Origin of the sequence: Neobacillus sp. PS2-9 (genome assembly GCF_030915525.1) — a bacterium.
In the GTDB taxonomy this organism is placed as follows: Bacteria; Bacillota; Bacilli; order Bacillales; family Cytobacillaceae; genus Neobacillus.
The window spans coordinates 3,012,402-3,070,072 of sequence record NZ_CP133269.1 but is presented as its reverse complement, the minus strand read 5'-3'; the positions used below and the strand labels follow the sequence as shown (position 1 = coordinate 3,070,072).

Genomic DNA, 57,671 nt, shown 5'->3' with positions numbered 1-57,671 from the left:
ACGCCAGGTTACTATCAAAATCTGGAGGAATCGAGCCGTGTATTAAGGGAAGGGTGGTTATATACAGGTGATATGGCTCGAATCGATGATGAGGGCTACGTCTATATTGTTGACCGCAAAAAAGACTTAATTATTCGCGGCGGCTTTAATGTCTATCCACGTGATGTAGAGGAAATTCTTAACGCTCATGAACAGGTGTTTGAGGCTGCTGTTATTGGCGTTCCAGATGAGCGAATGGGTGAAGAGATGGTGGCATGTGTCGTGAAGAAGCCAGGGTCTGAGGTAACTGAAGAAGAACTGATTCGTTACTGTCAAGATCATTTAGCGAAAAATAAAACCCCGAGAAGAATTGTTTTTCTAGAAGCGTTGCCTAGAAATGGCGTGGGAAAAATTTTAAAAACACATTTACGCCGAACTGCGTCTGAAATTGTAATCAAACCGTAAAGGGAAATGAGGAGGAAAAGTATTATGGAAAAAAGGACCATTTTAACGACGAGCTCGAGAGGTCTGCTGGAGGATTCCTTCCCGTATCGACTCTATCAAAAAGCCAAACGTTTAGGCACCTGGAATCCTGCTGATATTGATTTCAGCCAGGATCAACGAGACTGGAGAGCGATGAATGAAGAGCAGCAACAGGATATTTTACGCCTGATTTCTCAGTTTCAAGCGGGTGAGGAAGCGGTTACGCTTGATTTGCTTCCGTTGATTATGGCGATTGCCAAAGAAGGCAGACTGGAAGAAGAAATGTTTTTAACGACCTTCTTATATGAGGAAGCGAAGCACACGGAGTTTTTCCGACTTGTATTGAATGCGATTGGGGAGAAGGGGGATCTCTCCCATTTCCATACGGAGACCTATCAGAAGATATTTTATGAAATTCTCCCGACAGCGATGGAGCGTCTGGTTACCGACCAGTCTCCTGAAGCGATTGCTGAAGCATCTGTCGTGTATAACATGTTTGTTGAGGGCGTATTAGCTGAAACCGGCTATTATTCGTTCTATGCTGCCTTGGAAACAGCCGGAATCATGCCAGGACTGCTTGAAGGCATTGGAAATTTGAAGAAGGATGAGTCGAGACATATCGGGTACGGCACGTTCCTTCTGCAACGATTGATTTGTGAGCACCCACATCTTTTTGATTTTGTTGCGGTTAAAATGGGCGAGTTGACGCCACTCGCGATTCGCTTAAACCAGGAAGGCATCGCAGGAAGGGAGGTTAGTTCATTCGGAGGAAATCCTGATGACATCATGAACTTTACCCTCAAACAGCTATCCGTCCGAATGGAAATTTTAGCGAGAGCCAAAGGCAAAAAAATCGAAGAGATTTATAGATATTCAGATAGTGAGTTAGGAGTTTTGTAGGTTTATTGTGCCCGAAACAAGAGAAGTTGGGGCGAAACGGTCACAAATAATGCAGTTGTCGAAGATTAGTAGAGGAGGAATTACGATGACAGTTAAAGTTGAGGTGCAAACATTTCCTCATTTTATCAATGGGAAATGGGAGCTAGCCAGTAGTCAGGAAACCTTTGATGTGTATAACCCTGCCAACGGAGAGTTGGTCGCAAAGGTAGCAAAAGGAACGAAGGAGGACGTCGATCGTGCGGTCATGGCTGCACGCGAAGCCTTTGACCAGGGTGATTGGAAAAACATGAAACCGAAGGATCGTGCCAATGTTCTTTATGCCATTTCCCATCAAATTGTCGAACACGCACAAGAACTAGCTTACCTAGAAGCAATTAGCTCTGGAGGAACGGTACGCCGAATCGGCAACAGTGACATTTTACAAATGGTCGATTTGTTCCAAACATTAGCGAAATTCACTTTAGAGTATCCATTTTCAGAAACGCTTCCAGTCCCGCCGTTTCCAGGACCGGCACATAACTTTATTTGGCGCGAGCCAATCGGCGTCTGTGCAGCCATTACACCATGGAATCTCCCAATGGTCATTGCCACCTGGAAGATTGCTCCGGCACTTGCCATGGGGAACACCATCGTCATGAAGCCGGCAAGCTACACACCGTTATCCACTTTGAAATTAGCAGAAATCATCTCCAAGGTGGTGCCTCCAGGTGTCATCAACGTGGTCGCAGGTCCAGGTGCTGAGGTGGGTGAAGCATTAGTCAGCCATCCAAAGGTCGATAAAGTGGCCTTCACGGGTTCAACAGAAGTCGGCAGAAACATTATGGCGCTTGCAGCAGGTACGATTAAAAATACCACCCTCGAGCTCGGTGGAAAGTCGCCCAATATTATTTTAGAGGATGCGGACCTAAACATAGCTCTCCCTGGAAGCCTGTTTGGAGTGTTTTTACACTCAGGTCAGCTTTGTGAATCTGGCACACGTTTATTTGTCCCAGATAAGCTCTATGACCAAGTAGTCGAAGGACTAGTGGCTCTCGCCAGCAAATTAAAGCTCGGCAATCCATTGGATCCGACTACTGATGTGGGTCCGGTTATTTCGAAAAAGCAGAAGGAATCCATTCTTTCCTATATTGAGTCAGGCAAACAAGAAGGTGCTACGCTTGTTTGCGGCGGGAAAGAAGTGAAGGTGGCTGGCCTTGAAGAAGGTCATTTCATTGAGCCAACCATTTTCACGAATGTAACCAATGATATGAAAATTGCTCAAGAGGAGATTTTCGGTCCTGTTTTATGTGTCATCCGATACTCAGATTTAGATGACGCGATTAAAATGGCGAACGATACCATTTATGGTTTAGCAGCTGGTGTCTGGACACGCGATGTGAATAAGGCCTATGAGGTTGCTAGAAGACTTCAGGCTGGAGTGGTTTGGATCAATGACTGGCATATGCTTCGCAGTGACGCTCCGTTCGGCGGTTACAAGCAAAGTGGAATCGGCCGCGAAATGGGTCAGCATTCCCTTGATGCCTATACACAGGTAAAACATGTTCATACATCGATGAGTCCTGAGCTTGAGAGACGCAATTGGTACGGAATTCTATTTGGCCAAAACTAATGAAGAGGTGAAGAAAACCATGAAAACAACCTTATCACAGTTCATGTTACGTACAGGAATCTACAGCGGCTCGAATTCCCGGGCAATGGTTCCTAGTTTGTTTGCCGGTCTTGGTGCCAAACGAGTGCTGCTTTTAAGTGACAGAGGATTAGAACAAGCAGGAGTCGTGGAAAAAGTGGCATCCATTTTTGATTTAACAGGTCATGGCAGCGGCCCACAATTGGTGGGAATGTATTTGGATATCAAACAGGATGCCGAAAGCCGATGCATTAATGATGCTGTTCGCTATGCACGAGAAATTGGCGCTGATTCCCTGCTAGCAGTGGGCGGCGGCAGTGTGCTTGATACGGTAAAAGGGGTGAAGTATGCGCTTCACAAAGGGCTGGCTGATATTAAGGAAGCGATTCCTGGTGGCTTGTTGTACGAATCGTTTCCAAAGGCAAATTATATTCCGATTCCGCACATCGCGATTCCAACGACAGCGGGTACGGGTTCAGAGGTTTCCCCAATTGCAGTTATTTTTAATGAAGATATTCAAATGAAAACCAATATTATCAATCCATTTATTAGTGCGGATATGGCGATTTTGGATCCTGATTTAACGGTCGGCCTTCCACCGCTGATTACGGCCTTTACGGGGTTTGACGCCTTAACCCATGCGATTGAAGCGTTGGCTTCACCTACTGCTACGGGCTTAACGGATGCGTATGCCCTGCATGCCATTCGGTTAATTGAAAAAAATCTTCCTGTTGCCGTGGCAGACGGGTGGAATCTAGATGCGCGCATGGATTTATTGCAGGCGAGTTTAATGGGAATCACTGCGTTCAGCTTTGCTTTGAATGCGATCCCAGTACACAACATGGCTCACGCGTATGGTGCTTTGTTCCGTATTCCACACGGCCTGGCAAATGCTATCTTTTTACCGGTAGTAATGGAAATGGTACCAGATTTATATTTGCCGAAGGTGGCTGAGCTGGCACAGGCATTGAATGTGGATGTGGAGGCTGAGGATACGCCACAAGAGGCATTGACGAAGGTTGTGGAAAAAATTAGACTGCTTCAGCATAAGGTGGGTCTGCCTGCTGATTTCAAACAGTACAATATTAGCGAGGAGGCGCTTCAAACGGCGATTCCAGCTGTTATGAAGGATCCAGCAGCATTGAGTTTCCCAATGCCAGCGGAGTTGATTGCGGCGATTGGGCAGAAAGTTTGTCCGGTTGGGGTGAAATAAGGTCGGGGGACAGTCCCCCGGCGCGGTAGTGCGTTAAAGTGAAATATGTGCAAAGGTGCAGATTTCTGTACCTTTGCTTCTTTACTTGTTTTAGTGGGTAGCTGTGTTGGAGAGCGGGCGACAGTAATTGTGAGCTATCCGACAGTAATGGGTGGCCATACGACAGTAAATGGGGTCTATGCGACAGTATATGGAGTATGCGACAGTAATCGGTGGTTATGCGTCAGTAAATGCAGCTTATACGACAGTAATCAATGGCTAAGCGACAGTAATCGTGAGCTATCCGACAGTAAGGTGGTATGCGCTGATTGAGAGCGGTTATCCGCCAATAGGGAAACGCTATCCGTTAATTGAATATACCTATCCGCCAATGAGGACAGCTCATCCGCCAATGGAAAACCCCAATGACAATTTTATATAAAAATCACACTAAAAACCGAGAGGAGTAACAACTATATGATGGATTTTTCCTTTTCAGAGGAGCAAGAAATGTTAAGAAAGACCGTTCGCCAGTTTGTGGACAAGGAGATCATGCCGTATATTCGCGAATGGGACGAAAAGCAGCATTTTGAGTCAAGTATTTTAAAGCGGCTCGCCAATCTAGGTCTAATGGGGGTCTGTATCCCTGAGCAATACGGTGGAAGCGGAATGGACTACAACGCTTTGGCGATTGTCTGCGAGGAATTAGAACGTGGCGATACAGCTTTCCGTACAGCCGTATCAGTCCATACCGGTCTAAACAGCATGACACTCCTTCAATGGGGCAATGAGCAGCAAAAGCAAAAATATCTCACCGCACAAGCAAAGGGCTATAAGGTTGGCGCATTCGGACTAACTGAACCGAATGCCGGGTCAGATGTGGCAGCGATGCAGACAACCGCCACCAAACAAGGTGATTATTACATATTAAACGGATCAAAAACATGGATTTCACTATGTGATGTCGCGGATTACTTTTTAGTATTCGCCTACACCGATAAAAGCAAAAAGCACCATGGGATTTCTGCCTTCATCGTAGAACGCGAGTGGGAAGGGTTTTCCTCAAAGGCAATCAAAGGAAAGCTTGGCATTCGAGCTGGTAATACTGGTGAGCTCTTTTTCGATAACGTCAAGATTCCAAAAGAAAACCTCGTTGGTGAAGAAGGAGAAGGATTCAAAATTGCCATGTCTGCCCTTGATAATGGCCGTTTCACAGTTGCAGCCGGTGCATGTGGGACAATCATGGCTAGCCTTGAGGCGAGCTTGAAATATTGCCATGAACGAAGCACCTTTGGTAAAGAGATTGGCAGACACCAACTCGTACAGCAAATGATTGCAAAAATGGAAGCAAGTCTGCAACAGTCTAGATTACTTGTTTTTAGAGCTGGATGGCTGAAAAATCAGGGAAAACGGAACACACGTGAAACGTCTCTAGCTAAATGGCAGGCCTGTGATTATGCCTATGAAGCAGCCAATGATGCGGTTCAAATCCACGGGGCATACGGTTTTTCCAATGAGTATCCGGTCGAACGATACCTCAGAAATGCCAAAGCCCCAGTGATTTATGAAGGAACACGCGAAATCCATACGGTTATGCAGGCAGAATATGTGCTTGGTTATCGAGAGGATAAACCCCTATCCAAGTCCTTGCCAGCATGGCCGTTTCAGGAAGTAGAAGAAGTGGTCAAATAAACACGTTACCCAAATCCCATTATGGCTCATAATGGGATTTTTTGAATAATCAAGAAATAGTTGCAAATGTAAGCGCTTTTTGATTTAATTAAAATAGACTGAATAGTCGATTTTCAACTTGATAATGAAAAGGCAATTTTTCATAGGAGGGGTGTTATGAACTTACAAATTAAGAGATTAACAGATTGTACCATACAAGAAATGATTACCGCATGGAATAAGGGCTTCGAAGGCTATTTTGTTCAACTGGAAATGACTCCTGAGATGTTCTTCAATCGTCTGGTCAATGAAGGACTTTCGTTACCACACTCCATCGTTGCCTTTGATGGTGAGGCACCCGTAGCCATTGTCTTAAATGGATTTAGGGTGATAAATGGGAAAAAGACTGCCTGGAATGGCGGTACTGGTATCGCAACGGAATATCGGGGCAAAGGGGTTTCCACGTTACTCATGGAAGAGATTCTAAAAATCTATGCGGAAGAGAGCTGTGAGGTCGCTACCCTTGAAGCAATTAAAGAGAATGAGAGAGCGATCCGTTTATATGCAAGATTCGGCTATGAAGTAACAGATGTACTTGTCTATTTAGCTGGTACTCTCGAAGGGGAAAAGAACTCTCAATTACAAGCCGAATTTATTCGTCCTGAACAGCTATCAACCTACTCTTTTTATAAACAAAATGTTCCATGGCAGTGCCAGTGGCAGAGTGTTAAGGCTGGTGAAGCACAAATTTATTTTGACGGTAGCCAAAACCCGGTAGGCTATTCACTTTTTAAACGAGTGTGGAACCAAGAAGGGCAGCTCGAAAAGGTATTTTTATTTCAAGTGGAATTAGTGGGAGAGGTAACGGATGAGACTTTACAAGCAGTTTTCTCAGCCATAACCGAACAACAAAACCATCCAGTCAGCTTTATGACCGTCAATGCCTCACAATCAAATCCAGTCATCCAATACTTGTTGGAGCAGGGGTTCAAGAAAACGACGGAGCAGGTACTGATGGTGAAAACCTTATAAATTCAAAAAGCCAGCTTCCTTGTAAAATAGGAAACTGGCTTTTTTTAACCTTTGCGCAAGATCACAATATTGACGCGGCGATTTGCCTGTTTGTGTTCTTTTGTATCGTTGGGAAAGAGTGGCTGGTACTCGCCGTACCCAACAAATTGCAAGCGTTCTTTAGCAATGCTTTTTGATTCAAAAAAATGAAGAACGCTGACAGCTCGGGCTGAGGAAAGCTCCCAGTTAGACTGATACTTCGAATTTTTTATCGGAACATTATCTGTATGTCCCTCTATACTAATCGGATTCGTTACAGTTTTGGATAAGCCGACTAATACATCTAGAGTCTTAAACGAGATAGCTTTTAAATCTGCTTTTCCAGGGTCAAAAAGAATAACATCTTTCAAGGAGATTTCTACACCGCGTTTTGTATCTTGAAGAGTGATTACTGCTTGAAGGTTGTTGTCTTCAATATATTTAGTTAATTGTTGCTTCAATTGTTCAAGTTCGATTTCCTCTTTACTTTGTGCTTCTTCAACGACAGGAACCGTTGCTTGTTCCTGTTGATCAGTCTTTTCGTCTGATTCCTTATCCGAAGGTTTAATGGAGAGTCCAGAATCCTTATTCTCAATTTTGGTTCCAGTTAATTCAGATTTAAAAGCTTCCATAATAGACTCATATTTAGATTTATCAACCGTACTGGAAGCAAATAAGACAATGAATAATGCCAAAAGTAGAGTTAGAATATCAGCATATGGAATCAACCAGGATTCATCGATATGTTCTTCATGCTCTTCGTCAAAATTTCTACGCTGTTTTCTCATTCGCTACTTCCTCGTTTACCTTCTCAATCTTTTTACGTTCATTTGGCGCAATGTAGACAGTTAGCTTCTTTTCTAATGCGCTTGGAGATAGTCCTTGATAAACAGCAAGCAATCCTTCAATTGTAAGAAGCTTAAATTCCTGCTCGCGTTTTGAAAGACGTTTTAATTTATTTGCAAGGGGATGCCACATAACATAACCGGAGAATATACCAAGCAAGGTTGCAATAAATGCGGCAGAAATGGAATGTCCCAATTTTTCTACATCATTTAAATTTCCAAGTGATGCAATAAGACCTATTACAGCTCCAAGAACTCCTAAGGTTGGAGCATATGTCCCCGCTTGGGTAAAGATAAGAGCTCCTGTTTTGTGTCGTTTGTCAATGGCTGCTACTTCCTCCAATAATACTTCTTCAATGAATTCAATATCATGGCCGTCAATAATCATTTCAAGGCCTTTTTTGAAAAAGGGATCTTTCGTTTCACCAGCAATTTCCTCAAGCGCTAAAAGACCCTCTCTTTTCGCAATTTCAGCACATCTTACTAAGCTGGCAACTTGCTCCGACTTTGATGGTTGTTTTGGTTCTAATAGAGCAATTTTTAGAATGATAGGAAACTTTTTTATCTCGCTGAATGGAAATGCTATTAAAACTGCGGCTGCTGTGCCTCCAAAAATAATGAGATATGCTGCCGGATTGATTAATGCAGATAAGGAGGCCCCTTTTAATACCATACCTACTCCTATCGCTATTAACGCCAATAAAAAACCAATAATACTAGACATCATAATCTCCTTTATTGTAAAAGTTTTGTAATGTAATTGTACGCTAATCACAAATTTTCGACAATAATGTTTTTTGTTTTATTTTGATTGTATCAAAATGTTTTTGTTAGTTCTTTCAAAAAAATTCTATTTGACGGTTACCTTTTTATCTAGTAATTTTATACTACATATTTGATTATATTGAAGTATGAGAGGCAACTAAGAACGGTTTATATAAACTACATAAAAGAGTGTGTGAAATAGAAAACATTGCTGCTCCTATTATTTATATGAAAGTGTAGCGAGGAAAAAGGTGATACACATGCTAGAGAATGGGTTATTAAGATTAAGCGAAATGGTATATGACTATTGTGGATTGGGATATCATGATCGGCTTCCAATTCTTAAAGATAAAATTTCTAAACGGATCATGGAATTAGGAATAACCTATGAGGATTATTGTGGTTTTTTAACAAAATCAGCTACGGAGTGGGATATCTTAATTGACTTATTAACTATTAATGAAACCTATTTTTATCGAGAAGAGGAACAATTAAACGAGTGTTGTTCCTTTGTATTGCCATTATTGAAAAGTAGAAATATGAACCGGCCAGTTAGGATATGGAGTGCTGCCTGTTCAAGTGGTGAGGAGCCATATACACTAGCTATGTTAATACAAGAAACTGGTCGGTTTTTACCAGGGACTGTAGAGATTATTGCAACTGATATTAATAAGAAGGTACTCGAGAAAGCGGAGATGGGATGGTATCATAATAGTTCTTTTGCTTTTCGACGAATACCTGAAAGCTTATTAAAAAAATATTTTATAGAAGAAAATGGTGGATACCAAATTAAATCATCTACTAAAAGAATGGTGAAGTTTCAGCATTTAAACCTACTTAACCAAGAAAAGGTTGCAGAAATTGGCGAAGTAGATATCATTTTTTGCAGGAATGTATTGATCTATTTTGATCGAGATAAAACTCAACAAGTGATTCATAGTTTATACCAAAATTTATCATCTGATGGATACTTGTTTCTTGGCCATGCTGAATCGATAACAGATACGAACATGGGATTACAAAAAGTGCGCTCTGATAAGAGCTTTTATTATCGAAAGGAATCTGATTCGAATGAAACAATACGGAGTATTAGTAGTCGATGACTCTGCTTTTATGCGGAGGGCCATAAGTCTAATGCTGGAAACGGACCCTCGATTTTTTGTAATTGGAATTGCAAGAAATGGAGTGGATGCAGTTGATAAAGTTAAACGACTAAAACCCGATCTTGTTACAATGGATATAGAGATGCCCGAAATGAACGGCCTTTGTGCATTGGAGCAGATAATGAAAACAAATCCTGTTCCTGTAGTCATGATTAGCTCCCGGACTGGAGAAGGGGCTCAAGAAACTTTACAAGCTCTAGCACTAGGTGCGGTTGATTTCTTTTTAAAAGAAAACCTGATTAGAAATCAAAACGGAGACGATCAGAGTATAGATTTTAGACAGCGCTTAGCAGGGATAGTAGAAGCTAAACTGCCTACTGTTTTATCAAAAATTAAATTGCCTGAAATGGAAGTAAGTATTGAAACTAACCAAAATACGGAACTTATTTTTATTGGCTGTTCAACAGGGGGACCAAAAGCATTACAAACGATTTTACCTTGTTTTCCGAAAGATTTTCCCGTCCCTATTGTCATTGCACAGCATATGCCACCTGGTTTCACAAAGCATTTGGCTGAAAGATTTGATTCCTTATGTCAAATGGAGGTACAAGAAGCTCAAAACGGAAAAGAAGTTAAACCAGGGACGATATATATTTGTCCTTCAGGGTACCAAACCCGTTTTGAAAAGATTGCAGGGACTATCGTATTCAAAGTGGACGATTGTGATATGGTGAATGAATTATATAAGCCATCCATTGATATAACTCTAAGTTCAGCGGCTCCTATTTTCACCGATAAATTGTTATCAATCATTTTGACAGGAATGGGTGTTGATGGTGCAAAAGGTTGTGGGGAGGTAAAAAAGTATAATGGAAAAGTGTTTGTAGAATCAGAAGAATCGTGTACAGTATATGGCATGCCGAAAGCTGTATTGGAAGCTGGTTTTGCAGATGGACAATTTGTTTTGTCGCAGATGTATAGTAAGATTACTTCTTTTTTATTGTAATTTAGAGAGAACAAGTAGTATCTATGGATGCTGCTTGTTTTTTTATCATATGTTGGTAACAAAATCTATCAAAATATTTGTCGATATAAAAGATATAAATTGAAAAAGTAATCGAAAATTGTCATGACGAATTCAGGTCCATGAGGTATAATGTAGATTAATTGAAACTTTGGATATTAGAAATGAGAGGAGGTAACTGTTTGGGTATCACTCCAATTGACATCAAAATAAATCAAACAAACCAACAAAACGGAGGAAAAACTAATACACCTTCGCCTATGGCAGGTTCAGGAAATTCCTTTGATCAAATAATAGCGATGTTTAAACATCTAGACCAATCACCTAATAGTGATAAACAGTCAGCCCAGCTTTCAATACCAAATGGATCTAATCAAGTAGGAAAATTAACTCAAGCCGAGGTTTTTTTGAATCCGTCAAAGATCACAGATAAAGAACCTGCAGAATTGATTGAATTGGGTGAATCAGTAAACCAACTTAACTTATTAAAAGTCAAGTTGGAAGATATCCCGTTAAACTCAAAGGAAATCAACGCAAGTGTATTAAGTGCTATACCTATAAATCTAGAAGACAGCCAGTATGATTCTGATAAGGCAGTTTTAATAGATTCTAAACCAGCCATGGTAAATGAAAAGGGCGAAAATAAAAAAAATGTGTCAGTTTCCAAATACATTGAATCAAAAAAACTAAATGACGAAGATTTCGGGAAGATAGACGGAGTCTTGACTTCATTAGTTTCTCTAATGGAGCAAGTGCAGCAATTAGATGAAACATTAGTTGTTCCCAAAAAAAATGCTCCTGATACATCTGACACATTAGTAGATTCTCAACGAACTCTTGTTATGCAAGCATCTTCTTTGGATACTCCTAATGTGTATCAACGAGCTGCAAAATTTCTAGTATCCCCACTGGTGGATACTTCTGATTCACCCATGGAGTATCAAAGACCAGTTGAACAACCAGCGTCTACGATACAGAATGCTTCTGATTCACCTATGGAGTATCAAAGACCAGTTGAGCAACCACCGTCTTCAATAAAAAATGACCCTGATTCACCTATGGTATATCAAAGACCAGTTGAACAACCACTGACTTCAATAAAAAATGATTCTGATTGGCCTATGGTTTCACAGCAATCACTTGAAGAAAATATGGTAAATCCTTTATCTAAATCCATCCAAATGGTTAGGGAGACTATAAGTCAGGCGATACAAAAAGTGAAAGAAGAATGGAACCTTTCACCTCACGAAACAAATCAAATTTTACAAAAAATACACATCTTATTAGGTGAAATAAAAGCAAAACAGTCTTATGAATTCCCAACTAATTTTGAAGAAAAAATTCAAATAATTTTGAATGGACTTAAATTTGAGAACCAGTCGGGTATGGGTGTACATTCTGATACAATCGAACGAAGACTAATTCCTAATTCAAAACAAGGTATGACACTCGATAAAAATCAAGTTATATTCTCAGCTATGCCTCAGCAAGTAAACCCCGAGGGAAGTCGAGAGTCACGAGTAACGTCTATTCCAAAATTAGATGATGTACAAAAAAATAGTGACCAATCAATAATTGTGAATCATCAACAACCGATATTACCTGTAGATACTTCCAAACCTGAAAACTTACCAAATAAGCTAGTAATTTCAGATTTTAGTAAAGAAGTAAGTGAATGGATTAGTAGCTTTGTAAGAATATCCAACGGTAGGTCAGGTAGTACAGAGGCTAAATTTTCTTTATTTCCTGAGCATTTAGGCCATATCGAAATAAATGTTACTACACAGCATGGGCAGATTTCAGCCCAAATATTGACTGACACATCGGTGGCTAAAGAGGTATTAGAGGGGCAGCTTCATCACTTAAAGCAAGCATTACAGCAGTTTGGTTTGCAGGTGCAAAAGCTTGATGTTGTACAACAGCCAACCGTTTCTGTAGATACTAATCAAGCAGGATTATCTTTCTCCCAGGATGGATCCCAGTCGTCTCGTCAACAGCATACTTTTACCTCAGCACAGGATGGTTCAAACGAACAACGAGAATTATCTGAACAAACAGAAAGAGAGCGGGAGGTTTTACCTATTACATATGGTGGAGCAGTTCGAAATACAAGCTCCCGAATTGATTTCACTGCATAGGAAGGAGCTATTGAAAGTGAGTAATTGGGTGGATGTTAATACAGTAGCTAAAAATAATTCAATATATAATAACGTACAACCGTTTGAACAAAAAAGCGTTCTTGGTAAGGATGATTTTTTAAAGATCTTAACTACTCAATTGGCAAACCAAGACCCTTCTAGTCCCCTTCAGGATAAAGATTTTATTGCGCAGATGGCAACATTTAGCTCTCTAGAGCAAATGACAAACTTAAATAAGGCTTTTGAAAAATTTTCTAGCAATCAAATGAGTCAATTTGCAGCAGTTATAGGAAAAGAAATTAGCTGGACACCTGATGGATCAGTATCACCTGTAACAGGTGTGGTAACGGGGATTTCGAATCAAAATAGTAATTATTACTATTTGGTAGGGGATCAAAAAATCCCAATCTCAGCGGTAACTGAAATTAAACAGTTAAAAACAGAAACGAACTAATACTACTTTATATATATATAATAGGAGGAACAAACAATGTTAAAGTCGCTTTACTCTGGGGTTTCTGGAATGAAAGGTTTTCAAACGAAACTTGATATCATTGGTAATAACGTTGCCAATGTCAATACAGTCGGATTTAAAAAGAGCCGTGTAATGTTTCAAGATATTATTAATCAAAATATTTCTGGAGCTACTGCACCGACTACCAAAAGTGGAGGAATCAATCCACAACAAGTGGGGCTTGGAACAAAGATAGGGTCTATCGATACCGTTCATACTCCAGGAAGCCCAATGACAACTAATGTTGGAACGGATTTAGCGATTGACGGAGATGCTTTTTTTGTGGTGAGCCCTGAAACACCTGGTACAGATGTCCCTACATACTTAACAAAGGCTGGAAACTTTACTCGAGATACGAATGGTTTCTTAGTTAATTCAAATGGCTTCTTTGTAAATGGTGTAGTGGTCGGTGGCGATGGAAAACCGCAAAATGCAGAAATAAAGATTGTAGCGGATGAATTGAATCTTGATAAAGACGGAAAAACACAGAAATTCACTTCATTTTCCATCGATTCTAATGGCTATATAAATGTTGTGCGAGAAGATGGGGAAAGTGGAAAATTAGCAATGGACAGTGCAGGTAAATACTACTTGAGCACTAATGAGAATTCAATTGAGAATATATCATTAGCAACCGCTGTCGTTCCAAACCCTGCAGGCTTAAAGAAAATAGGTAACACAATGTTTGAGGGAACAGGAAATTCTGGCGATATTACACCTGACAGGATTGAAAATAATAAAGGTGGAACAGTTAATGCAGGAATTCTTGAGATGTCCAACGTTGATTTAACAGAAGAATTTACGGAAATGATCGTTGCACAACGTGGATTCCAAGCAAATGCTAGAACAATAACTACTTCCGATTCTATTTTAGAAGAAGTAGTAAACTTAAAACGATAATAGAGTACTAATAGACTAAAATGATTGAATAACTCAGGGAAGAGTTAGGGGGATGCCCTTTGGCAGATGTATTATCACAACAAGAGATCGATGCCCTGTTATCCGCCTTAAATAATGGTGAAATACAAGCGTCCGATGTAACGGTTAAAGATGAAAAAGTAAAACTATATGACTTCAAACGTGCCATGCGTTATTCCAAGGAACAGCTGAGAAGTATTACGAGAATTCATGAGAATTTTACTAGATTGCTAACTTCTTATCTTTCAGCCCAACTTAGAACCTACGTTCAAATTCAAATAGATCTGGTAGACCAAGTAAACTACCAAGAATATATCGCGTCTATCCCCTCGCGTACAATTTTGAACGTATTTGAAGTTCAACCGATGGATGGAAAAATGGTAATGGAAATGAATCCTATGGTAGCCTACGCAATTTTAGAACGATTGCTGGGAGGACAAGGGGATTCATCATCACGTAACGGGTCATTAACTGAGATAGAAACTGTACTTTTACAAAAAATATTTTCAAGAGCATCAGACATATATCAAAATGCGTGGAAAAATATTGAAAATATGAAAGTAAGATCGGAAGCGATTGAATCAAATCCGCAATTTATCCAAATTTCTTCTCCAAATGATACAGTAATTGTTATAGCTCTCCACACCACTATTGGAGAAATAACAGGAAGAATGACTTTATGTATACCACATCTAATTGTGGAACCTGTTTTGCCAAAATTATCAACACATCAATGGCTTTCTACGATGTCGAAAACAAGTGTACCTCAGCAGGATAAAATTAAGCAAAACCTGGACACAGTAGGTGTACCCGTTATTGCAGAGCTAGGAAGGGCTACATTACCGATATCCGAACTCTACAACCTGCAGGTTGGAGATGTGATTGGTATTGAAACTGGAAAAATTCAAGTCAAGGTGGATCAAGTGACTAGATTTATAGGCAATCCGGGTCTTCAAAAAGGACGTTATGCTGTCCAAATCGAAGAAACAATCGACTCTGAAGGAGATGACATATAAAATGAACGAGGGGTTATTATCTCAAGAAGAGATCAACGCACTGTTTAATCAAATGAACGAGACACCTAGCTTGTCTATAGATGATTTTTTGAGTTCCTTGGAGCAGGACGCTTTAGGAGAGATTGGAAACATTGCACTAGGGAGCTCTACTACCGCGTTATCTTCACTGCTGAACCAACGGGTAGAAATTACCACACCTACACTGGCTGTGATTGAGCAGGAGAAAATGGAAGAGTTAATAAGAGAAAAGCATGTAGCAGTACATGTGGATTATACAGAGGGCATCCGTGGTAAAAATTTGTTAATGATCAAAGAGAACGATGCTAAGATTATAGCCAATTTGATGATGGGTGGTGATGGCACTTCCCTTGAACCTGAACTATCTGAACTTCATCTAAGTGCCGTTCAGGAAGCGATGAACCAAATGATGGGTTCTGCTGCTACATCAATGTCCACCATATTTAGCCAGAAGGTGGATATCTCGCCACCAATAATTGATGTACTTGGATTTCCACCTAAAAAATTAGAAGATCTTGAAGATGATATAATTTTAGAAATATCTTTCCGCTTGAAGGTTGGAAGTTTAATTGATTCCAATATGATTCAATTTATTCCTTTGTCCTTTGGAAAGGATATGATCCAAAAAATTATGTCACCAAGTAAGCCTGCGGAACCAAGTGTGAAGATTGAGAAAGTAGCAACTCCAGCACCTAGTCAACCGGTTTCGATGCAAGAAGTTCCTTCTGCACATTATCAAGAACAGGTTGTTTCACAAAACAGTACTCAGCAAACCTCATTCAATGCGAATGTTCAAAAAGTTGAGTACAGTACCTTTACCGAAACTAGATCTAGTGATGCTCATCCTGGAAATATTGATATGTTATTTGATATTCCACTTGAAATAACAGTTGAGTTAGGGCGTACAAAAATGCAAATCCGCAAAATTTTGGAGTTGGGTCCTGGCGCTGTTATTCAATTAGATAAATTGGCAGGAGAACCTGTGGATATTCTTGCAAATCATAAGTTGATTGCCAAGGGTGAAGTGGTCGTAATAGAAGAAAGCTTTGGAGTGCGAATTACAGATATTATCAGCCAAATTGACCGTATTACTAATATGACCAATTAATATCAACAAAGAATGTAGGAGGAGAAAACTATGGCTAGGGTATTAATCGTTGATGATGCAGCATTTATGCGTATGATGTTAAAAGATATATTGACTAAGAATGGGCTTGAGGTTGTTGGTGAAGCAGTAAATGGAGCTGACGCCGTAGATAAATACCGTGAACTTAATCCTGATATTGTGACAATGGATATTACAATGCCAGAAAAAGATGGAATTAGTGCTGTTAAGGAAATCAGAGCTTTACACCCGCAAGCTAAAATCATTATGTGCTCAGCAATGGGGCAGCAGCCAATGGTATTAGAAGCTATTCAAGCTGGGGCAAAAGATTTTGTAGTGAAACCTTTCCAACCTGACAGAGTAATGGAATCAATTAAAAAAGTTTTAGGCAGCTAATCATTTACTATGCACAGCATGGTTAGTAACTATTAATTTCAATTTGTTAAAAGGGAGTGGGGCTCTTGGCCACGCCACAGCTTGGGAATTGTCCAAAATGCAGGAAACTTTATCTTCGCATTAGAAATATATGCGATGAATGTCACCAAAAAGCGGAAGAGGATTTTTTGAAAACAGCGGCCTATCTCCGTGAATATCCGGGAAGTACCATTCAAGAAGTGAGTGAAGAAACCAAAGTCTCCGTAGCTCAAATTCGGGAATATATATTAACGGGTCGAATTCTAATGGGAAGTTTTCCTAACTTAACCTACCCTTGCGAAACTTGTGGGAATATGATTCGGGTGGGCAGGGTATGCAAGAGCTGTACGACACAGATTAAACAGTTAGATCCTAACAGTCAACAAGAAGTAGATCGCAGCCCAGAACGAGATGACAAGGCAGGCGGCTACATAACAAGATACTTATAAGCTAAAAAAAGCGAGATGTTATTAGAACCTTACATGGTTCCTAGCACTCTCGCTTTTTTAATAAAAATACCTATATAGAAAACTATCAAAAAATTTCGATTTCGAATCAAAATATATACTACTATGTAGTATATATTCTTTAATGTAGTAGTTGCGCGTAAAGGAGATGTAAGTAAAGTTGGAGAAAATAAGAAATTTATCAATGGGTGTTAAGCTCTGGGGCAGTTTTATTATTGTACTGTTATTTTTGGGATCTATTTCTATCGCTTCATATAATAAGATTAATACATTAAGTGATCATGTCGGTGAATTGGGCAGTACCCAAGTACCAGTTCTAGAAATCATCGGAAATTTAAAAGAAGAAGTAACAAGTATTAGAATGTATGCCTCTCAGCATGCCTATGAACAAGATGCTTCAACCAAAGCTAACCTTGAAAATTATATTAAAGTAGAAGCAACAAAAGTAAGAAAAAATATTAAAGAGTTACAAAAACTAGAAACTACATCAGAAAACAAAAAGTTTTTAGATGAGTTTAGTAAAGATTTTGAAAAATATGTAGCCTATACTCCTGACTTTTTTGAAAAATCAAAGAGTAATAATTATGAAGAAGTACACGGGAAGATGGGACTATTATCAGCTCTTGGCGGTAAAACAATGGTTTCCCTTGATCATTTGTCAAAGAGTGTCAAAAAGACAAATGATGGAATCATTGAAAAGGCAGATAAGGATTCATCAAATGCTATTATTCAAATCATTGTGGTTTCGATTATTGCTATGTTCTTTAGTATATTGGTTGCATTTCTTATTAATAACCTCATTAGACGGTCGGTGTCTGGAGTGGTTAAAAATGCAGAGATTACCACGAATTCTGCTGACGAAATAAAAAAATCAATCGATAAGACAGCAACAAGTGCACAAGAGTTAGAAGAATCTATGAATAAAGCGAACGATTCAGTAGGGGAACTGGTAGCTTCTATTCAACAAGTGGCTGGTAATACCAATGTAACTGCCTCGGGTGTCGATGAAATTTCTGCTGCTGTTGAGCAAATGAGCGCCTCCATTAATTTAGTTAAAGGAAGTGCTGATTATTTGTCATCTTCAGCTGAGGAGACTTCTTCTGCTATCCAGGAAATGATGGCTTCTATTGAACAGGTTGCTGCAAGTACAAGTAATGTGAATGAAAGTGTAGAAAAATTCTCAGAAGCGATTGAGGGAATGAGTGAATCAATTAAAGGAGTCAGTGAATATGCAGTTAGTTTAACCGATACTGCTGAAAAAACTTCTGAAACCGTTGAGGAAATGGTTGTTTCCATTAAGCAGGTGGCTGCAAGTGCACAAACAGTTAACCAGCTAAGTAAAGAAGTAAAAGATGACGCATATAAAGGAACAATCTCTTTAAATGAAACCCTAAATGGAATGAAAGAGATTTCTTATGTGATTGAACAAGCTAGTGATGTAATGGAGAACTTAGGTAAAAGTTCGGAGGAGATTGGAAGTATCGTTGCTGTAATTGATGATATTGCTGATCAAACAAATTTATTAGCACTTAATGCAGCAATTGAAGCAGCGCGTGCGGGTGAACATGGTAAGGGATTTGCGGTAGTAGCCGATGAAGTACGTAAGCTTGCAGAGAGATCGGCAAAAGCAACAAAAGAAATTGCAAGCCTAGTAAAAGGCATTCAAAATGAAACGACTGTAGCTGTAGCCTCTATTAAAGAGGGCGCTGATAAGGTAAAAGTAGGAAATGACCTAGCTGAACAAACTAATCAGGCAATTAAGAAAATAGCAGAAGGTATTGCGCAAGTAACAGATGAAATGAATCAAATCGCTAAAGCGACGGAAGAACAAACGAAGAATAGTGAATTTATTACTAAAGCGGTAGAAAGTGTTACGACTCAGGCTGTTCAAATGACTCAATCAGCACAAGAACAAACGGTTACTTCTGAAGCAATTGTTAAAGGGATTGTCGATACAAAAGAACAAATCCAACAAATTTCAATTGCAACAGCTGAACAAGCAAAAGGAAGCCATGCAATCGTAACAGCCATTGAAAATGTGACTAACCAATCTAGTTCAGTGACAAGTGCAACAAAAGAACAAGCATTAACTGCTGAAGAAATTGTACGAAATATTAACAGTATTAAAGATATGGTTCAACAAATGCTAATTGCAACAAATGACCAAGCAAGATATGGACAGGAGATTGCATTAGAGGTAGCAAATGTTCAAAAACAAACCGAAGAGTTGAATTCAAGCATCGAAACGCAAACAAAAGAAGTCGATGAGGTAGTACTAGCAATTACAGATGTAAACTCACAGATTAAGAAACTAAAATAAATAATCAAGGGGCGCTTTCGCGATATTTGCGGAGGCGTTTTATTCATACTTTAGTATTTTGATGAATGTGATTAAATATATTTATGATTTTGCTATCAAAAACTAAAAAACTATCAAAAAATTTGGTTATATTTATCAAAATATATGCTAATATGAGGTATATATCTGTATTTTTTTGGGTTATTAATGTATCTCTAGAACTACTTTTGTATGCTACTTAGCGAGGGGAAGTTGAAATGGATTTAAATAATTATTTAGAGATGTTTATCGAAGAATCAAAAGAACATTTACAGTCAATTAATGACGAACTTTTAAAGCTTGAATCAGATTCAACGAATACAGCTATTGTAAACGAAATATTTCGTTCTGCCCACACACTTAAAGGGATGGCTGGCTCAATGGGTTTTGATGACCTTGCCTCATTAACGCACGAAATGGAAAATGTCCTGGATCTTCTTCGTAATTCTAAATTAACGATTACTTCAGAAATAATGGACGTTATTTTTAAATGTGTAGATTTAATAGAAAGAATGGTTGACAGTATTGAGTCGGGTGGAGATGGAAAAGAAAACGTCACAGAAGTTGTGACTCAATTAAAAAAAATCCAAAATCCAAATCACACAGAACTTGTCAGTGCTTCACGTGAGGTAGCCGCCACTGCAGAATTTGTACTGGATGAGTTTCAAGCAACAGTCATAAGTGAAGCTACGAAATCTGGAATGAATATATATCAGATTAAAGTATCACTTGATACTAACTGTGTAATGAAATCAATTAGAGCTTATTTAGTTTTTCAGGCTGCTGAAGAATTAGGGGAGTTAATTCAAACCATCCCAACTGTAGAACAAATTGAGGAAGAGAAATTTGAAGATTCTTTTACCCTTTTAATGTTGTCAGAGCGCAGCTCTCAGGAAATACATGCCGCATTAATCAATGTTTCAGAGGTTAGAGAAGTCATTGTGGACGAGAGAACCGGAATAGAAAATCCAGAAATGGCAAACTCATCTGCAACAGTAGAATCGGAAAAGGTTGAGTCAGTGAACCGTCAGCAAAATAAAGAAGATTCGAATGTGGCTAAGAAAAAACAACGCTCCAAATCCATTCGTGTAGATATAGATAAACTAGACCAGCTGATGAATTTATTCAGTGAATTAATTATTGATCGAGGAAGACTGGATCAGATTGCACGGAAATCTCAGCTTTCTGAATTGACTGAAACGGTTGAACACATGACGCGAATTTCAACCGATTTACAAGGACTCATATTGAATATGCGAATGGTCCAGGTTGAGCAAGTATTTAATCGTTTCCCTAGGATGATCCGAGACCTTGCCAAAGAATTGAATAAAAAAGTTCAATTAGTTATTGAAGGTTCAGAAACAGAATTAGATAGAACGGTGATTGATGAAATAGGCGATCCATTGGTACATTTACTAAGGAATGCCTTAGACCATGGACTTGAGACAGCAGAAGAGAGAGCTGCAACTAACAAAGTCGAAGAAGGAACCATTTCATTAAAAGCATATCAAAGTGGAAATCACGTATTTATTGAAGTTTCTGATGATGGAAAAGGTATCAATCGTGAAAAGGTATTAAACAAAGCAATTGAACGCGCAGTAGTTTCAGAGGCGGAAGCTAAAACTCTGACAGATCAACAGGTTTATTCATTACTATTCTCGTCAGGTTTTAGTACAGCTGATAAGATTTCAGACATTTCTGGCCGTGGTGTAGGTCTTGATGTAGTAAAAACGAAAATTGAATCATTAGGTGGTTTAATTACGATTGATTCTACCCCTGGTAATGGCTCTGTTTTTCATATCCAATTACCTCTGACTTTATCAATCATTTACGCGATGTTAGTGAAGGTGGAAGAAGAGACATTTGCTATTCCGTTTAACTCAATTGTGGAAATCACAACAGCTGATGAGAATCAAGTTACTACTCTTCAAGGTCAAAAAGTAATCCAATTTAGAGGACAGGTTGTTCCATTAGTATTCTTAAATGAAGTCCTGCAAGTTCCACCAACCAATGCATCGGTTGATAAGCAGCAACAATTTATTGTAATTGTTCGAAAGGGTAACCAAAGCAGAGGAATCGTTATTGATTCAGTGGTTGGGCAACAAGAAATTGTCTTAAAGTCATTAGGTGGATATTTAACAAACCTCCCTGTTATATCTGGTGCGACAATCCTTGGAAATGGCCAAGTAGCACTAATCATTGACTCGAATCAGTTTTTTTAATAGAAAGGGTGAACCAAAGTTATGGAGAATATCAAAGTAATCGCTTTTTCATTACGAGATGAAGAGTATGGATTGAACATTGATTATGTTCAATCCATTGAACGGTTGTCTCCGATTACAAGAGTTCCCAATGTCCCGTCTTATGTAAAGGGCGTCATTAACCTCAGGGGAAATATAATCCCCCTGATTGATCTCCAAAGTAAGTTAAACCTAGGACAAGTGGAATACTCTGAAAGCACGCGAGTTATTATTGTGAAATTTGAAGAGATTGAATTAGGTTTCATTGTAGATAAAACCAGTAATGTAATTAATATTCCTTCAGATGCAATAGAAGCTGCAGCATCCAGCGGTTTTAATACAGACCATTTTGAAGGAATTGCAAAATACGAAGGGCAATTAATTATCCTCGTAAATTTAAAAGAAATAATAAAAACTGAGGCAAATGAATCGGACGTAGAGGACTAAGTAATTCAAGAAGAGGGGATAACGTATGAAAGATCAAGTCAAGTTTCAGGATGCTAAAGTACTTATTTTTAAATTAGGCCAGGAAGAATATGGTGTACATATCAATCAAGTTGTCTCCATTGATAGAATGCAGACGCTTTCTATTACTCCCTATCCAAATCGGGCATCACATGTATTAGGAGTTGCTTCCATTCGTGATGTTGTGATTCCTATTGTTGACATGCGCGCGGCACTTACAGGGGAAGCACTGAAACAAACAGATGTGACAAGAATTATAATTGTGAAAGTGTACGACAAAGAAATTGGAATTATAGTAGATGCGGCTACTGATGTGCTCGATCTTCCAGCAGAATCGGTCGAGCAAACCAATATTTTGGAAACAAATAATGTTTCTTATCTGTTGGGTATTTCAAGGTTTGATAATCGTATAGTTATTCTTCTAGATATTGAAAAGCTATTGGAAAATACAACAAATCTTGATGATTTGAGAGATATGATCCAAAGCTTTATCAATAGCAATGAAGGAGCAGAAGCCTAAAGGAGAGGTATACAATGCTGAAAAAAATACAGAAAAATGGTTCAAGTAAATCCTACAAGTATCTAAAGCTAGCAAATAATGTTTCTATGGGTGTCAAACTATGGGGCAGCTTTATTATTCTTTTATTATTCTTAGGGTCAGTTTCGATTGTATCTTATTATAAAATAAATGTGTTAAGTGACGACGTAACTTATTTAGGGAATACTCAGTTAAAAGAGGCTCAAATCATCTCAAAACTTAAAGACAGCATTACAGACATTCGCTTAAATTTAACCAAATATTCATATGAGAAAAGTGCAGATGAAAAAGCTAAGATAGAAGATATAGTAAATGCTGATATCAAAAAGGTTAAAAGTGATGTAAAGGATTTGGAAAAACTTGTAGTGAATACAAGTAAGGATAAAAAATTAGTACAGCAGTTTAATATTAACTTCGGATCCTATGAAAATACGATTCCAACAATCTTTAAAGCGACTGAAGGTGAGAATTACTACACTACCCATGCAAGATTAGGGGTTTTACAACATAATGGGGACAATACCATCAGTTCTCTTGAGAGAATGGCCAAAAGTTCACAAACAAATACCAATAAGATTATCGATGATGCAAAGCAACGCTCAACTAATTCACTTATTCAGATTATAGGTGTTTCTGTGTTAGCAATGGTTTTAAGTATCTTGGTAGCATTTTTAATCAATGGACTCATTCGTCGTACAGTAAGCAGAGTATTGAAAAATGCAGAAATCACCACTAATTCTGCTACAGAAATTAAAAACTCGATAGATAAAACAGCCCTCAGTGCGCAACAACTAGATGCTTCTATGAATAAAGCAAATGATGCCATAAGTGAATTAGTTGCTTCCATACAGCAAGTGGCAGGGAACACAAATATAACGGCATCAGGGGTAGATGAAATTTCTGCTGCTATTGAACAAATGAGTGCTTCCATTAACTTAGTTGCAGCAAGTGCAGACCATTTTGCATCCTCTGCGGAAGAAACTTCTTCAGCAATCCAAGAGATGATGGCTTCCATTGAACAAGTGGCAATCAGTGTAGGTAATGCTGGGGCAAATGTGGAACAAATTTCTGTTTCGATTGAAGAAATGAGCCACTCTATTAAAGGAGTAAGTGAACATGCTGTAAGTCTAACTGATACGGCTAAACAAACATCAGACACAGTAGAAGAAATGGTTGTTTCCATTCAACAGGTTGCAGCAAGTGCCCAGACCGTTAACCAACTAAGCAATGCAGTTAAAGATGATGCTTATGAAGGAACGATTTCATTAAATGAAACATTGAACGGGATGAAGGAGATTTCTAAGGTAATAGACCAGACTAGTAGAGTAATGGAGAACTTAGGAAAAAGCTCGGAGGAAATTGGCAGCATCATTGCAGTAATTGATGATATCGCTGACCAAACAAATCTTCTAGCACTTAACGCAGCCATTGAAGCAGCAAGAGCAGGTGAACATGGAAAAGGATTTGCAGTTGTTGCTGATGAGGTTCGTAAGCTTGCCGAAAGATCTGCAAAAGCAACAAAAGAGATTGCATCTCTAATCAAGGGGATTCAGAATGAAACGACAGTTGCAGTATCTTCTATTAAAGATGGTGCTCAAAAAGTAAAAGTAGGAAATCAATTGGCGGATAAAACGAACCAAGCGATTAAGAAGATTTCTGAGGGTATCTCTCAAGTAACGGTTGAAATGAATCAAATTGCAAAAGCAACGGAAGAACAATCAAAAAATAGTGAGTTCATTACCAAAGCGGTGGAGAGCGTAACAAGCCAGGCTGAAGAAATGACTCAATCTACAAAAGAACAATCGATCACTGCTGAAGCAATTGTAAAAGGAATTACCAGTACGAAGGAACAGGTACAACAAATTTCTATTGCGACGGCTGAACAAGCCAAAGGAAGTCATGCTATTGTTGCTGCTGTAGAAAATGTAACACATCAATCAGGCTCTGTAACCAATGCAACGAAAGAACAGGCATTGACAGCGGCAGAAATCGTTCGCAATATTAACAGCATCAAAGAAATGGTTCAACAAATGATGATGGCAACCAATGAGCAAGCGAGATATGGCCAGGAAATTGCGTTAGAGGTAGGAAATGTTCAAAAACAAACAGAAGAATTCAATTCCAGCATCGATACGCAATCAAAAGGTGTTGAAGAAGTCGTACTTGCCATTACGGATGTAAATAAACAAATTCAAAGATTAAAATAATTAATAGTTGACGAAACGCCTTCGCAATATAAGCGAAGGTGTTTTTTTATAAAAAACTATCATCCTATCAGCATACTTTTCTCTAACTTTTAATGAAATTTATGTTCACTTGAGGTATAATTACAACATAATTTTGATTTATTTTGATACTTTTGCAAAAGATGATTTTGAAGAAGTAAGATGGGGTGAATTCACTTGAAAATACAGGATCCGGTAAGAATAAATATAGGTGATTCCCGCCTCTCTCCGAGCGACCGTTCATCGACAAACACAGCATCCTTTCAAAAAATCATGAATACCTTTTCGAAAGAACTGACTAAAGAACATCTTCAGCAAATATTGCAAGAAATCGACCAACAGGGTCAGAGATTAAGTGAGAAACCGACCTTTGCTGAACTCAGGAAATATAAAGAAGTGGTCAAGCGGTTTATGGGTGAAGTAACAAAGAATGGTGTTGGTCTCTATCAAACAGATAGCTGGGACCCATATGGAGGAAATAAAACATTAAAAACCGTCCAAGTTCTCGACCGTAAATTAATGGAATTAACTGACCATGTTTTAAAAGAGCAGGATGAAGGGTTATCTATTCTGGATCGCATTGGTGAGATTAAGGGATTATTAATTAATTTATATACTTGATCAATAGAAAGGGGAAGAACACGTGCAAGAATATCTAAATGTAGCAACTTTAATAGTCAATTTTATCGCTGTGCTGTATTTAGTCATCAAGAGTTCTTTCCGAAAAAAATGGGACTATCAGCAGGAACTATCCTTAAAGATGGTATCCAATCAAGAAAAATTGATGCGTCAATTAACTGATATAAAAATAACTATTGAGCACCACCATATGATGACTCAAAGAGAGAATGAACAATGGAAGGTAGAAATGGTTCAAGCATTGAATGCGGTGAAAATTGAATCTGACTCTAATTCAAAAGCAAACAATGGTCATCAATTATTTTTGAATGATCGATATAAGGAAGTTTTTGATTTGAAAGCTAAAGGTCTCTCAGTGGAAGAGATTGCAAAGCAACTGGGTAAAGGCAATGGTGAAGTCGCTTTTATTCTCCAATTGGCTGAACAGGCACGTACTTAAGAAGAGAGGTATTTTTATGCTAAGAGGTTTGTATTCTGCAGCGTCAGGGATGTTCTCCTTAGAACGTAGACAAGAAACACTATCTAATAATCTCGCCAATGCACAAACACCTGGGTTTAAAAAGGATGATACGGTTATGCGTGCATTTCCTAAACTATTAGTGGAACGTATTAGAGACTATAATGAAACGATTCCTGGCGCTAATGGATTAACGATTCCAGGTCAGGGGGTACCGGTCGGAGAGCTAGCAAACGGTGTTTATGCACAGGAACGGATCCCGAGCTTCCTTCAAGGGGCACTTGTTCAAACAGATCAACCATTAGATATTGCTATAGATGATCAGAACATTCCTTTGCAAGTTGTTAATGGCCGAACAGTGAAGCCCACAGCCTTTTTCGCTGTCGAGCTTCCAGATGGATCGGTTGGATATACCCGGAATGGAAAATGGGACTTAGATTCGAATGGGAATCTGGTTACATCTGATGGATATAAGATACTGGGTGCGGATCATAAGCCTATTCAAGTCACTAGCGGTGTCAGTAAAGATGATTTGTACATAGATGCAGATGGACAGCTTATTGCTAATCCTAATGATGCTGCAAATGCGAGACAGGTGGGCAAAATCGGGATGGTTGTTGTACAAAATCCTTATGATCTTACTCGCCAAGGCGGGAATGTTTATAAATCTGAAAATCCACTTCCATTTATCCAAGATGCAGGTGGGACGAATCCCGGCGTAACCCTTCACCAGGGATATGTTGAACAATCAAATGTAGATCCCGGTCAAACAATGGCCGATATGATGATGACAGTGAGGGCCTATGAGGCAAATCAAAAAGTTGTCAGTGTGTATAATCAATCACTTGAACAGCTTTATTCGGTAGGAAAGATTAACGGATAATATCCAGAATAGGGGAAAAGTCACTTGAATACGTCATTATATATTTCTTCTGGGGCTTTACAAGCGTACCAACAGAAGATTGATACTTCTGCAAACAATATTGCTAATGTGAACACACCAGGATTTAAACGAAAAGATCAAAGTTTCTCTGAGATTTTGGCTTCTCAACTGAATAATCAAGGTCGAACGGATCAAGAAGTTGGGCGCCTGACGCCGGATGGATTGCGCGTTGGCTATGGAACCCGAACAGGTCTTACTCAGCTAGTCATGGAGCAAGGGCAAGCTATTTCAACGGGAAATCCTTTTGATTTGATGATTCAAGGAAAGGGTTTTTTCCAAGTAGGGTATCCTTCTTCGACTGTCGGAGGAGCTGACGAGGTTCGTTATTCACGTGATGGGAATTTTCATTTGAGCCCAAATCCTACTAAACAAGGAAGCTATCATTTAGTGAATGCGAACGGTGGTTACTTACTCGATCAAAATGGGAAGCCGATTGAGTTGGATGGCCAATATGAAGTTAGTATTGATGGGAATGGTCAAATGAATTTAAGAAGCAAGGATGGCAGCGGTACACCGTTTATTTCTGCCCAACAAGTCGGCATTGTCGATATTCAAAATCCCCATGTGTTAAAAAATATGGGTGGAAATGAATTTTCTATCGATTCTACTGTGTTGCCTACTGGGGCAAATGCATCTGATTACGTGAAGATGATGCAGCCTGCAGATGTGCAAATTGCATCAGGTTTTCTAGAAGGGTCCAATGTAGAGTTAACGAAAGAAATGACGGATCTTATGACCACGCAAAGAGGGTTTCAAATGAATGCACGAGCGGTTTCCTATGCGGATCAAATGATTGGAATTGCGAATGGGATTTTAAAGTAGTGAATAGAGATGAGACGTGTTTTTTTGCGTCTCTTTTTTTGTAGTTGGGGGTTCATTTTCTATAAATATAGGAAAATCACTTAACAATAATGAATTTTGTCCGATAATAAAAACAAATTAATTTTTCTATACTTAAACTACATAGAGATGAAAGGTGAAGGAGTGAAACGAAATGATTAATAGCAGTAATACATTGAGAGTCAGCGGTCTGGCATCTGGAATGAATACGGATGAAATTGTAGCAAATCTGGTTAAAGTACAGAGTAGCCGATTATTTAAAATGCAGCAAAATAAAATAACGGCCACCTGGAAACAGGATGCCTACCGTGATGTGAATAAAAAAGTGGACGAATTCCGTAAAGCGATGGAAGGATTACGTTTGCAGTCGACTTTTAATAAACAGACTGTAACTTCAAGTGATCCTAGAATAGAAGTATCTTCTGCTGGTACTAGTACATTAACAGATTTTGTAATTTCTGAAGCAACACCTGCTGAGGCAGCTAAACCAGCTACTGTTAGTTTTGCGAGTGCATCTTCAAGTGTTGGGGCTACGGGATTTTCATTTAAATTAAACAATATTGATATTGCACTTGATCCCAATCTTACATTTGATCAAGCTGTAGCAAAAATTAATGAACAAAGTAGTCAAACAAATGTTAAAGCTGAAAATGTGGGTGGATCTTTAGTTTTTACTACTTTGACAACTGGATCGGCACAAAAAATTGATATTACAATTACAGATACAAATAACCCCTTAAAGATATCCAATACAACAAATATCACTGGATCAGAAGCAAAGTCAGGCACAGTTACTATAAATGGCACACAAATAGCGGTTTCTTCAAATAAGTTTACATACCAGGGCGTTTCGTTTAATTTAAAAGAAAATATCCCTGTAAATAGTACTATTTCAGTTCGAGTAAGCAGTGATACGAAAGGAATATTTGATACGGTAAAGACATTTGTTGATAAATATAATGAACTTATTGCTGACTTAAATGGTAGATTAACAGAAAAACGCTATCGCGATTACCCACCATTGCTGGATGATCAGAAAAAAGATATGAAAGATAATGATATTAAGTTATGGGATGAAAAAGCGAAGAGTGGTTTGCTAACTAGTGATTCAACGATTAGATCATTTTTGACAGAAATGCGAAATAGTCTTATAACGTCTGTTCAAAATCCTGCATTGTCAACAGCCTTTAAATCGTTAAAAGACATTGGAATAGATTTTTCTACGAACTATCGGGAAAACGGAAAATTAGTTTTGAATGAAGAGAAACTAAAGGGAGTTCTTCAGACAAATTTAGAAGATGTAAAAAGACTCTTCTCAACAAAGGGTACAGGGGCAACAAGTTCTTCAACAACAGCAACAGATACTAATATGCATGGTAATAGTGGATTTGGTTGGAGAATATATGACAGAATAAATTCTACAATTTCTGAACTTGGTTCATTAGCTGGCTCGCCAAATTCACTAGTTGACACTAAAAGTTCCATTGCAAAACAATTGAAATCTTTAGATGAAAATATTGATAGAGAACAAGATAAGGTTAACTCTTATGAACAACGATTGTGGAAGCAATTTGGAGCTATGGAAAAGGCAATACAGCAGCTTAATTCACAAGGATCTTGGCTGTCACAACAACTAGGAGGGTAATATACCTAATTTAATAGAACTGCTTTATCTAAAGTTAATTGATTTCGGATAAAGCAGTTCTTTTATTTTTGATTTAAAATAAGAAATTTTTAATAATTTTTTATAAATATTACTAAACAATATTTAAGTAGGACCGATAATAAAAGTAACAAGATTAGACTCTGATAAAAATTACACAAAATAAATGAATTAATCAAAAAAATAAAGAAGATCTTGTTAAAATCAAAAAAACTTTCAAAAACTACTAAACAATTCAAAAAGTCATCCGATAATAAGAATTGTACAAATTAATGAATCATTGGAGGATGGTAACGTGCTCATTGTAGGCAGAGAAATCGGGCAATCAGTGATCATTGATGATGTTATCAAGGTTACTGTCTTACAAGTTGATTCAAAACTTCGTTTAGTCATTGATGCACCAGAGAATTTGTCAATTTCTAAGTTGAAGGATACTGAAAGTAGTAGTAAGTTTCTGAAAAAAGGGACTAGAATAATTGAGTCCTCAACTAAAATTGGTGAAAATGTAAAAATTTCAATTCTTCAAACTGAATCTGGTTTACTAAGATTTGCTATTGATGCACCTAAAGAAATTAGTATATTTCGAGAAGAATTGTATAAAGGAAATAATCAGGAACTAATAACTTAAGTTTTTAAATTTTATTTTTGATAATAGCCCCAAGGGTTTATTATAGATATTTTTAAAGGGTATATCCCTAACAAATTATATTGATTTAATTCTAAGGAGGAAAAATATTATGCGTATTAATCACAACATTGCTGCACTTAACACACATCGTCAGTTAAGCAGTGCATCAAATGCACAAGCTAAATCTATGGAAAAATTATCTTCAGGTCTTCGCATCAATCGTGCTGGTGATGATGCAGCAGGTCTAGCGATCTCAGAAAAAATGCGTGGACAAATCCGCGGTTTAGACCAAGCTTCTCGTAACGCTCAAGATGGTATTTCTATGATTCAAACTGCTGAGGGTGCTTTAAACGAAACGCATGACATCCTTCAACGTATGCGTGAACTATCAGTTCAAGGATCAACAGACACAAATAATACTGATGACCGCGAAGCGATCGGTGAAGAATTACTGCAATTAAAAGCTGAAGTTGACCGTATTTCAAAAACTACTGCATTCAACGGTAAAAAGCTATTAAATGGTGATTTAGCACCGACAGTATCTGGTGGTACAGCTGTTGTTGGTAAAGCATTAGCAACAAATGGCGCCGCTGCAATTTCTAAAATTGATGTTTCTGGTGCTCTTGGTGGCGAAACATATACATTAGGTAATGCTACTGGAGGAAAAATTAGTTTAACTCGTACATCAGACTCAGTAGCACAAACTATTACCGCTGAGCCTACTATTGGTGCGGATGGTAAATCAACACTTAACTTTAGTGAATTAGGAATTTCAATTGAAATTGCCGGTGTAACAACAAAAGCTGCTGCAGATACTGCAACTGATTTAGCAGGTCTAACAATAACAACTGGTGCTAATTCTTCTGCAAGTTTTGCAATAGGATCAAATGGATCTAGTGACGAAAAACTAGCTGTTTCCTTCGCGAAAATGGATTCCACTACCTTGGGTACTTCTGGAAGCGAAATCGGTACTTTAGTAACTGGTGCTGCAAATTCTCTTATTGATACTCAAGCGAAAGCTGACACTTTAACTTCATCACTTGATGCAGCGATAAAGCAAGTTTCTAAACAACGTTCTACTCTAGGTGCTGCTCAAAACCGTTTGGAACACACTATCAATAACTTAGGTACATCTTCTGAAAACTTAACAGCTGCTGAGTCTCGTGTAAGGGATGTTGATATGGCGAAGGAAATGATGACTCAAACAAAGAACTCAATTCTTTCTCAAGCAGCACAAGCAATGTTGGCTCAATCAAATCAGATGCCTCAAGGAGTTTTACAACTTCTGAGATAATGATTATAAGGGCGTCTAGCTAGGTAACGAGCTAGAGTATAACTGGGTGAATTGCTGGAACTTCCTAAAGCTTTATCAACCGCAACGGAACTGGAAACGGTAAACGGAATGGTTTGAAAATGATAAAGATGAAACAATGGATAATCAGCAGCCAAGCTCCTGTGAGGAAACTCTGGAGAAGGTTCAACGACTAGGGAATACGGTCTAAGGCTAAATAGCTATGACTATGAATCTCGTAGGGCAGCTAATACTGTTCGAAGTGCCCGGCTCCATAGAATTATGGATGAAGATATAGTCTATTCTGTAATCGAAAGATACAGTCGCAAAGCAAGCGAACCAACAACCACAAGGAGTTCTTCAACTTCTTCGTTAATAATAGTAAAAGAGGCTTTGAATTTCAAAGCCTCTTTTATTTTTCATAAAAGATTTATCTTCCGTAATTCACTAAGTTTATATACCACAGACCAATAGCTTCGACCAAGTATAATGGCTATTTCCTTATCCTTGTGTCCACTATTCTTTAAAGAGATTAGCAACTTGTTTTCTTCTGCTGTATAATTTTTATTTCTATCGGAACTAGATACAATAAGTTTGTAATCAGGGAATTTGAGTTTCCATTTCTGTGTTTCTTGTTGTAATCGGTAACTCAAACTGGTTTTATAAAGCATTCTTGGGCAAGTTTCCGAAATGTCTTTAATGATACTTAAATAAGCTATTGTTTCATTTACTGACGTGGTTCGTAAGATAAAACCATGTCCATCTTTTCTTCTTGCCAATCTTAAATTGATTTGAAAATAGTTTTTGATGTGGTTTTTAAGAAGTGCTAATTCCTCTAAGGGGTAGTTCTGTAAATATAAATAGATATGGGGTGTAATATAAATTTTTTATTATTATGGTTAATATTTGTACTGATAGACAAAGACCCATCATCCATGTAAAGTACAGCTAGAAAATGTGGAAGATTACAAAAGGGTAATATTGAAGAAGGTATTTTTTTGTTTTCATTATTATTATAAAAAAGTTCTAATAGGTTTGTGAAAAGAGGACTCGAGGCTGAACGTAAAGAATTACTTTTTGGAGTTATATAAAAAAGACCATTCATAATCTCCATTTTCCATTCACGGTATTCTTTTTGTTTTACTCCGTAGTGCTCCCTGTAACTACTATTTTTTCGTCTGCTTCCTTTATAAAGCTTCGTTAATTCTCCATCACCTATAATACTAGCAATTAAAACATTAATTTGAATGTCATTTAGAGACTGAAACAAACTCTCCCTCATCTTTCGAGAACATATGTTTCTACTCTGATTATAAAGTAATAAGGCTAATAAACAAATTCTTAATTGATAGTTTAATAACTGTTTTTTTCCTACATTTACATAATTTTCACTAAACATTCAAATTTTTCATCCGATAATAAAGTAAAATGATAGTGACAAAAAGGGGGCATAAAATGATAGACAAATTGTCCAATTCTAATAACCAATCAGTTGATTATACCGTTCCTAAAGTGGAAGGTACCGTCAAAATTAAAGAAGTATTGCCAGAAAAAAAAGAGCAGTCACAATCACCACCACAACAACAAGCACAGACAAAAGAAAAAACTGAAAAAGTCATGAACAGCATGAATGAATTCTTAAAGGCTTCCAATACACATTTAAAATTCCAGTTTCATGACGAGCTAAAAGAATACTATGTAACCTTGGTTGACGATTCAACAAACGAAGTGGTCAAAGAAATTCCCTCTAAGAAACTCCTAGATATGTACGCAGCAATGACCGATTATCTAGGTCTATTAGTTGATAAAAAAGTATAGGTAATGGTAAACATCATGCAGATTCCACAAATAAGACTACAACAAACCTATGCCCAAATTGGACTCCGAATCACCCAGCCAGTCCAAGAAATAGAACAAAAGCAAGCAGATCAATCGATCAAACAGGTTCCCGCCACGATGACTATAGAACGAAAGCCGAGCCACCTTGATATTGATCAAGAGCAATTATGGAATGAATTAAACTTTAAGAGTAATAGTGTATTTAGCGAGGATATGGCAGCGTTCGCAAAGCAAGAAGCATTAGAAGCGGTAGCCGAAAAAGCACAAGAAGGCGATCAGTTTGCAGCCATTGAAAAAAAGAATGATGCGATTCAATCTGTTGTGTCAGCTAAAGCAAACCCAGGGCCAGCTGAATTTAATATCGGCTTTATCCCAAGCTACGGTTCAGTAAAAATTCACTTTACACCTACTGAGCTAACTATTGACTGGAAACAAGGCGGGGCTGAAATAGAGACGACTCAAAATAAGCCAATTCACAACTATACACCAGGGAAAACGGAAGTATACCTTCGTCAGATGCAGAATTTAGAAATCGACTTTGTCGGCGGCAATGTGGATAGTAAATCATAAAAATGACCAGCAGCGGAAAGGAATTCTTTCGGCTGTATTTTTTTAATTTTGAGCTGGTAATATCATAATGAAATCAAAAGGATATTTTGATACAATTATATAGATTATATTCTTTTTGATAAGGCTGTGTTAAATAGCATTATTGATTTTTACACCCTGTTGATTGGAGCGGAAGGCACGAAGACTCCTATGGGAGTATGGTTCAGGGGAGACTCCGCAGGCGCAAGCGACGAGGAGCTCGCCGAAACACCCACGGAAAGCGAAGTGCCTGGAGCGGAAATCAACAGACAAGTTTAATAGAGCAATTCGATAAAAGAAACAAAATTTATAACGATAACTAAACTATTTAAAAAATATACCGATAAGAATTAATAAAGGAATAGGAGGGAACTACAAATGCGAATTAATGATACGAAAGTTGGTTTTTATTCCTACCAAAATCAATCGAATCGTTCAAATACAAATAACACCACTAAAAAGACATCTACTTCTGCAGACGTTAGCATATCATCACGCGGCCGTGAAATCTCTCAAGCCATGATGTCTGAACAAGCACAACGTCAACAGCGCATTCAGGAATTGAAACAGCAAATTGCGGACGGAACCTACAAAGTAGACAGCAGCAAAATTGCTGAAAAAATGACTGCGTTTTGGAAAAATACATCAATCTAGGAGACAAAAAAATGGAACCCCTGAACACAATTATTCAAATCTTGGAAACAATGGTCGATGCGCACACACGATTACTAGACTTGGCCAAAGGGAAAAGAAACTTGCTGGTGGAAGGTAATATTCAGGGTCTTCAAAGTCAAATTCATCGTGAAGCTTTATGCGTAGATGAAATTCAAAAACTAGAACAAATTAGAAAACTAAAAGTGCAAGAATATATGGAACAGAAGGGAATCATTAGTGATTCCTATACCTTAGAAGAATTAACAAATATACAGCAAGATACCACTTATAAGGCTAAACTAACATTAGCCGCAAAACAATTGCGCAGGTTAATTCAGGAAATTTCTCAGATCAATGAGAATAACCAACAATTAATCCAAACTTCTCTATCATTTATACAATATTCTATTGGAATGTTTGCTAAGAAAGAACCGGCCATTGGCTACGGACCAAATGCTAAAAATCGCTATACTAGCATGTTGGATGCTAAGATTTAGAGTTTTATTTTTTAGGAGGATTTGTCATGACATCAACCTTTCATGGGATCGAATTAGGAAAAAGAGGACTTGCGGCACAACAAACTGCCCTTTCTACCACTGGTCATAATATTGCTAATGCAAACACTACAGGGTATACACGTCAACGGGCAGAAATGATCGCCACAAAGCCAGTTTCCATCCCAGGTATGCAAATCCAACTAGGGACCGGTGTTGAAGTAGATAAGCTTGTTCGCTTACGTGAGGATTATTTGGACGTGCAGCTACGTGGCGAGAATAAGAGTTTGGGTTACTGGGAAGCGAAAAGTGATACCCTTACTAAGGTGGAAGAGCTATTAAATGAGCCATCTGATGATGGATTAGCTTATACAATGGATGAATTTTGGAAGGGTTGGGAAGAGCTGTCGAAGAATCCAGACAGTGCTGCCGCCCGTGCCGTTGTAAGCCAAAAAGGGGTAGCAGTAACCGAGACTCTTAGACATATTTCCGAGTCTTTAAATCAAATTCAGGATGATCTTAAATTAGTTATTAAAACGAAAACGGATTCAGTTAATTCGTTAGCAACACAAATTGGAAACCTCAATGATCAAATTGGTCGGCTTGTTCCAAATGAATATCAGCCGAATGATCTATATGATCAACGGGATGTTTTAATTGATCAGCTATCTAAGCTAGTTGATGTAAAGGTTTCCCCTCCAAATAAAGATACGGGAGTAGTAGATATCTCTGTTGGTGGCGTTCTACTTGTTTCAGGGAAAACAGCTAACACGCTAACAGTTGATACATCAAGCGGGGTTGTAGATCCTGCAAATATCAAAATTGGGAATACCCAAGTTGCCTTAAATTCGGGTGAATTATTAGGAAGAATCGAGTCGTTTGGAATTTTAGGCGGCGGAGTAAAATCCACCATACCTACTATTCAGGAAAAAATGAATAACTTAGCCATGACATTTGTTAATGCCGTTAATGCTGTTCATGAAAAAGGGATGAACCTGGAAAATATTAACGGTACATCAACCAATAAAGTGCCGTTTTTTATAGGAACGAGTATGAATGATATTGCCGTTAATCCGGATATTTTGAAATCTCCTGGTTTGATAGCTGCAGCTAAGGAGGAATCATCCGGCCAATCATCAACAGGAAATGGTAAAAATGCGCAAGACATTGCTAATATTAAATTTATAGCCCTTGGTTTTCCTGGAATAAACTCTACGGCAGATGATTATTACCGAAATATTATCGGTCAGTTAGGTATTGATTCACAGGAAGCACAGAGAATGCAAAGCAACTCTGAAGTGATTATTCAACAAGTAGAGAACCGCCGCCAGTCTGTATCCGGTGTATCATTGGATGAAGAAATGGCGAACATGATTAAATTCCAGCAGGCATACAATGCTTCAGCTAGGATGGTAACAGTAGTAGACCAATGTCTAGATAAAATCATTAACGGCATGGGCCGTGTAGGCTTGTAGGAGGGATAATATGACCTTGCGTGTCACTCAAAATATATTGAATCAGAATTTGTTGTTTAATTTACAGCGAACCAATAAGACGATGGACCAATTACAAGAACAGGTATCATCAGGCAGAAAGATCAATAAACCCTCTGATAATCCAGTAATAGCAGTACGAGGCATGTTTTATCGTTCATCATTAAACGAAATTGATCAGTATAAAAGAAATGCAGATGATGGACTTTCCTGGATGACTTCAACGGACGAAGCACTTGATGAAGTCACCTCTGTACTTCAACGGGTAAGAGAGCTTACAATACAAGGTGAGAATGGAACGAATAGTGAAACCGACCGGAATGCTATTGCTGAAGAAATCAGCCAATTAAAAGAGCATCTAGGGGAGATTTCAAACTCTCAGATAGCTGGAAAATATATTTTTGCAGGTACCGATGTAAAAACTCCTCCATATAGCAGTGCTACAAAAGAGTTTACAAATGCTAACAATGAAAAACTAGAATTAGTGGTGGGGCAAAATAACACAGTGCAAATCAATGTGAAGGGCATAGATGTATTTAACAACGATGGAACTGGCGGGATCTTTAAAGTACTTTCAGATATTGAAACTGATTTTCGTTCTCCCAATCCAGGATCAACAGACCATTTAGCACAATTAGACGGCCAAATGGACAACCTTCTCAGACATCGTTCTGAATTAGGGGCACGAATGAACCGGATGGAATTAAGTATCTCACGAATAGACGGGCTTGAAGTATCCACTACACGTTTATTATCGGGTGAAGAGGATGTTGATATGGCAGAAGTTATCACCAATCTAAAAGCCCAAGAGAATGTGCAGCGGGCTGCTTTATCTGTTGGTGCTCGTATTATCCAACCCTCTTTAGTAGATTTCTTACGTTAATCATATGGGGCAGCGCAATTTTTTTGTGATTGCCCTTTTTTTATGCAATTTTATCCTTAACTTTTTTTTCCAATATCCGATAAAATATAAATATGACATATTTTAATTGAACAGATTATCAGGAGGACTCTATGTATCCAAAAGTGAATCAAAACATAATGATCGATATACTAACCCATGAACTATCCTGTAAGTCAAATATTGCCGAGATTGGAGAAAAAGAGATTCTCATTAGTATTCCACTTGATAGAGAAATAATTGGTCTGTTATCTATAGGGACAAAATTAGTAATATCTTATATTATTGGTGAAAATAAATTTGAATTTAAGACTGAAATTATAGGCAGAACAAGAGATACCATCCCACTGCTCAGCCTAGAGAAGCCGAATGAAAATGAGATTATTAAAATCCAACATAGAGAAAATGTTCGAGTGAATTCAAATTTACGTTTATTGATTGAAGGGAATGAACTACATACCATCAATATTAGTGCTGGAGGAGTACTATTTTCATGTAAACTAGATTCTCAATTTCATGAAGGTGAAGAAATTGCTGGTACCTTATTCGTTCCAGATTTACGGAGTAAGGAACTAGTACAAGTCCCAATTCAAGGAAAAGTAATTCGAAGTAGTTTGATGAGAGAGATCGAAAGAAGATATGTAGCTCTAGAATTCACTTCAATCAAACGACCTGATCAAATGAAAATTATCCAGCATTGTTTTGAAAAGCAAAGACAAATCCGCTTAAAGGAACGATAATATTTGTTTATAAAAAAAGCCTTCTTAATTCAAAATGAGAGGCTTTTTTGTTGTTTTCTATTAAAAAAGCCTCTATTAATATTTAAATAAGGTGTTTACAGATAATTACAAATTTTATATAATTAACATGTTCATGTAAATACTTGTAATAGATTTTTCTGATTGAACGACACCCATAAAAAATTCATAAGATCGAATACATATAGTAAGAGAATGATAACGAAAGTGCGTTTGAAATGACAAATGATTTTGATGCTTGTATTATTGTTGTTTAGGATTATTGCTTTTGTACCAATCGTTCATTTCTAATAATCATGTAGGAGGTATTCTTATGAGTTTAAAATCCGCACTATCTGAGCTGAAAGAGGCATTTGCGAATCAGGAATTAGGACAATCAGAAGAGTCTTTCATTCATGAGTTGGAGAATAAAAACAATTTGACTTCTGGATCATTAGTTTATTATTTTAACAATTTGATGATGTTTAATATGAATGAAAATAATCAAAATAACATGGAATCAAAAAAGACGAATCGTAAATGGACCAAAAATGAAATTACCTTTATGTTTCAATATATTAAAGACCGGCAAGAAGAGGGTGCACTGAATATTACGGAGATATTAGAGGAGGCAGCACAACTGCTGAACCGAGGCTATCAATCTGTAAACTATAAATATTATTCCACATTAAAGTCGAATGAAAAAGAGCCAAAATCAAATCAAAAAGCCCTTCATTTTACAACGATTAACGAAAATAACGTACCGGTAATTTCAATTGAAGCAATTAATGAGGTACCTGCAGTTCCTCAAGCTTCCTATCAAAATACTGAACAGAATACTGATTTGCTCGATATTTTATCAGGGCTTATTACGAACGTACAACAACTTCCAGGTCTTAACCTAAATGAAATGTTGAGAGGGTTATACCAATTAACCAATATGGCCCTTCAAAACCAGGAAGCTGTTCAACAAGTTGAGACAATGAAATCGACAATTAACCATGAAAAAGAAGCACTTAAGGAAAAGCTAGTTAAGAAGGAACAGCAACTAAGACAAGAGAAAAAACGAAATGACGAATTACAGTTAGAAGTTTCTAAGCTTGCTAGAGAAATTACTGCATTTAATAAATTGGGGGATGCAGCTAAAATTCAAAACCTCAAATCGTATAATCAAAGACTTAACTATCTTATTGATGGGTTTGGAATTGTTCTCCAGGTCGGTAGCTAATTATAAAAAAGATACTCCATCTTGAAATGGACTATCTTTTTTTATTATATTTTTTGTTATGTTTTTTTTCAAAGAACTTAACTATTACATAGTTTATCCGATAATTATTTATAGACGAAAATGTGTGAAAGAAAAAGGAGTAATCAAATATGGGTCTAAAAAATCCTTATCAAACCTATCAAAAACAAGCTGTCACAACTTCAAGACCAGAAGATCTTACCTTTATGTTATATCAAGGATTGATCAAATTTATTCGATTATCTAAATCAGCTCTAAAAAATAACAACTTTGAAGATAGCAATAACTATAATTTAAGAGCACAGGATATTTTAAGTGAATTAATGATAACCTTAAAAAAAGAATATAGTGTAGCGGAACAATTACTTACTATGTATGATTATATGAAATCCCGGTTAATCGAAGCGAATCTTAATAAGAATTCGGAAATACTAGATGAAGTTGAAGGATTCGCTGTCGAATTATCGGATACCTGGTCAACTGCAATGAAACAAGCCAAATTAAAAAGCTAAGGTCTGAGATAAAAATGGAAGAAATACTAAAAAGTATTTATGAAGTAACACTAGAGATGTGCAGTTCCTTAAAGGAAGAAAATTATGAGGAATTTGAAAAACTACTTAATGACAGACAGGCATTAATGAGTAGAGTGGATGCGCAAAAAAACCACGAAAAGAATTATGTATATACTTCAAATGAGCAGAAATTATTAAAAGACACTTACTTGTTAGATCAACAAATGGCACCTCTACTAGATGAAAATCTCAAAGAAACAAAAAGCCTTATTAATCAGCAAAAGAAGCAAAAACTTGTCTCTCAACAATATAGGACTTATAGTAAGCAAACAAATGGAATCTTTTTAGATTCTAAAAGGTAAAAAAGTAATAGATTGAGTCATAAAAATTTGAATAAATGACAATTTATGACATGATTCTAAATAAATCTACGTAATATTCTATAATTTAGAACTAAATACCTAGTAAATTCGACAAAAATGGGAAAATAGTCGGATATTCGATATTGTTAAAACATTCTATTATTTGATTAGAGATTATTTAGATACTAAAAACATTGAATCTCGATCAAGGCAAAACTGGTGAAAATCAGTGGCGCAAAGCTAAAGGGGCTAAGGAGAAAATCACTATGCCAGCCAGCTGCCTAAAAGATAGGGTGTTTTACCTAGGTATAAAATGTCTACAAAGGTATAGGACTTCTATACCCACCTGAAAGATATTTTTTGTCTGTTAACCCCCCTTCAAAAAGGCGGGGTTATTTTTATATTCTTTAACATTCGGTTAAGGAGAGGAAAAATGAATGTTCCTGCAACAAATTAAAACAGACGAACGTGCCAATAGTAAGATTTTAAATTTAATGGAATTTAAAAAGAAGAAACCGTTTTTCAAGCATCCAATTAAAATAACGCTTGGATACCCAATCAATTGCTCCTATTATATAGTGAAAAATGTCGTTTACATGGGGAAACAAATTCTGGCTATGAAACAAGAAAATGATATCAATACAATTGTCCTGGTAGAAGGGAAAATTGAAAATGGTCAGCTAACATGCATTTCAATGCTTACAGAAGAATGTTTAGGGGATGTAAGCAAGATTTTAGAAGGTGCAATTTAATGAAATCGTATTAAAAATGTTGTCAAGTTTGGGACATACTTGTGCGTGACCACGGATGCAATTATCGTAGTCACGCTTCTTTTTCTGTATAAATGTAGTGAGAATCAAAATAGTAGATTTGAAGCAGAAGAAAGGAGCTTTCCATTGAAAATAGGTGATGATTGGTTTACCAAAACTATGTTAACTAGTACATTGTCCCGTAATGAAAAATTATCTTCACAAATGGGGACGACTAATTCTGAATTTGCGAACCTTTTTACATCGGTTTTAAATGAAATGATGAATGGCGATGCATCATCTTCCATCCAACCCACGTTTCCTTCTTTTATAGAAAACATGACCTTTACCAATGAAAATTCAAATATGGATATGGATTCTTTTGCGTCTAACTCAACAGAATCTTTACGTTTTCAATCAATGGGTGCAGAAAAAATTAATCAAGTGCTTGGCGGAAAATTGAAAGGTATGGGAGAAGTATTTATTCAAGCTGGAAAAAGGTTTAATGTAGATCCAGCATTATTGGCAGCGATTGCTCAACATGAAACGGGTAACGGATCATCAAAAGCAGCCAATGTTAAAAATAACATTGCTGGAATGATGGGGAAAAATGGGTTAAGATCCTATCCCTCTATTGAAGAAAGTATTATGGATATGGCTCGAAATATAAGTAAGAATTATCTTGGAATGGGGCTAACAAGCATAACTAAAATTGCTGGAAAATATGCCCCTGTTGGTGCGGAGAATGACCCTACTAATCTGAATAATCATTGGGTTACAGGGGTGAGTAAGTTTTTTGGCCAGTTAAAAGCTTGATATTCACATAATGTTCCTATAACACACTTTTACTATGTAAAAAAGTGTAGATTTAAATACCTTTTTTATAGTATATTGATGATTGAATGTTAATAATTTGTTGATATTTATCGAAAAATGTCAAAGTTTTATAGGTGGAAAGGAGGAGGAGAAAGTTGACTAATATTAACCTCCTACAAAAGGCATTAGATGCTTCCAGTTTACGCCAACAGGTGATTTCTAATAATATATCAAATGCTGAAACTCCTGGATATAAAGCAAAACAAGTAGTTTTTGAAGATATACTGAAAAAACACTTAACTAATCAAACAAATTTTGAAGGAAATCGTTCCGATGCCCGCCATTTGGTCATTGGAAGACCATCAATAATACCTTCAGCAAGCGTTGTTGAGAATACGAATACCGTCATGCAAAACAGCGGGAACAACGTAGATGTCGATGAAGAAATGACTCGCATGGGAAAAAATTCACTCTGGTACTACACACTTACGGAACAAATTAACAGTGAATTTCAACAATTATCTATAGCGATTAAAGGAAGGAGTTAAGGAACATGTTTGATTCGTTAAATATTAGTGCATCAGCCTTGACCGCACAACGTCTAAGAATGGATGTTGTCTCTTCCAATATTGCGAATGCAGAATCGACAAGAGGATCTTTTGTAAATGGAAAATGGGAACCCTACCGACGTAAAATGGTGATGATGGAACCAAGAGAAAAGTCATTTAACCAAATTTTACAAGGGGCGATGGAAAAACAATCACAATCCCAGCTCCAAGGTGTTAGAGTTTCAGGGATAGTTAATGACAAGACACCATTCAAAATGGTCTTAGACCCATCAAATCCTGATGCGAATGCGGATGGCTATGTCATGATGCCAAATGTCGACCTATCAAAGGAAATGATAGATTTATTGGCTGCTTCAAGAGCATATGAAGCAAATGTCACTTCATTTAATACTGGAAAATCAATGATGTTAAAGGCTTTAGAAATAGGCCGTTAGGGGGAAGCATAAATGAACGTTTCTGGTATAAATAGTGGACTTATCAAAATTAATCAAAATCCTATTCAAAATGTGGAATCGGGTTCGACATCAAACTCGTTTTCAGGCGTGCTTAAAGGTTACTTGGAAAACGTCGATAATACAGTAAAGCAAGCCTCGGATCTAACCGTCAAAGCTGCGGCAGGGGAAATTGATAATATACATGATGTAACGATTGCATCACAAAAGGCGAAGGTTGCTTTAGAACTAACCGTTACTATTAGGGATAAGGCAGTAGAGGCTTATCAAGAAATGATGCGGATGCAATTTTAAAGAATGATAGAAAGCTAGGCAGGGTGAGAAATGAAACGATCATGGATAGATCAACTTAAACATACAGGAGAGCTATTTGGCAGTTGGTGGAACTCCAAAAGTTCAAAACAAAAAGGACTCATCGTAGGGACATTTTTATTTCTTTTAGTTGCCCTTTCTACCTTTATCTTCTTTGCGTCACGACCTCAATATGTACCGTTATACACTGGTCAATTATCCCAAAGGGAAGTTGGGGACATAAAAGCAGAATTGGACAAGGAAGGCTACACAGAGTACAAACTTTCCGACACGGGAACAAGTATAGAAGTGCCTAAAAAAGATGCCCCTGATTTATTAGTCAGTCTTGCATCCAAGGGGTATCCAAAAGACAACAAAATTAACTACGATATTTTTGGTCAAAATCTCTCTTTTGGCGCAACGGACAGACAGTACGATATTCTTGAACGTGAAGCGATGCAAAATCAAGTAGCTGAAGTGATTAAACATGTGGCTGGAATTAAAAATGCGGAGGTCATTGTGACCTTACCCGAAAATTCAGTGTTCGTTCAACAAGGAGAAGAACAAAAAGCAAGTGCTTCAGTGATGGTAGAGGTTGAACCAGGTGCAAAGCTAAGTTCACAGCAAATTAAAGCGCTATATACCTTAGTTTCCCGCAGTGTCCCAAACTTGCCAGTAGAAAACATCACGATTATGAATCAATATAGTGAGACTCTAGCGTTGTCGGAATCAGATGATGAAGACCCTGCACTTGATAAATATGATGAACAACGTAAAGTACAACAAAATGTTGAACGGGATATTCAGCAGGATCTTCATAGTTTATTAGGTAACATACTTGGAACGGATAAAGTGTTCGTTCACACGTTTGTAAAAATGAATTTTGATAAAGTCAAAACCGAAGAAAAATTAGTTAAGCCTACCGATAATAATAATAACGGAATTGCAATTAGTTCAGAAAAAACCTCCAAATCTTACAATGGAACAGGTTCAAATCCTGGTGGCGTAGTTGGAACAGGTGAAACCGATGTTCCTGGTTATGTTGGGACTAATTCTGGTGGCGAAAGCAATTATGAAGAGTCTGAAAATAGGGTCAATTATGAAGTGAATAGAATTAATAACGAAATCATAAAAAGTCCTTATCAAATAGAGGATATTACTATCAATGTTGGTGTAGAGCCAGATTCACCTAAAGCCAATACATTATCAAAAGCCACACAAGATAATATTAAAAATATTGTGGCGAATACAGTACGTACAGCGCTTGGCCATCCAAATTTAAGCCAAAAAGAAATAGATCAGCGGATCACTGTTTTTCCTCATTCATTTGCAAAGAATACTGCTGTGGAAAGTGCATCTGCACAAAATTGGCTGTTAATTGGCGCTGTAGCTGCTGGAGGACTCCTATTACTTGGAGGACTAACTTGGTTTTTATTACGTAGAAGAAAACATAAACAAGAGGAAATGGAAGAAGAACTTGATTTTTCTACATCAGGACCGGTTAAAGAAGCGGATTATTTTGCTGAGCAGGATATGAGTGTGGAGAGTCAATTGAAAAAGCTGCTTGAGCAAAGACCAGAAGATTTTTCAAAAGTTATTAGAACTTGGATACATGAAGAGGAGGTTTAAGTCCCATGGCTACAGCACTAAAGTTGACTGGAAAACAGAAAGCAGCGATATTGCTTATTGCGATGGGCAAGGAGGGCTCTGCCAAGGTATTTAAGCATTTACCTGAGGAAGAGATTGATCAATTAACCCTCGCGATTGCTAATATTCAAAAGGTGGATCAGAAAGAAAAAGAAGAAGTGTTGAAGGAATTTCATGAAATGTGTATTGCACAAGACTTCCTGCAAATGGGTGGTATTAGCTATGCGCAAGATGTATTAGAGTCGGCATTAGGAAAAGACCGTGCACAGGAGATTATTTATCGTTTAACGACACAATTACAAGTGAAACCCTTTGATTTTGCTCGTCGTGTGGATGCCATGCAAATTTATCATTTTCTTCAAAATGAGCATCCGCAGACGATTGCATTGGTATTAGCTCATTTAGAGCCGCAGCAATCTTCTATGATTCTCTCTTCACTACCTGAAGAATTACAATCGGATGTTGCAAGGAGAATAGCAGTATTAGAACAAACTTCTCCTGAAGTAATTAAGGAAGTAGAAAATATTCTTGAACAAAAGCTGGCATCGACGATTCGTCATGACTTTACAGTGGTCGGTGGAATTGAGTCCATTGTCAGCATTCTTAATGGTGTTGATCGTACAACTGAGAAGACCATTCTTGAGCAGCTTGAATCGAAGGATCCAGAACTTGTGGATGAAATCAAAAAACGGATGTTTGTATTCGAGGATATCATTACATTGGATAAACGTGCAATTCAGCGCGTCATCCAAGAGGTGGAAAATCAGGATTTACTACTTGCCTTGAAAGCCTCAAGTGCAGAAGTCAAAAAAGTTATTTTCGAGAACATGTCACAACGTATGGTCGAAACGTTCGAAGAAGAAATGCAGTACCTTGGACCGGTTAGAGTTAAGGATGTGGAGGAAGCACAAGGAAGAATTGTTTCTATTATCCGCCGTTTAGAGGATTCCGGTGAGGTTGTTATTGCTCGAGGTGGTTCGGATGATGTCTTATTCTAAGGTGTTTAAGTCTTCCAATCTCTCTGTACTTGAAGAAAAAAAAGTAATTTCTCAACCACGGATAGTTATTAATCGTAACGACCAAGAGACACCGCATCAAGAAACTAATGATGCGGTGAATAGTGTTTATCTGCAACAAATAATTCAAGCGGCTGAAGCAGAAGCACAAACCATTGTAGAAAATGCAGATAAAAATGCCCGATTACTAGAATCAGCAACAGAAGAAAAAATAAGCCAATGGTGGGATGAAAATCATCAGAAACTTGAGGATTTATCTATTGAAGCGAAACAAAAAGGTTATCAGGAAGGTTACACCACTGGAAAACAAGAAGCGGAGTTTGAAGTTTTAAGAGAATATCAAGGGAAAATGGAACAGGTTCAAAACTTGTTGGAACAAGCATACGAACAAAAGGCAGCAATTATTTCAGAGGCAGAACCATTTTTGCTTGAGCTAAGTACTGTGATTGCTACACATATTATTAAGTCAGAATTAACTAGTAATCCAAATCAGTTTGTTGAGTTAATCAAACAACATATCCTTCGTTTTAAAGAAAAAGAATTTATTACCGTTTGTGTTCATCCTGATGACTTTGATTTTATCCAATCACAACGAGCTCATCTTGTCGCTGTCGTAAATGGCGAAACTGAAATTAAAATTATTCCGGACCATTCCGTTTCTATCAAGGGGTGTATTATTCGAACCGCATATGGCAGTGTAGATGCACGTATTGATACACAAATTGAAGAGATCAAAAAGGTCATTCTAGAAGCGAGAAGGGAGCCGGAAAGTGGTGTTATCAGTTGAAAACTATGCCAAGCTTATTCGAAGTGTGGATCCGGTAAGAGTGAATGGTAAAATAACTCAAATCATCGGACTTACCATTGAATCACAAGGTCCTGATGTAAGAATTGGTGAATTGTGCTCCATCTATCCAACAAATTCACAAATTCCTATTCAAGCTGAGGTCGTTGGTATTAGGGAAAATAAGGTGCTTCTTATGCCTCTTGGTGAAGTTCGGTCGATCGGACCTGGCTGTGACGTTGTCGCTAGCGGGAAACAGATGATGGTGAAAGCAGGCCGCCAGCTGCTGGGAAGAATTTTAGATGGTCTCGGCCAGCCCATTGATGGCAAACCACTTCCATTAGGATTAGAGGAAGTACCTACTCATGCAATACCACCCAATCCACTGGCTAGGCCTCGTATTCATTCACCACTAGGGGTAGGAGTACGGACAATCGATGGCTTACTCACAATGGGCAAAGGACAGCGAATGGGTATTTTTGCCGGAAGTGGTGTAGGTAAAAGTACACTGCTTGGAATGATTTCAAGAAATACGACAGCTGATGTTAACGTTATTGCCTTAATCGGAGAGAGAGGGCGGGAAGTTCTCGATTTTATAGAGCAAAACCTTGGTGAAGAAGGATTGGAAAAATCGGTTGTTATTGTAGCTACATCCGACCAGCCCGCACTTATTCGAATAAAAGGCGCACTAACAGCTACCTCTATTGCAGAATATTTCCGTGATCAAGGAATGAACGTGATGCTTGTGATGGATTCTGTTACTCGGTTTGCCATGGCTCAAAGAGAAATTGGCTTAGCCATTGGAGAACCGCCGACGACTAAAGGGTATACTCCCTCAGTATTCGCCATGCTGCCACAGCTTTTAGAACGTGCTGGAACTGGACCAAAGGGATCTATTTCAGCTATATATACGGTTTTGGTTGATGGGGATGACATGAACGAACCAATTGCTGATGCAGTGAGAGGGATTTTAGATGGTCATATTGTTTTGAATCGCGCAATTGGTGCAAAAGGAATCTTCCCTGCAATTGATGTGTTAAACAGTGTTAGCCGTGTGATGACTGAAATAACCTCGGACGAACACCAACACGCTGCCCGTAATTTTAAAAATCTATTAGCTTCCTATAATCAGGCAGAAGATTTAATTAATATCGGAGCATATAAAAAAGGATCAAACCGTGAGATTGATTTGGCGATGCGACTAAAGCCACAAATGGATCATTTTTTACGTCAAGGTATCTATGAAACTTCTAACTTAGAGGATTCGGAATCCTTCTTAACTTCACAATTTGGAGCGATCATGCGATGAAATTTAACTTTTCCTTTCAGAAAGTGCTTGATTTTAAAGAAAATGAGAAAGAAATTGCACATCAGGAATACGGTACTGTAAAACTTCAACAAACCCAAATTGACGAACAAATTGAAGGATTAGAAATGGTAAAGGTTGAAATTTTTAATCAATATAACCAAGTCCATCGCAAAACAGTGTGGGAGATATTAGAAGTCCAACAAGAAATTGAACATGTAAATCTTAAGATGAAACAGTTGGAAAATCAATCACAGATTATTCATAAGAAAGTGGAAGAAAAACACCAATTGCTAATCGAAAAATCACAAGAAGCTAAAATGTGGAACCAGTGGAAAGCGAAGTCCAAGGAAGCTTTTCAAAAGCAAATGGATCGAAAAGAGCAAGCCATGTTAGATGAAATGGCCATCCTTCGATACTCACGAAGGATATGAGGAGAGAAACAAATGGAAGAGAAACACCGTTCAAAACTAGCAAATATTTTTTACATTGGTATCATTCCGTTACTGTTTACTGTTATCTTAGTTGCTTTTTTGTTGAATTTCATGGGTTTTCCAGTTGTAAAAACCTTTCAGGAATGGGGAAATGCACTTCCATTGGTTAATCAACTGATCGATGATCCTCCTTCTGCTGAAGCGCAAAAGCCCGATAATGTAGATGAATGGAAAAATAAGTACTTAAAAAGTCAATCAGATGTAAAAGAATTAGATCAAAAACTATCAAAATTAAAAAAGGAACTTAGTTCTAATCAAAATGCATTAGGGGAATTAAAACAAGAGAATGGAGATTTACAAAATCAATTAAAGGAAAAAAAATCTCAACAGTCTCAAGAGGAAATGAAGCAAGTAGCTGGTATTTACACCAATATGTCTGCATCAAAAGCAGCTGCTATTTTTGAAGCTATGCCTTTGGAAGATGCTACACTAACAATTAGGATGCTGGACCAAGAACATCAAAGTAGCATTATCGGAGGAATAAAGGACCCGAAAAAGGCTGCAGAAATAACGATGCTGCTCAAAGAAATTGCTTCAATAAGTGAGAATGATTCCTTAACTTTTGAACAGCAAGTACATGAACTTGCATTACAACATGAGAATCCTACAGAAACTTTATCAGAGACAATTGCAGGAATGCCGCCTGCTCAATCGGCAGTTATTATTCAGTCCATGATGGGCACCAATTCTATTGTGGCAATGGATATTATGAAAAAAATCAGTACTAGCAGCCGTTCTCAAATCTTAACCGAAATTGCCAAAATCGATGCGAAATTAGCAGCGCAGATTACTGGCGAATTAAACAAGTAGAAATAACTCCAAGGAAGGAGAAAATCATGAAACGCACCATGTTGTTTTTAGTTATGTTTTTTTATCTATTTTCATTTCAATCCACAAGTTTTGCCGCTGGTTCATCATCAAGCGGCGAGCCTTCCGTCTATGATTCTATCCAAAAAGGGGATAAAAAAACATCTCCTTCAACGGGAAAAGTTGAGGATAGTCAATCACCTTCTTTATTCCCCTTACTTATAAAATTTATAATCTCGTTTATTTTGGTTATAGGACTTTTATTTCTATTATTACGATTCTTATCAAAACGAGGGCGCTTACTGCAAACCAATGGACCTGTACTACCTATAGGCGGTCACAGTCTGGGTAATAACCGTTCCATGCAGATCCTGCTTATTGGCCAAACCATATATGTCGTGGGTGTTGGCGAAGATGTTACATTGATTCGTACCATCTCTCAAGGAGAAGAGTATCAGCACCTTCTCGAAAGCTATGAAAACCAAGCTGCAGAAAGTAATACACCGAAATGGTTTCCTAAGGATTCTAAAAAAGTCTGGGATACTGTTTTTCGCAAACATTTACAAAAGATGCATCAAGAAAACAGAGAGGAGTAGGAACAATGAAACGAAAAATAGCTATTCTTGTTCCGCTCCTATTACTCGGATTTATTTCGGTAGCTCATGCGGCTAGTCCAAATGGGAACATTATTCCTGGAATTGATTTAGGATCAAGTGAACCAGATAAAGTTTCTAATACAATGCGTATCATTATGTTAATTACGGTACTGTCTATCGCACCGGCTATCCTAGTTTTAATGACAAGCTTTACTCGTATTATTGTAGTATTTGGGTTTGTACGAAATGCTCTAGGCACTCAGCAAATACCACCGAACCAAGTGTTAATTGGATTATCATTATTTATGACATTTTTTATAATGGGACCGACTTTTTCTGAAATAAATCATAACGCACTGCAACCTTATTTAGCTGGTAAAATGACACAGCAGGAAGCGTTTGAATCGGCGAGTGATCCGTTAAAGGAATTCATGGCCAAACATACACGGGAGAAGGACTTAGCGCTTTTCATGGAGTATGCCAAAATGAAAAAACCGAATCAAATTAAGGATATACCACTAACAGCACTCGTACCTGCATATGCGATAAGTGAACTGAAAACTGCTTTTCAGATGGGATTTATGATTTTTATCCCATTCTTAGTCATCGATATGATTGTTTCAAGTGTCTTGATGTCAATGGGGATGATGATGCTCCCGCCAGTAATGATTTCACTGCCCTTTAAGATACTATTATTTATTTTAGTTGATGGATGGCATTTAATTGTAAAATCATTGCTCGTGAGTTTTTAATAGAGGGAGTGTAATAAATGTCTACCGAACTAATTTTACGAATTGCTCAGGAAGCAATATATACGATTCTCATTGTAATCGCTCCAGTGGCAGGGATCGCTTTAATAGTTGGCTTACTCGTGAGTATTTTTCAAGCTACCACACAAATACAGGAGCAGACACTTGCATTCGTTCCGAAAATCGTGGCAGTGTTCCTATCAATCTTATTTTTTGGACCGTGGATGCTGCGTCACGTTGTAGATTTTACACAAAGTTTATTAGGAAATCTTTCTCAATTTGTGGGGTAAATGATGGCTATGGATGCTTCTTCTTTGTGGACCTTTTTACTAATTTTTGTACGCATCACGACATTTATGGTCACAGCTCCATTATTTTCAGGACGACAAATACCAACACATTACAAAATTGGTTTTAGTGTATTCCTAAGTATACTCTGCGTTGGAATCGTAAATGAACCTATTGATTCATTGCCTGAGTCAAAGATTGTCATGTTAATACTCAAAGAGTTTATGGTTGGTATAGTACTAGGATTGGTGGGGAATATTCTCCTATATGCTGTACAAATGGCCGGGTCAATTATGGATGTATTAATCGGTTTTTCAATGGCTAGTCTTTTTGATCCTACGTTTGGGACAAATTCTCAACTAACAGGGCGTATGCAGAATACTCTTGCTTTATTAGTTTTATTAACGACGAATGGACACCATCTATTGATACAAGGGGTTTTAGCAAGTTTTGATTGGATTTCACTACAAGCTACAGTGCCAGCATTTACCGATGGCAAACTCGCATCCTTTATCTTGGATTGTCTTCAACAAATGTTTTTAATCGGGTTTATGATGGCTGCGCCTATTATAGGTACGTTGTTTGTCGTGGATGTAGCATTAGGAATTATTGCAAGAACGGTGCCACAAATGAACTTGTTTGCGGTGTTTCCACCTATGAAAATATTAATACACTTTTTTATCTATATATTCATTTTACCTAGCTTCTTCTATTTATTAAAAATACTATTCGAAAACATGTTTGGTTCTATGTCTGAAATCATTAAAATAATGGGGGTGTAAGGATGCTTCTTCGTTTAGATTTGCAATTGTTTTCTGGTGAAAAAACGGAAAAAGCCACACCGCAAAAGCGGAGGGAGACGAGAAAAAAAGGGCAGGTCGCGAAGAGTCCAGAAGTTTCTTCAGCCCTTACACTGCTACTTAGTTTCGGCTTTTTCATGATTGCTGGTAAAAGTTTTATTGAGGGATGTTTAAACATCTACCGGCATAGTTTCCAAGAATATTTACTTTGGAATCTTTCAAACTCAAGCTCTCAACTATTATTTAATCAGCTCCTGTGGGATGTTACAAAATTAGTAGGACCTTTTCTTGCTATTGTCCTTGTTGCAGGTGTTCTTGCTAACTATATTCAGGTAGGGTTCATGTTTAATCTTGAGTCAATTAAAATGAACTTCGGAAAGCTTAACCCTCTACAGGGTGCGAAGCAAATTTTTTCTATGCGCTCGGTTGTAGAATTAATAAAATCAATTTTAAAAATCGTTATTACCTCGGTGATTGTATTTTTAATGATTTGGAATCAAAAAAATGAATTATTTTCTATTGGAGAAAAAAGTCTTTTTGATTCTGCAAGTTTTATAGGCTCATTGACTATAAAAATTGGGATGACAATAGGAATCTGTTTGGTAGCTTTGGCAGCGGCTGACTATTTCTATCAATGGTTTTCACATGAAAAGAAAATCCGGATGTCAAAACAAGATATAAAGGATGAACATAAAAAAATGGAAGGCGATCCTTTGATTAAAGGAAAGAGGAGAGCCAGACAGCAGCAATTGGCTATGAATCGAATGATGGCAGAGCTTCCAAAGGCGGATGTGGTCATTACCAATCCAACGCATTTTGCCGTTGCTATTCGGTATGATTTTAATACGATGGTGGCTCCCGAAGTCATTGCCAAAGGTAAAGATCATATTGCACTAAAAATAAAAGAAATTGCTAAGCAAAATAAAATAATGACAGTAGAAAATAAACCATTGGCTCGTGCTCTTTTTGCAGCAGTAGAAATAGGACAGCCAATACCAGAAGAGTTGTTTAATGCAGTGGGGGAGATTTTAGCATATGTATACTATCAAGAAGGTCGGTATAAGGGGATGATGGCATGAAAATAAAAGAGTTTTCCGTATTCATTGTTGTCATTTTGATTGTTACGATGATGATCATTCCACTGCCAACATTACTATTGGATTTTCTATTAATCTTCAACATCTGTGTTTCTTTGATGATTTTATTAGTAGCCATGAATACGAAAGAACCATTGGATTTTTCAATTTTTCCAACAGCATTATTAATTACAACATTATTTCGATTAGCACTTAACGTGTCTACTACCCGTTCCATCCTATCAAAGGCAGATGGCGGAAAAGTGATCGAGACATTTGGATCCTTTGTAATTGGGGGCAGTCCGGTAATCGGTTTTATCGTCTTTTTAATACTGGTTGTTATTCAATTTATTGTTATCACCAAGGGTTCGGAAAGGGTAGCAGAAGTAGCTGCTCGTTTTACATTGGACGCGATGCCTGGGAAACAAATGAGTATTGACGCCGACATGAATGCCGGATTGATCAGTGAACAAGATGCTCGTTCACGACGTAGGAAAATAGAGATGGAAGCAGATTTCTATGGAGCAATGGACGGTGCCAGTAAATTTGTAAAAGGGGATGCGATAGCAGGTATTATTATCCTGTTAATCAATGTTATTGGTGGTTTTATTATCGGTATGTCTATTCATGGTATGGGCTTTGCTGAAGCTGCCAGTACGTTTACTCTTTTATCTGTAGGGGATGGATTAGTTAGTCAGGTGCCTGCGTTGCTGATTTCAACTGCGACAGGGATCACCGTTACCCGTGCAGCTACAGATGGCAGTCTTGGTACGGATATTATGCAGCAGATTTTTAACTATCCTAAGCTGCTATATATTGTTGCAGTAACAATATTTTTGCTTGGATTATTTACACCAATTGGACTTCTCTTAACAGTTCCTGTGGCTGGAATTCTAGCTTATGGAGCGTATTCCATACAAAAAACTGCCAAGAAGGAAGAGCAACTTAATGAGCAAGTGGAAATGGAAGCGGCAGAGGATGATATAAGCAATCCAGAGAAAGTGATTAGTTTGCTTCAGCTGGACACTCTTGAACTGGAGATTGGTTATGGGTTAATTCCATTGGCTGATCAAAAACAAGGGGGAGACATTCTTGACCGCATTGTCATGATTCGAAGACAATTTGCACTTGAATTAGGATTGGTCATCCCTACGATTCGGATTCGGGACAATCTACAGTTAACACCAAACCAATATGTCTTAAAGTTTCGTGGTAACCGAATTGCGGAAGGTGAAGTATACCTGGATCATTTTCTAGCTATGAATCAAGGCGGAGAAGGAGAAGAATTAGATGGTATTCAGGTGATTGAACCAGCATTCGGTCTCCCTGCGACTTGGATAAGTATGGAAGCCAAACAAATGGCAGAACTCATGGGTTATATGATTGTTGATCCTCCTTCAGTCATTGCTACTCATTTAACAGAAGTTTTGAAGCAGTATGCTTATCAGTTACTTCGTAGAGAAGAGACGAAAGAATTAATCGAGAACTTAAAAGGAACACACCCTAATTTGGTTGAAGAACTGGTTCCTGGTTTACTGTCAGTAGGCGATATCCAAAAGGTACTACAAAATCTTCTTCGTGAGCAGATATCTATTCGTGACTTGGCTTCTATTTTTGAAACATTAGCTGACTATGCTGTATATACGAAGGAACCAAGAGTATTAACAGAATATGTACGCCAATCCTTAACACGCCAAATTACAGAACAATTTTCAGAAGGCGGCGTGATTAATGTTTTAACTGCTGGAGCCACATTAGAAAAAGGTATATCTGATTCTATTCAGCAAACAGAAGCTGGCGGTTATTACCTTTCTATGGATCCACAAACATCTAGAAGAATTACAGAAGTTTTGCAAGAACAAATTGAGCGGGTGGTTAAAGCGGGAGGTCTTCCGATTTTTCTAACTTCACCAAATATTCGCATGTATTTAAAACAATTTGTTGATAAAATCATGCCTACTGTACCTGTTCTTGCTTATACGGAGCTGGAACCTAATGTTGAGATCCAAAGTATAGGAGTGGTCAATATATGAAAACCAAGAAAATCGTGGCAGACTCTATGCCCCTTGCTTTAAAAATGGTGCGCCAGCAATTAGGTGAGAACGCAATAATTGTTAATACTAGGACCATCCAAAAAGGTGGCGTTTTCGGTCTTTTTTCTAAGCAAAAATATGAAGTGACTGCTTATGCCATGGAAAAGAAAAGCCCTAGTTCAGAGCCAAAATTCGCTCTGGAATTAAAGGATAAAACAGAAAAACCACTCTTAAATATAAACAATATCGAAAATGAATCTGAGGAGCAAGAAGAGACTATATCAGGCTTTCATAGGAATCCTCAAGGGTTATATAATTATTATTCAAAAAAACCAGTTGGAACAGAAAAACCTATTCCGTCTACAACCACCACCAAGTCTCAAGAAGATGAAAAAAAAGTATCTGTGTTATCAAAGGCAATGGAAGAGCAAAATCCTTTACTCGATGAGTTACAACAGATGAAAAAAATGATGATGACCTTCATGATGAATGGCAAACAAGATGAGGGACTATCGCCTAATCTGAATAATTGGGTCACACGTTTGAAAAAGCAAGGTGTGGATGATGAAGTTGTTGGGGACCTAGTGAATCGTATTCTATTGAAATATGAGTCAAAGGCTGATTTGGCGGATGACATTATTGAAACTGAGCTTTTTTCAATGATTACTGGAATTATTGAAAAGAAACTACCTGTTTCTAATGTAGTTCATGAGAGAACGCGCATGATCAATGTCATTGGGCCTACTGGTGTAGGAAAAACGACATCAATTGCAAAACTTGCAACTGAACAGGTGCTAAAGCAAAAGCGCAGAGTGGCAATGATTACTACGGATGTCTATCGGATTGCTGCAGTTGAACAATTAAAAACCTATGCTGGAATCTTAAATGTACCTGTTGAAGTGGTTCGTACCGCGGATGAATTAGGATCAGCACTTAAAAAGTTGGAACATTATGATTTGATTTATATGGATACAACTGGACGCAACTATAAAGAAGTGGAATACCGTGAATCCATTAATCAATTCTTAAATCATCCTTTGGAAAGTGATAATTATTTAGTATTAAGTATGACTACGAAGTTTGAGGATATGGAAATATTGTTAGATGAGTTTTTAGAAAGCCCAATTAAAAAATTGATCCTTACTAAATTTGATGAAACGAGCAGTTATGGTTCGATTCTTAATATTGCTTATAAATATCCATATCAATTAGCATACATCACAAATGGACAAAGTGTTCCTGAAGATATTATTAACGTCGATGCGACATTGCTTGCGAAATATTTATTAGGAAAGGAACTTTAAAATGGACCAAGCACAAAGTCTACGAGAATACATGCATCGATTTAATGTTCAGCAAGAAGAACATCACTCTGCTCGTGTTTTAACAATTACAAGTGGTAAGGGCGGGGTAGGGAAATCAAATTTCACTCTTAACTTTGCATTAGGTTTAAATGCAGTCGGTAAAAGAGTTGTGGTCTTGGATTTAGACTTATCGACCGCGAATATTAATATATTAATGGGAATAACGCCACGGAATAGTCTGGCAGATGTTCTGCATCGTCAGAAGTCAATTTGGGACGTATTAGAAAAAGGAACGGCTGGAATCGATTATATTTCTGGAGGACTTGAGATCCAAGACCTAATGGAGTTAGACCCAAATACACTTTCGTATTTTTGGAGTCAAATTCAGGAACTTCAAACCTATGCAGATTTTATTCTACTAGACACAGGTGCCGGGATATCAAAGGAATTAGTAGATTTTATTTTAGCTTCTGATGAAACCATATTGGTTACCACACCGGAACCGACTGCTATTGCAGATTCCTATGCGGTTTTAAAAACAGTCATTCAGTTTACGAAGCAAACCCCAAATTTTCGCTTGGTAGTCAATCGTGCGCAATCTTATCGGGAAGCTGTTGACACTTCTAGAGCAATAAAAAATGCTACTAGTAGTTTTCTAAAATTTAAATTAGTGACATTAGGGTTTTTGATGGAAGATGCACATGTTAGGCAATCTGTTAGAGCTCAAATGCCATTTTTTATCACTTACCCTAATTGTGAAGCATCTAAGAACATTAAACAAATTGTTAATTCCTTTTTACCTCAGTCTGAAGAATCATCAAAAGATCAAACCAAAGGAATCCGTGGTTTTTTTGAAAAAATGTTTTCACTCGGTAAAACAATGTAAAAGGGGGCGCCTATGGAATTGACTTGGAAAGTTAATACAATAATGGGGGCCACTGCGTTCCTCTTGACCTACTTTTTTTCAATTACAAATAACATATGGCAAACATCCATCTTAAGAGCAATTTTCGGATTTCTATTCTTCTTTCTATTAGGCTATTTATTCCGAATCGTATTAAGTCAAATGAATGTAAAAAATTTAGAGAATAAATCGAACCTAATCCATGAACAATTTACGGAAGATGACCTGGAACAGGCAGAGGAAAAACTATTAGGTGAATTAAATAAGGAAGATATGTTGTTCCAACAAATTCCCCTGCATTCTTTACATCAAGGGGAAGAGCGATCATCCTAATAAAACTCATTCCTACATGTACAACCCAAGAAAAGGAGGGATAAACGTTGAACACAGGTATTAAAGAAACCAAACCGCATGATTTATTGTGGAAAAGCTACCGAGAGGGGCACGATTCAAGGTCACAGGAACATTTAGTCAAACAGTACATGTACTTGGTTGAGCAAATGGCTAATCGAATGAGTCTTAGTATCCCGCAACGTATTATTCCGAAAGAGGACTTAGTTGGGTTAGGCTATATAGGCTTACTTGAAGCAATTAAGAAATTTGATTACAAAAAGGGATATCAATTTGAAACTTTCGGCTTGTGGAGAATAAAGGGAGCCATGTTGGAT

Annotated in this window: 61 protein-coding genes and 1 riboswitch (2 of these 62 cut by a window edge); of the genes, 58 read left to right on the top strand and 3 right to left on the bottom strand. The window is 37.7% G+C overall.

The genetic code is table 11. From position 1 onward, the window contains the following. The 6 genes from RCG25_RS15545 to RCG25_RS15520 all read left to right on the top strand — a co-directional run. Positions 1-444, top strand: partial view of a class I adenylate-forming enzyme family protein gene (locus RCG25_RS15545; protein WP_308079731.1) — the 3' portion only. The gene continues 1,077 nt to the left of window position 1, outside the view; only the last 444 of its 1,521 coding nucleotides appear in the window; its start codon lies off the left edge, out of view; its stop codon occupies positions 442-444. A 24-nt stretch (positions 445-468) separates the two neighbouring features. Continuing rightward, entirely contained in the window at positions 469-1,362 is an 894-nt protein-coding gene (locus RCG25_RS15540; protein WP_308079730.1) for a R2-like ligand-binding oxidase, read from the top strand. A gap of 85 nt (positions 1,363-1,447) precedes the next feature. Further along, a complete protein-coding gene (locus RCG25_RS15535) occupies positions 1,448-2,971 on the top strand; it encodes an aldehyde dehydrogenase family protein (RefSeq protein ID WP_308079729.1) in 1,524 nt (507 codons plus the stop codon). Between the two features lie 19 nt (positions 2,972-2,990). Next, the gene (locus tag RCG25_RS15530) at positions 2,991-4,202 is read left to right on the top strand and encodes an iron-containing alcohol dehydrogenase (protein WP_308079728.1); all 1,212 of its coding nucleotides are present in this window, start codon (positions 2,991-2,993) and stop codon (positions 4,200-4,202) included. A gap of 459 nt (positions 4,203-4,661) precedes the next feature. Next, positions 4,662-5,873 carry an acyl-CoA dehydrogenase family protein gene (locus RCG25_RS15525; RefSeq protein WP_308084194.1) on the top strand — a complete coding sequence of 404 codons (1,212 nt, stop codon included), beginning with the start codon at positions 4,662-4,664 and terminating at the stop codon, positions 5,871-5,873. 156 nt (positions 5,874-6,029) lie between these two features. Further along, complete coding sequence (locus RCG25_RS15520) at positions 6,030-6,884, top strand: GNAT family N-acetyltransferase (RefSeq protein WP_308079727.1); 855 nt, start codon at positions 6,030-6,032, stop codon at positions 6,882-6,884. 44 nt (positions 6,885-6,928) lie between these two features. On the opposite strand, the gene RCG25_RS15515 is transcribed toward RCG25_RS15520, so the two are convergent. Both RCG25_RS15515 and motA read right to left on the bottom strand, forming a co-directional pair. Beyond that, the gene (locus RCG25_RS15515) at positions 6,929-7,690 is read right to left on the bottom strand and encodes a flagellar motor protein MotB (protein WP_308079726.1); all 762 of its coding nucleotides are present in this window, start codon (positions 7,688-7,690) and stop codon (positions 6,929-6,931) included. After that, on the bottom strand, positions 7,674-8,477 hold the full coding sequence (motA, locus tag RCG25_RS15510) for a flagellar motor stator protein MotA (protein WP_308084193.1): 804 nt from the start codon (positions 8,475-8,477) through the stop codon (positions 7,674-7,676). Before motA ends, RCG25_RS15515 begins: the two co-directional genes overlap by 17 nt. Positions 8,478-8,772: 295 nt before the next feature. Here motA and RCG25_RS15505 point away from each other — a divergent pair, with 295 nt between their 5' ends. The 21 genes from RCG25_RS15505 to RCG25_RS15405 all read left to right on the top strand — a co-directional run bounded on the left by RCG25_RS15505 (position 8,773) and on the right by RCG25_RS15405 (position 31,499). Further along, a complete protein-coding gene (locus RCG25_RS15505) occupies positions 8,773-9,615 on the top strand; it encodes a CheR family methyltransferase (RefSeq protein ID WP_308079725.1) in 843 nt (280 codons plus the stop codon). Continuing rightward, positions 9,584-10,621: a protein-glutamate methylesterase/protein-glutamine glutaminase gene (locus tag RCG25_RS15500; RefSeq protein ID WP_308079724.1), complete on the top strand. Its 1,038-nt coding sequence runs from the start codon at positions 9,584-9,586 to the stop codon at positions 10,619-10,621. The genes RCG25_RS15505 and RCG25_RS15500 overlap by 32 nt, the downstream gene beginning before the upstream one ends. A 200-nt stretch (positions 10,622-10,821) precedes the next feature. Next, positions 10,822-12,777, top strand: a complete 1,956-nt coding sequence (locus tag RCG25_RS15495) for a flagellar hook-length control protein FliK (protein ID WP_308079723.1) — start codon at positions 10,822-10,824, stop codon at positions 12,775-12,777. Positions 12,778-12,793: 16 nt separating this feature from the next. Further along, positions 12,794-13,231 carry a flagellar hook assembly protein FlgD gene (flgD, locus tag RCG25_RS15490; protein WP_308079722.1) on the top strand — a complete coding sequence of 146 codons (438 nt, stop codon included), beginning with the start codon at positions 12,794-12,796 and terminating at the stop codon, positions 13,229-13,231. A 36-nt stretch (positions 13,232-13,267) separates the two neighbouring features. Beyond that, entirely contained in the window at positions 13,268-14,191 is a 924-nt protein-coding gene (locus RCG25_RS15485; RefSeq protein WP_308079721.1) for a flagellar hook-basal body complex protein, read from the top strand. 59 nt (positions 14,192-14,250) lie between these two features. Next, positions 14,251-15,225: a flagellar motor switch protein FliM gene (gene fliM, locus RCG25_RS15480; protein WP_308079720.1), complete on the top strand. Its 975-nt coding sequence runs from the start codon at positions 14,251-14,253 to the stop codon at positions 15,223-15,225. A gap of 1 nt (position 15,226) precedes the next feature. Further along, entirely contained in the window at positions 15,227-16,351 is a 1,125-nt protein-coding gene (gene fliY / locus RCG25_RS15475; RefSeq protein ID WP_308079719.1) for a flagellar motor switch phosphatase FliY, read from the top strand. A gap of 30 nt (positions 16,352-16,381) precedes the next feature. Further along, positions 16,382-16,744: a response regulator gene (locus tag RCG25_RS15470; protein ID WP_308079718.1), complete on the top strand. Its 363-nt coding sequence runs from the start codon at positions 16,382-16,384 to the stop codon at positions 16,742-16,744. 167 nt (positions 16,745-16,911) lie between these two features. Then, a complete protein-coding gene (locus RCG25_RS15465) occupies positions 16,912-17,211 on the top strand; it encodes a hypothetical protein (protein ID WP_308079717.1) in 300 nt (99 codons plus the stop codon). A 178-nt stretch (positions 17,212-17,389) separates the two neighbouring features. Then, the gene (locus RCG25_RS15460; RefSeq protein WP_308079716.1) at positions 17,390-19,549 is read left to right on the top strand and encodes a methyl-accepting chemotaxis protein; all 2,160 of its coding nucleotides are present in this window, start codon (positions 17,390-17,392) and stop codon (positions 19,547-19,549) included. A 236-nt stretch (positions 19,550-19,785) separates the two neighbouring features. Beyond that, positions 19,786-21,789 carry a chemotaxis protein CheW gene (locus RCG25_RS15455; protein ID WP_308079715.1) on the top strand — a complete coding sequence of 668 codons (2,004 nt, stop codon included), beginning with the start codon at positions 19,786-19,788 and terminating at the stop codon, positions 21,787-21,789. Positions 21,790-21,810: 21 nt separating this feature from the next. Then, on the top strand, positions 21,811-22,254 hold the full coding sequence (locus RCG25_RS15450; protein ID WP_308079714.1) for a chemotaxis protein CheW: 444 nt from the start codon (positions 21,811-21,813) through the stop codon (positions 22,252-22,254). Between the two features lie 25 nt (positions 22,255-22,279). Then, the gene (locus RCG25_RS15445; RefSeq protein ID WP_308079713.1) at positions 22,280-22,792 is read left to right on the top strand and encodes a chemotaxis protein CheW; all 513 of its coding nucleotides are present in this window, start codon (positions 22,280-22,282) and stop codon (positions 22,790-22,792) included. A gap of 14 nt (positions 22,793-22,806) precedes the next feature. After that, positions 22,807-25,017 carry a HAMP domain-containing methyl-accepting chemotaxis protein gene (locus RCG25_RS15440; RefSeq protein ID WP_308079712.1) on the top strand — a complete coding sequence of 737 codons (2,211 nt, stop codon included), beginning with the start codon at positions 22,807-22,809 and terminating at the stop codon, positions 25,015-25,017. Positions 25,018-25,212: 195 nt separating this feature from the next. Beyond that, positions 25,213-25,656, top strand: coding sequence for a YaaR family protein (locus RCG25_RS15435; protein ID WP_308079711.1), 444 nt, complete (start codon positions 25,213-25,215; stop codon positions 25,654-25,656). Between the two features lie 22 nt (positions 25,657-25,678). Beyond that, on the top strand, positions 25,679-26,113 hold the full coding sequence (locus tag RCG25_RS15430) for a DUF6115 domain-containing protein (protein ID WP_308079710.1): 435 nt from the start codon (positions 25,679-25,681) through the stop codon (positions 26,111-26,113). A 16-nt stretch (positions 26,114-26,129) separates the two neighbouring features. Then, a complete protein-coding gene (locus tag RCG25_RS15425) occupies positions 26,130-27,014 on the top strand; it encodes a flagellar hook-basal body protein (protein WP_308079709.1) in 885 nt (294 codons plus the stop codon). A gap of 24 nt (positions 27,015-27,038) precedes the next feature. Beyond that, positions 27,039-27,896, top strand: a complete 858-nt coding sequence (locus tag RCG25_RS15420; protein WP_308079708.1) for a flagellar hook-basal body protein — start codon at positions 27,039-27,041, stop codon at positions 27,894-27,896. Positions 27,897-28,068: 172 nt separating this feature from the next. Further along, on the top strand, positions 28,069-29,559 hold the full coding sequence (gene fliD, locus RCG25_RS15415) for a flagellar filament capping protein FliD (protein WP_308079707.1): 1,491 nt from the start codon (positions 28,069-28,071) through the stop codon (positions 29,557-29,559). A gap of 313 nt (positions 29,560-29,872) precedes the next feature. Further along, positions 29,873-30,205 carry a carbon storage regulator gene (locus tag RCG25_RS15410; protein ID WP_308079706.1) on the top strand — a complete coding sequence of 111 codons (333 nt, stop codon included), beginning with the start codon at positions 29,873-29,875 and terminating at the stop codon, positions 30,203-30,205. A gap of 109 nt (positions 30,206-30,314) precedes the next feature. Beyond that, positions 30,315-31,499: a flagellin N-terminal helical domain-containing protein gene (locus RCG25_RS15405; RefSeq protein ID WP_308079705.1), complete on the top strand. Its 1,185-nt coding sequence runs from the start codon at positions 30,315-30,317 to the stop codon at positions 31,497-31,499. Between the two features lie 832 nt (positions 31,500-32,331). Here RCG25_RS15405 and RCG25_RS15400 read toward each other — a convergent pair. After that, positions 32,332-32,895: a hypothetical protein gene (locus RCG25_RS15400; protein WP_308079704.1), complete on the bottom strand. Its 564-nt coding sequence runs from the start codon at positions 32,893-32,895 to the stop codon at positions 32,332-32,334. Between the two features lie 56 nt (positions 32,896-32,951). Between RCG25_RS15400 and flaG the strand changes: the two genes are divergently transcribed. The 31 genes from flaG to RCG25_RS15245 all read left to right on the top strand — a co-directional run. After that, the gene (gene flaG, locus RCG25_RS15395) at positions 32,952-33,314 is read left to right on the top strand and encodes a flagellar protein FlaG (protein WP_308079703.1); all 363 of its coding nucleotides are present in this window, start codon (positions 32,952-32,954) and stop codon (positions 33,312-33,314) included. Positions 33,315-33,317: 3 nt separating this feature from the next. After that, complete coding sequence (locus RCG25_RS15390; RefSeq protein WP_308079702.1) at positions 33,318-33,905, top strand: DUF6470 family protein; 588 nt, start codon at positions 33,318-33,320, stop codon at positions 33,903-33,905. A gap of 396 nt (positions 33,906-34,301) precedes the next feature. Next, complete coding sequence (gene flgM, locus RCG25_RS15385) at positions 34,302-34,577, top strand: flagellar biosynthesis anti-sigma factor FlgM (protein ID WP_308079701.1); 276 nt, start codon at positions 34,302-34,304, stop codon at positions 34,575-34,577. A gap of 11 nt (positions 34,578-34,588) precedes the next feature. After that, on the top strand, positions 34,589-35,074 hold the full coding sequence (locus RCG25_RS15380) for a flagellar protein FlgN (protein WP_308079700.1): 486 nt from the start codon (positions 34,589-34,591) through the stop codon (positions 35,072-35,074). A gap of 26 nt (positions 35,075-35,100) precedes the next feature. Then, entirely contained in the window at positions 35,101-36,546 is a 1,446-nt protein-coding gene (flgK, locus tag RCG25_RS15375; protein WP_308079699.1) for a flagellar hook-associated protein FlgK, read from the top strand. A 10-nt stretch (positions 36,547-36,556) separates the two neighbouring features. Then, entirely contained in the window at positions 36,557-37,447 is an 891-nt protein-coding gene (gene flgL, locus RCG25_RS15370) for a flagellar hook-associated protein FlgL (RefSeq protein ID WP_308079698.1), read from the top strand. A 131-nt stretch (positions 37,448-37,578) separates the two neighbouring features. Further along, complete coding sequence (locus RCG25_RS15365) at positions 37,579-38,205, top strand: flagellar brake protein (protein WP_308079697.1); 627 nt, start codon at positions 37,579-37,581, stop codon at positions 38,203-38,205. A gap of 331 nt (positions 38,206-38,536) precedes the next feature. Next, positions 38,537-39,430, top strand: a complete 894-nt coding sequence (locus tag RCG25_RS15360; RefSeq protein WP_308079696.1) for a hypothetical protein — start codon at positions 38,537-38,539, stop codon at positions 39,428-39,430. 149 nt (positions 39,431-39,579) lie between these two features. Continuing rightward, a complete protein-coding gene (gene fliS, locus RCG25_RS15355; RefSeq protein WP_308079695.1) occupies positions 39,580-39,960 on the top strand; it encodes a flagellar export chaperone FliS in 381 nt (126 codons plus the stop codon). A 14-nt stretch (positions 39,961-39,974) separates the two neighbouring features. Continuing rightward, entirely contained in the window at positions 39,975-40,322 is a 348-nt protein-coding gene (locus RCG25_RS15350) for a flagellar protein FliT (protein WP_308079694.1), read from the top strand. A gap of 199 nt (positions 40,323-40,521) precedes the next feature. Beyond that, positions 40,522-40,607: riboswitch (cyclic di-GMP riboswitch) on the top strand. A 152-nt stretch (positions 40,608-40,759) separates the two neighbouring features. Further along, complete coding sequence (locus RCG25_RS15345; protein WP_308079693.1) at positions 40,760-41,074, top strand: hypothetical protein; 315 nt, start codon at positions 40,760-40,762, stop codon at positions 41,072-41,074. 144 nt (positions 41,075-41,218) lie between these two features. Beyond that, a complete protein-coding gene (locus RCG25_RS15340; protein WP_308079692.1) occupies positions 41,219-41,887 on the top strand; it encodes a glucosaminidase domain-containing protein in 669 nt (222 codons plus the stop codon). Between the two features lie 155 nt (positions 41,888-42,042). Then, a complete protein-coding gene (flgB, locus tag RCG25_RS15335) occupies positions 42,043-42,435 on the top strand; it encodes a flagellar basal body rod protein FlgB (protein ID WP_308079691.1) in 393 nt (130 codons plus the stop codon). Between the two features lie 5 nt (positions 42,436-42,440). Then, positions 42,441-42,890: a flagellar basal body rod protein FlgC gene (gene flgC / locus RCG25_RS15330; protein WP_308079690.1), complete on the top strand. Its 450-nt coding sequence runs from the start codon at positions 42,441-42,443 to the stop codon at positions 42,888-42,890. A gap of 12 nt (positions 42,891-42,902) precedes the next feature. Further along, complete coding sequence (fliE, locus tag RCG25_RS15325; RefSeq protein WP_308079689.1) at positions 42,903-43,202, top strand: flagellar hook-basal body complex protein FliE; 300 nt, start codon at positions 42,903-42,905, stop codon at positions 43,200-43,202. 30 nt (positions 43,203-43,232) lie between these two features. Next, positions 43,233-44,828 (top strand): flagellar basal-body MS-ring/collar protein FliF, encoded by a 1,596-nt coding sequence (fliF, locus tag RCG25_RS15320; RefSeq protein WP_308079688.1) that lies wholly within the window; start codon positions 43,233-43,235, stop codon positions 44,826-44,828. A 5-nt stretch (positions 44,829-44,833) separates the two neighbouring features. Continuing rightward, on the top strand, positions 44,834-45,844 hold the full coding sequence (fliG, locus tag RCG25_RS15315) for a flagellar motor switch protein FliG (protein WP_308079687.1): 1,011 nt from the start codon (positions 44,834-44,836) through the stop codon (positions 45,842-45,844). Continuing rightward, complete coding sequence (locus RCG25_RS15310) at positions 45,828-46,649, top strand: FliH/SctL family protein (RefSeq protein ID WP_308079686.1); 822 nt, start codon at positions 45,828-45,830, stop codon at positions 46,647-46,649. The genes fliG and RCG25_RS15310 overlap by 17 nt, the downstream gene beginning before the upstream one ends. Continuing rightward, positions 46,633-47,955, top strand: a complete 1,323-nt coding sequence (fliI, locus tag RCG25_RS15305; protein WP_308079685.1) for a flagellar protein export ATPase FliI — start codon at positions 46,633-46,635, stop codon at positions 47,953-47,955. The genes RCG25_RS15310 and fliI overlap by 17 nt, the downstream gene beginning before the upstream one ends. Then, on the top strand, positions 47,952-48,386 hold the full coding sequence (fliJ, locus tag RCG25_RS15300) for a flagellar export protein FliJ (protein ID WP_308079684.1): 435 nt from the start codon (positions 47,952-47,954) through the stop codon (positions 48,384-48,386). The genes fliI and fliJ overlap by 4 nt, the downstream gene beginning before the upstream one ends. Positions 48,387-48,398: 12 nt before the next feature. Continuing rightward, on the top strand, positions 48,399-49,256 hold the full coding sequence (locus tag RCG25_RS15295; protein ID WP_308079683.1) for a MotE family protein: 858 nt from the start codon (positions 48,399-48,401) through the stop codon (positions 49,254-49,256). A 26-nt stretch (positions 49,257-49,282) separates the two neighbouring features. Further along, on the top strand, positions 49,283-49,849 hold the full coding sequence (locus RCG25_RS15290; RefSeq protein WP_308079682.1) for a flagellar biosynthetic protein FliO: 567 nt from the start codon (positions 49,283-49,285) through the stop codon (positions 49,847-49,849). A 5-nt stretch (positions 49,850-49,854) separates the two neighbouring features. Then, the gene (gene fliP, locus RCG25_RS15285) at positions 49,855-50,601 is read left to right on the top strand and encodes a flagellar type III secretion system pore protein FliP (protein WP_308079681.1); all 747 of its coding nucleotides are present in this window, start codon (positions 49,855-49,857) and stop codon (positions 50,599-50,601) included. 17 nt (positions 50,602-50,618) lie between these two features. Then, a complete protein-coding gene (gene fliQ, locus RCG25_RS15280; RefSeq protein ID WP_308079680.1) occupies positions 50,619-50,888 on the top strand; it encodes a flagellar biosynthesis protein FliQ in 270 nt (89 codons plus the stop codon). Next, on the top strand, positions 50,889-51,668 hold the full coding sequence (fliR, locus tag RCG25_RS15275; protein ID WP_308079679.1) for a flagellar biosynthetic protein FliR: 780 nt from the start codon (positions 50,889-50,891) through the stop codon (positions 51,666-51,668). Between the two features lie 2 nt (positions 51,669-51,670). Continuing rightward, complete coding sequence (gene flhB / locus RCG25_RS15270; RefSeq protein ID WP_308079678.1) at positions 51,671-52,765, top strand: flagellar biosynthesis protein FlhB; 1,095 nt, start codon at positions 51,671-51,673, stop codon at positions 52,763-52,765. Further along, entirely contained in the window at positions 52,762-54,795 is a 2,034-nt protein-coding gene (flhA, locus tag RCG25_RS15265) for a flagellar biosynthesis protein FlhA (protein WP_308079677.1), read from the top strand. The genes flhB and flhA overlap by 4 nt, the downstream gene beginning before the upstream one ends. Then, complete coding sequence (gene flhF / locus RCG25_RS15260) at positions 54,792-56,099, top strand: flagellar biosynthesis GTPase FlhF (RefSeq protein ID WP_308079676.1); 1,308 nt, start codon at positions 54,792-54,794, stop codon at positions 56,097-56,099. Before flhA ends, flhF begins: the two co-directional genes overlap by 4 nt. Position 56,100: 1 nt before the next feature. Continuing rightward, entirely contained in the window at positions 56,101-56,985 is an 885-nt protein-coding gene (locus RCG25_RS15255; RefSeq protein ID WP_308079675.1) for a MinD/ParA family protein, read from the top strand. 12 nt (positions 56,986-56,997) lie between these two features. Further along, positions 56,998-57,336 (top strand): hypothetical protein, encoded by a 339-nt coding sequence (locus tag RCG25_RS15250; RefSeq protein ID WP_308079674.1) that lies wholly within the window; start codon positions 56,998-57,000, stop codon positions 57,334-57,336. A gap of 47 nt (positions 57,337-57,383) precedes the next feature. Then, positions 57,384-57,671 carry the beginning of a sigma-70 family RNA polymerase sigma factor gene (locus RCG25_RS15245; RefSeq protein ID WP_308079673.1) on the top strand. Its footprint extends 516 nt past the window's final position, so the window shows 288 of its 804 coding nt (coding positions 1-288); its start codon is at positions 57,384-57,386; its stop codon lies off the right edge, out of view.

Excerpts from the sequence above, each read along its gene's own strand:
- RCG25_RS15470 (WP_308079718.1), top strand. The coding sequence starts at position 16,382 with ATGGCTAGGGTATTAATCGTTGATGATGCAGCATTTATGCGTATGATG.
- flgK (WP_308079699.1), top strand. The coding sequence starts at position 35,101 with ATGACATCAACCTTTCATGGGATCGAATTAGGAAAAAGAGGACTTGCG.
- flhB (WP_308079678.1), top strand. The coding sequence starts at position 51,671 with ATGCTTCTTCGTTTAGATTTGCAATTGTTTTCTGGTGAAAAAACGGAA.
- RCG25_RS15520 (WP_308079727.1), top strand. The coding sequence starts at position 6,030 with ATGAACTTACAAATTAAGAGATTAACAGATTGTACCATACAAGAAATG.
- RCG25_RS15535 (WP_308079729.1), top strand. The coding sequence starts at position 1,448 with ATGACAGTTAAAGTTGAGGTGCAAACATTTCCTCATTTTATCAATGGG.
- fliS (WP_308079695.1), top strand. The coding sequence starts at position 39,580 with ATGGGTCTAAAAAATCCTTATCAAACCTATCAAAAACAAGCTGTCACA.
- RCG25_RS15485 (WP_308079721.1), top strand. The coding sequence starts at position 13,268 with ATGTTAAAGTCGCTTTACTCTGGGGTTTCTGGAATGAAAGGTTTTCAA.
- RCG25_RS15255 (WP_308079675.1), top strand. The coding sequence starts at position 56,101 with ATGGACCAAGCACAAAGTCTACGAGAATACATGCATCGATTTAATGTT.
- RCG25_RS15250 (WP_308079674.1), top strand. The coding sequence starts at position 56,998 with ATGGAATTGACTTGGAAAGTTAATACAATAATGGGGGCCACTGCGTTC.
- RCG25_RS15405 (WP_308079705.1), top strand. The coding sequence starts at position 30,315 with ATGCGTATTAATCACAACATTGCTGCACTTAACACACATCGTCAGTTA.
- RCG25_RS15445 (WP_308079713.1), top strand. The coding sequence starts at position 22,280 with ATGAAAGATCAAGTCAAGTTTCAGGATGCTAAAGTACTTATTTTTAAA.
- RCG25_RS15525 (WP_308084194.1), top strand. The coding sequence starts at position 4,662 with ATGGATTTTTCCTTTTCAGAGGAGCAAGAAATGTTAAGAAAGACCGTT.
- fliF (WP_308079688.1), top strand. The coding sequence starts at position 43,233 with ATGAAACGATCATGGATAGATCAACTTAAACATACAGGAGAGCTATTT.
- fliD (WP_308079707.1), top strand. The coding sequence starts at position 28,069 with ATGATTAATAGCAGTAATACATTGAGAGTCAGCGGTCTGGCATCTGGA.
- RCG25_RS15425 (WP_308079709.1), top strand. The coding sequence starts at position 26,130 with ATGCTAAGAGGTTTGTATTCTGCAGCGTCAGGGATGTTCTCCTTAGAA.
- fliQ (WP_308079680.1), top strand. The coding sequence starts at position 50,619 with ATGTCTACCGAACTAATTTTACGAATTGCTCAGGAAGCAATATATACG.
- flgM (WP_308079701.1), top strand. The coding sequence starts at position 34,302 with ATGCGAATTAATGATACGAAAGTTGGTTTTTATTCCTACCAAAATCAA.
- fliE (WP_308079689.1), top strand. The coding sequence starts at position 42,903 with ATGAACGTTTCTGGTATAAATAGTGGACTTATCAAAATTAATCAAAAT.
- flgL (WP_308079698.1), top strand. The coding sequence starts at position 36,557 with ATGACCTTGCGTGTCACTCAAAATATATTGAATCAGAATTTGTTGTTT.
- RCG25_RS15310 (WP_308079686.1), top strand. The coding sequence starts at position 45,828 with ATGATGTCTTATTCTAAGGTGTTTAAGTCTTCCAATCTCTCTGTACTT.
- fliP (WP_308079681.1), top strand. The coding sequence starts at position 49,855 with ATGAAACGAAAAATAGCTATTCTTGTTCCGCTCCTATTACTCGGATTT.
- RCG25_RS15530 (WP_308079728.1), top strand. The coding sequence starts at position 2,991 with ATGAAAACAACCTTATCACAGTTCATGTTACGTACAGGAATCTACAGC.
- flhF (WP_308079676.1), top strand. The coding sequence starts at position 54,792 with ATGAAAACCAAGAAAATCGTGGCAGACTCTATGCCCCTTGCTTTAAAA.
- flgC (WP_308079690.1), top strand. The coding sequence starts at position 42,441 with ATGTTTGATTCGTTAAATATTAGTGCATCAGCCTTGACCGCACAACGT.
- RCG25_RS15360 (WP_308079696.1), top strand. The coding sequence starts at position 38,537 with ATGAGTTTAAAATCCGCACTATCTGAGCTGAAAGAGGCATTTGCGAAT.
- RCG25_RS15290 (WP_308079682.1), top strand. The coding sequence starts at position 49,283 with ATGAAACGCACCATGTTGTTTTTAGTTATGTTTTTTTATCTATTTTCA.
- RCG25_RS15440 (WP_308079712.1), top strand. The coding sequence starts at position 22,807 with ATGCTGAAAAAAATACAGAAAAATGGTTCAAGTAAATCCTACAAGTAT.
- RCG25_RS15345 (WP_308079693.1), top strand. The coding sequence starts at position 40,760 with ATGTTCCTGCAACAAATTAAAACAGACGAACGTGCCAATAGTAAGATT.
- RCG25_RS15390 (WP_308079702.1), top strand. The coding sequence starts at position 33,318 with ATGGTAAACATCATGCAGATTCCACAAATAAGACTACAACAAACCTAT.
- RCG25_RS15455 (WP_308079715.1), top strand. The coding sequence starts at position 19,786 with ATGGATTTAAATAATTATTTAGAGATGTTTATCGAAGAATCAAAAGAA.
- RCG25_RS15505 (WP_308079725.1), top strand. The coding sequence starts at position 8,773 with ATGCTAGAGAATGGGTTATTAAGATTAAGCGAAATGGTATATGACTAT.
- fliJ (WP_308079684.1), top strand. The coding sequence starts at position 47,952 with ATGAAATTTAACTTTTCCTTTCAGAAAGTGCTTGATTTTAAAGAAAAT.
- RCG25_RS15350 (WP_308079694.1), top strand. The coding sequence starts at position 39,975 with ATGGAAGAAATACTAAAAAGTATTTATGAAGTAACACTAGAGATGTGC.
- RCG25_RS15515 (WP_308079726.1), bottom strand. The coding sequence starts at position 7,690 with ATGAGAAAACAGCGTAGAAATTTTGACGAAGAGCATGAAGAACATATC.
- RCG25_RS15450 (WP_308079714.1), top strand. The coding sequence starts at position 21,811 with ATGGAGAATATCAAAGTAATCGCTTTTTCATTACGAGATGAAGAGTAT.
- fliR (WP_308079679.1), top strand. The coding sequence starts at position 50,889 with ATGATGGCTATGGATGCTTCTTCTTTGTGGACCTTTTTACTAATTTTT.
- RCG25_RS15540 (WP_308079730.1), top strand. The coding sequence starts at position 469 with ATGGAAAAAAGGACCATTTTAACGACGAGCTCGAGAGGTCTGCTGGAG.
- RCG25_RS15400 (WP_308079704.1), bottom strand. The coding sequence starts at position 32,895 with ATGTTTAGTGAAAATTATGTAAATGTAGGAAAAAAACAGTTATTAAAC.
- RCG25_RS15380 (WP_308079700.1), top strand. The coding sequence starts at position 34,589 with ATGGAACCCCTGAACACAATTATTCAAATCTTGGAAACAATGGTCGAT.
- flaG (WP_308079703.1), top strand. The coding sequence starts at position 32,952 with ATGATAGACAAATTGTCCAATTCTAATAACCAATCAGTTGATTATACC.
- RCG25_RS15365 (WP_308079697.1), top strand. The coding sequence starts at position 37,579 with ATGTATCCAAAAGTGAATCAAAACATAATGATCGATATACTAACCCAT.
- fliY (WP_308079719.1), top strand. The coding sequence starts at position 15,227 with ATGAACGAGGGGTTATTATCTCAAGAAGAGATCAACGCACTGTTTAAT.
- flhA (WP_308079677.1), top strand. The coding sequence starts at position 52,762 with ATGAAAATAAAAGAGTTTTCCGTATTCATTGTTGTCATTTTGATTGTT.
- RCG25_RS15500 (WP_308079724.1), top strand. The coding sequence starts at position 9,584 with ATGAAACAATACGGAGTATTAGTAGTCGATGACTCTGCTTTTATGCGG.
- RCG25_RS15295 (WP_308079683.1), top strand. The coding sequence starts at position 48,399 with ATGGAAGAGAAACACCGTTCAAAACTAGCAAATATTTTTTACATTGGT.
- fliG (WP_308079687.1), top strand. The coding sequence starts at position 44,834 with ATGGCTACAGCACTAAAGTTGACTGGAAAACAGAAAGCAGCGATATTG.